The organism is Legionella shakespearei DSM 23087, assembly GCF_000373765.1.
GTDB lineage: Bacteria > Pseudomonadota > Gammaproteobacteria > Legionellales > Legionellaceae > Legionella > Legionella shakespearei.
Window position 1 is genome coordinate 1 of sequence record NZ_KB892435.1, and the last position, 57,671, is coordinate 57,671.

A 57,671-nucleotide genomic window follows, 5' to 3' on the forward strand; every position below is an offset into this window, starting at 1 on the left:
CCAACATCTATTGATTTTGTGCTTTACCTTGCTCTTGCCGGGTAAATGCCTTCCTATACTCGTCAACGTCAGTTGCGCATGACCTCCTAACACACTTTGTACATGGCTTATTAACGTGTTTCTTGTCTTCGTATGTAACCAAGAAAGTGATTTTGTTAAATAATTGTGACAAAATACATTCGCAAGCATGGTGTTTTCCTCCAATAATGGTGTGAGAACTCTTATTAGATCAGAAAATACCAACGCTTGCACTTCTTTTTACGTAATCAGAAAAAATGAGCGGATCACTCAGAGCGATAGCGTAATCAAGGTTTTCATATTCCCCAAGTTCTCAAACAAAAGGAACACCTTGTCCGAGAAATCCATGGGGTCAGAGCAGAAACACAGTCCCTGCCAGTATCACTGTTCCGCTTCCTGACGGTCGCGGCTCGGTTTTCGTGCGTTCGTATTGACTTCATCGTGCACCGGAAACCGAGCCGCGACCGTGAGGAAGCGGAATTTTTGTTGCGGCACAGAGCCTGATTTAGCATTGGCGTAGGGCATAAACTAAGAGGTGATCAGGAGACAGCGGCTGATGCCGGGAGCTGATGCCTTACATCTTTGCCATTACCCGATCCACGTCGTCCTGAGCGCGTCTTTTTGCGCGAAGGATCTCCTGAAAGCGGCATGGTGCCACTTCGATCCCGGCTGCAAGCAGACCGGGCTACAGCAGACCTTGGTTACCAATCAGCGTGAAATTTAACCCTGAGGATAATTTTTTATAAAATGCTGTAATTCTGTAATGCTTATCGGTTTGCAATAATAATACCCCTGAGCGTAGCGGCAACCCAGGGATTTTATGATCTGATGCTGTTCTTCAGTTTCTACGCCCTTTTGAATGATTTCAATATGAAGATCCCCGGCTAAACTGATTATTCCTTTTAAAAGCATGCGATGTTTCGCTTTTGTTTCTATGCAGGTCAATAATTGCTGATCCAGCTTCATACAATCCAGGGGGAGTGCCAGGAGTTTGGGAAGTGATATTTGTGGGCTGCCAAAATTATCCAGACATATTTTAATACCAATTTGATGTATCTTTTTCATACTTTTGGAAATTTGTTTAAAATAAGGCGCTATGGTTCTTTCGGAAATATCGAGAATTATTTTTTCCTTGTTAATTTTGAATTGCAGAAGATTATCGTTTAATGAATCTATAAATCGGGCATCACTGAGTTGGCTCAAAGAAACGTTAATGGATAAGCGAGGATTAAAATCCTTATGAATCAAAATATTATAATCTTGCAAAGATTGTTCAATCATCCATTGGCTGATTATATGAATGCATCCTGTTTGCTCTGCCACAGAGATAAATTCATTAGGCAATATCAAGCCTTCTTGCGGATGCAGCCAACGCAGCAAAGCTTCAAAGCCGATAATTTTGTTCGAAATAATATCTATTTGCGGTTGGTACTCAATGAATAGTTCATTTTTAGCAGCAGCAAATTTTAATTCTTTTCTAATGGTTTCATTTCTCTTGTCCTGAATGTAATGCACCGATTTGGAAAAGACAGCGTAGCTATTTTTCCCTGCCTTTTTGGCTTGATACATGGCAATATCAGCGTGTTTCAGTAAATCACTGGTGCTGTTTCCTGTCTCAGGATAAAGGGCGATACCTACGCTTGCGCTGATTCTCATTGTGTATTCACCAAACTGAAAGGTTCTGGCTAATACATTGATAAGTTTTTCTGCCACCATAACGGCGGCATTAGTATCCGATTTGTTGAGTAAGACTATAAATTCGTCTCCACCCAGACGTGCAATGAAATCTTCCTGCCTTATACAGCGAACCATACGCTTTGTGGCAGCTTTTAACAACCTGTCACCTATGGGGTGGCCTAAAGTATCATTGATGGTTTTAAAATTATCGAAATCGACGAGCAGCAGAGCCATACTCCGGTTTTCAATAGAATGCTCATGAATTTTTTCAATAAGCTTTTCTTCAAAATATTGCCGATTGGCGATTTGGGTTAAAGCATCAAAACGGGCCAGATTCAGCATGTCTTTTTCTGTGCTTTTTAATTGGCTGATGTCAGTACCATAGATATTGATTTGATTGAATTCAGACATCCATATCAAGGTAAACAAATAAATTTTGCATTCCACCTCAATTTCCATACGAATAACCTGGTTTGAGGTTTGCGCCTTGTGTACATCTTTAAGTAAACGCTCAGGCAGACCTGAATAATGTTTCATCCAGTATTTTATGATCTTTTTACCTTGATCATTGGCAAAAATCACATCTCCTGAAGGTAAAATACGCATGACCGGATTGGGATCCTGTTGCGGAATACTGGCAAGGAATTGCAGCTTTCTTTGATTGAGCAAACGTTCAATTTCCAGATTGATGCGCCCCAGAAACAGACGAAACAGGGTGTCGCTCATCTCATCCCGCTCAATCGTACCTTTGGTTAATACATTCATCAGGCCAACCACTTCATTCTGAGCATTGTAAATGGGACCGGCAAGATAACAGTTGACGCCCATTATTTGTAACAAGTGATCTTTAGGAAATTGGCGCTGCACATCATTAAAATAACAAATGGTTTTTTTAAGCACGACCTTATGGCATGGTGAGTGAGCCAGAGGATAGTTAATATTATCTTTCTTTTCACCTGCCTCAAAATAGCTGACAGCGTGGGCTATGCGATGGTTATCAATGAGTGACACGGAGGCGTAGTCTGCGGCGAAAACATTGCTGACCAGGCGTAGAATTTCGTCAATAACTTCATTAATTTCATGATGATTGCTGATTTGTGCCAGAGACCAGAGTACCCATTCAATTATTTTGGCCTGCAAAATATTAATTAATTTGGCAAAAAACACAGGTTCTCCATGTATTTCTGCTTTATTTATCATGATATTATAAGCAAAAACAGGTTTCTGGGAGTTTCTCTCAAGCCAGGTGAACTGTTGGGCTATGCCATCTTTTGCCAGTTTGAAATATTTGCGTGCTTGAATAAATTGTCGTTTGCGGGAAATGGTTTTAGATTTTAATTGTTGCCATACATATTGGCCAATAAGTTGGTCTGGGGATCGTCTGAAAAGTTTTGACGCTTCCTGATTAATGGCGATTATTTTTCCCTCTATATCAAATGCAATAATGCCATCCTGAGCATTTTCTATCAGATGCTCAACAGAATTATCCAAATGTTGAGAACTGACAATTTTCTTGGACGATGTGGTTTTCTGTTTGTTTTTGGAATTAACCATTTATGTTTTATCCAATCTGTACTTATTTAAATATAGCAATAAATTCAAAATTTTGTTTCTAGGTCTAAACTTATTACAGGAATGACCGAAAAAGGATATAGAGAAAAGATTTTTTAAATTTAAGCACAATTCTTGCATGTGATATTAAAAAAATAGTCATGAGGGGGCTGCACCATGAAAAAAATACTTCTAACAGCATTCATGATGTTGATGGCGGCTGTCGTTAATGCTGCAAATTTTTACGGCACAGCATTATGTGGCTATCCTCAATACGATTGCATCAAAATAACTTCGGGTCAGAACTGGGATAATTTATTCCCTGATCCGGTACAACGTGATTTGGTGCAAAGGGTGAATCGTACTTACAATCACTTATGGTCGGGTAAAGAAATTGCCGTACCCAAAAATCTGGCGAATATTACTATTTTTGACATATCCCCATTCCCGTTAACCATTGAAGGGGATAATGAAAAGGAAATTATTATTGATCAGGAAAAGCTTGCCTGGGGAGCCTATGACGCAAAAGGCAATCTGGTTTATTGGGGGCCTATCTCTTCAGGACGGGATAAATGTTCTGATTCTGCCAAATCCTGCCGAACATTAACAGGTATTTTCAGAATGTTCAGTAAAGAAAGCGTGAAATGTACTTCTAACGTGTTCCCCATTGGCCGCGGTGGCGCGAAGATGCCTTACTGCATGTATTTTCATAAAGGATTTGCTTTACATGGCTCTGATGACATTCCTGGGCAAAGAGCCAGTCATGGATGTGTCCGTATGTTTACTCAGGATGCCAAATGGTTAAATGAACATTTTGTTGAGTTATCCAGTGAGCGCAATAATTTTATGGGAACCAAGGTTATTGTCCGTCCCTTAAATGACAGTGAGAAAAAATCATGAATAGAATAATACAACGAGGGGTCACTTCAATTTCATTGATACTTCTGTCCGGTTTGTTATGTACTTCTGTTCATGCCGGCCCAAAGAGTTCAAATGAGAAGGATAACAATAGATTTCCTACGGGTTGTACACCGGTAGGTTTTGAACAAACCTTAAAAGTCCTGTCCCTTTACCCTGGAAAGGAGGGGGCATTACAATCCATGTACTTTTTTTACAACCAATTACCCCAGTCGGTAAGCCTGTATCAAATGCGTGATAAAGACAGTGAGTATTCCACTCGCCTGAATCATACTATTAAACCCAACTCCTGGGCGGTATTGGCGACAGGAGAAAGGCAGGTCAAATTTATTTGCAGCCTGGGGGATGGTAAAGCAGCATATGGACAAATACTCGATTGTGCAGACACAATAAAAGTATGTGAATACGTCAATGTAAAATTTGGCTTAAATAATAAAGGTAATTTCTGGATAGTAGACAGTAATTCAAGAAACGGGGCGGTCAGTGAAGTCGTACATTATGGCATCATACCTGGGGTATAAATGCCATGGATAGAGGGGAATCGTCATGAAATCATTAGTACCATGGATATGTTTGTTTGTTGCATCAGCCAGTCAGCAAGCCTTTGCTGATGATAAATTTAACGCTTATAGATTAGGTAATTATAATGAGGCTGTCGAACCTCTAATTAGCAAAGCAGGTAAGGATGCGGTTGCCGATTATTATTTAGGACGTTTATTCCTTTATGGATACGGACAATTAAAAAATACTGATTTGGCCATGCGCTATTTTACCAAATCGGCACAAAAAGGGTATCTGCCAGCAGTTCAGTTAATGGCAAAATATAAGCTGATGAAAGACCAGAATCTTGAACAGGCCTTTCGCTGGTTTAAGCAGGCGGCTGACGCAGGGGATGTGAATGCCCAAATGTTTGTTGCTGCTGCTTATTTATATGGGGTTGGCGTCAAGAAAAATCCTGAATTAGCGGCACGTTATTACATCGATGCGGCAAAAAATGGTAATGCCATTGCCCAGTTTGCCTTGGGAGAGCGTTTCATAGGCAGTCGCCATTCCGGCAACAATAAACTTGGCCTGGCCTGGCTGTCAAAATCAGCTGCTAATGGTAACCCGAAAGCCTTAACCAAATTAGGCGCTCTGTATGTTGCAGGAAAATATGTTGCCAAAGATAAGGAAAAAGGACTGGACTTTCTGAATCAGGCTGTAGCAACCAATTATTCTCCTGCTATGGTGGAATTGGGTAATTATGCCTTAAATGAACATGATTATGATCAGGCTATTCAATGGTACACAAAAGCAGCTAATTTGCATGATGCCAATGCCTGTTTACAATTAGCCCATGCCTATTTGCAGGAAAAAAGTCCGGTTTACGATCCGAAAACAGGATTTATGTGGACCTTAAAGGCAGCTCAGAATGGTTCTTTTGACGCTAAAAAAGAACTGGCTTCTTTATACCAAAAAGGTATTGGTGTTGCTGCTAATGAAGCTTTGGCGAAGCAGTGGCAAGAGCAAAGTGCTGATGCAAATCAGGACTCCCCTCTGGCTTTGGCCGCATTGTGGTTAAGTAATGGCACGACAGATAAATTACAGGATACTGCTTACCAGATGAGTGGAATATTCAGCGCCTGGAAGAATCCTGCTGTGCTCAACAATAACAATTACAATCAGGCACCACAATTTCAAACGGTTTCTCGCCAGGATATTTTTAAACCAAAGTTTGAGTTGACTCAACCTAACGATATTCCTATCAACAGTTATTTCGACTCGCTAATCAGCAAAACGCCAGAGTTTCACGCGAATCAATGGATTTATCCTGATTATCCTTTAAATCCTCAAATCGAATCATTACAAAAAACCTACAGTTATGTGGTTGCCCGTTCTGATTTGCCAGCACCTTATATGGATGCCAATTATTATAAGGACGATGACTTTTCTAATGCACAAGTAATGGATATATGGACGAATGGCTGGCAAAAACAGGCTAACTATATGTCTGTCTTTAATCAAATGTATTTCAGAGCCATCCTGGGCGATGCCCAATCCCAATTTGAAATAGGACAAATGTTTCAATACGGTATTGGCGTGACCCAGAATGATGCTTCAGCGATTATTTTCTACGAAAATGCCGCAGAACAGAAGCATCTTGGTGCTGAATATAATTTGGGAATTTTATATTTGGAGCATGGCCAAAACGAAAGTGATTACCAAAATGCCTTGAATTGGTTAACTGATTCTGCCTTTAAAGGTAATAAACGATCACAGTATGTTCTTGCCAGAGTTTTGGACAAAGGAAAAACCGGTCCTGATGGCGTTGAATACATTAAACCCAATCATGAACAGGCTATGTCTATGCTTTACCTGTCTGCCGCAAGCAATTATGGCCCGGCTGAATATGAGTTGGCAGAGCATTTGGCACGTGAGTTTAATAATGGATTGAGTGTCAGTGCAAAACAACACAAGATAGCCCTGATTCGCAAGCTATATGAGGGGGCTGCTGCTAATGGAGTAAACCAGGCTTTGTTACCTCTGGCCTTTTATAACGCTATGGAAGCAGATCCTGTCAAGCAAGAACAGGCATTCAAAGTGGCAGAAAGCCAGGCTAATAATGGAGACTCTCACGCAGCTTTATTGGCAGGACTTCTTTATGACCGTGGTATAGGGGTAAGTGCTGATCCGGCCAAAGCAATCTATTGGTATCAACAGGCAGGCCAGAACCCTGTAAGCCAGTTTATTCTGGGAACTTATACTACAGAAGGTAAGGGCATTGCTGCGGATAAAGAAAAGGGAGTGGAACTGCTCAAGGCATCTTCAGACGCCCAATTTTCTTATGCCGATTTCAATTTGGCTGTTCTGGAAGAGCAAAGCAAGAAAGATTTCTTGCCCACTCTGGTCAAAGCGTATTCCTTAGGCAACAGCCATGCCGGCATTGTTCTGGCCGATTATTACCTGTCGCAGAATAATGACCCTGAGAAAATGAATCAGGCAAGGGAAATTTATTCGGGGCTGGCAGCGAAAGGTGATCAATACGCACAGTTAAAATTGGCGTATATGATGGATAATGGCCTGGGTTCTGTTGCTAATCCTGCTGCTGCACAGCAATTGTATACTGCTTCAGCGGAACAAGGTAATCCTGAGGCACAATATTTGTTAGGCCAATTTTATCAGTTGGGCAGGATAGGACAGCCTGATTATAATTTGGCTAAGTATTGGTATCAAAAAGCTGCGGATAAATTACCAAAAGCATCTGTTGCTTTAGGATTTATCTATGAAACAGTTGATGATAATTATCCCGATGCGCTGAAGGCTTATGAAAAGGCCGCAACAGAGGGGGACGTATTGGGTGACTACAATATGGCCTTAATGTATGAGTACGGGAAAGGCATCCCCGTTGATTATCAAAAAGCGAAATTATTCTTTACTCATGCTGCAGACAAAGGGGTTAGTGAAGCCATGAATCAGCTGGGGGGGATGTATTTTTATGGTTTAGGCGAAGTGCGAAATGTTCAACAAGCCCTGTCATGGTATAAGAAAGCAGCGGAATTGGGGAATAGTAATTCACTTTATGCCTTGGGTTTACTGTCTGAGACTGGAGTAGCTACAAAACTCGATTTTCCTGATGCACTGAAGTTTTATCAGCAGGCTTCAGATAAAGGTAATGAAAAGGCAATGTTGGCATTAGCGAGAATGTATCATTACGGATTAGGCGTTGAAAAAGATCCCAAAATGTCTGCCAGTATTTATCAGAAACTGGCTGACAGACAAAATGCTTATGCGCAGTATCAACTGGGTACTTATTATCTGAATGGAATTGCAGGTGAACGTCTGCCAGAAAAAGGCATGCAATTATTAAGAGAAGCTAGTGATAATGGTAGTGTTCAGGCGCGTAAAATATTACAAAGGCTGGATGCTCAGACCCAAGGCAAGGTAAGTTATGTTGAGCCGGTTCTTTTTAATAACGCACCAGAGTTAAAGGGCGAGAATGCTGACCTGATTTATCTTGATGCCTTGAACGAGTGGAACCGAGGTGATGAAGTGTTATCGCGCATGATTCTACAACGTCTGGTTACCCAATATCCTAACTTTGTGCCAGCCAAACGTGCGTATGAGCAATTAAATCAGGCCAGGTTAAACAGTAGTTATAGCTAGGTCTGTCCCTCTTCACCTTCCTCTCAGGAGGAAGGTGCACCACCATTTAAAAAACTGTAGCCTTGATTACGCTATGGCTCTGAGCGCTCCTCTCATAATTTTAATCTCGTAAAAAGATGTAAATAAACAGGATGATCATCGCAAGTAGCCCCTCCACCTNCGGGGGAGGGTGCCCGACAGGGTGGGTGGGGGGATCAAAAAGAGAACTTATTTAAGGTAAAAGGTCTAAAATAACATGGTCTATTTGATAGAAACTCCTTTTTTGATCCCCCCATCCGCCCTGTCGGGCACCTTCCCCCGGAGAGGGAAGGCGATCCTGCATCGTTCTGAGTGGTAGAACGCAGTATGGAATTAGCTGTAGCCGGTTGAAACATGCACAATCAAAGGGTAAACTACAGGCATTTTAGCAAATAAGTGAGCATAAAAGCATGAGTTTAACCATAAACGAATTAAGAGCATTGATTCAATCAGCAAAACAACAATTAGTCGCATCTGCAGAAACCTGGCTTAATACACAGGGGGAAATAAACCCGCCGGTGCGTTTCGAGCACTGGCTTGATGCATTAAGAGCCCCTGATAGTGATGCCCTGCAAAGGGCATTGCAGTCAAAGAATTTTCCTTTGATAAGAGAGGATTTAACTCATGGTAGCGGTTCCGAGTTGATATTAGATACTCAGCCCTGGATGGGGGCCCTGCAGGTACTTTTAAGACAAGACTCGTTGCCAACTCGAACCGGTGTTGCGATCAATTTAGATGCCCAGACCATGTCTGAGCCCTCACGATCATTCAGTCAGGAGTTGGTTAATTCTGTATTACAGTATTCGGAGCACGCTCAACCGACAGAAAAAAAGGTGTACAGACCTGTATCGCATATGCAACAAACTCCTATATTAATTCAAATAGCTCGTATTACTACTTTGATGGGGCAGTTACACCAAATGGAGTCTTGTCTTGAAGTCATACAACCTCAGGTTGATTTAAGAGCGCTTCAATTGACACAGGCAATGATAATGAGCATCACTGTTAATGAATGGCGTTTTGTAGAGCCCGGAGTGGATACGGTAAATGCTTATGAGCAGCGTTTACAACTGGTCAGAGATCAACTGATGAAAGTTCAGCAGATTAATTTACCTAATTTAACTTTATTCGCAAAACAAATCAGCATTCAAGTATCGCAATTTGCACAAACTCTGCAATTTTTTACTGAATCCCTGAATGAGGCCTTTTCTTCTGAGCAGGATAATCGTTCATGGCTTATCAAAATGTTAACTTATCACCCATGGCATGGCATGATACATGGGCTCGCGGTTACATTATTCGGATCCAGACACGTTACTCATTCGAATGAAGGTGCGTTAGAAGTAGATCCAGCTACATTAAGTGATTTGAATGCACAGTTGCAGCAGAATTTACGTGAGCCATTAGTTAACCTAAGCACGGAATATGCAACATTAACACAATCTGTAATATCAGAATTATCGGCTGGTCAAGAGAGGGTTGATAATATGAGAGACAATCTGAATCACGTTGCCAGACAGGGACTTGCAAGATTGTTTGCTTTACGTACTCCTACAGCAATCCTGGGACCTTATGGATTTTTCCAAAGAATACATGCACTTGCTCATACTACGCCGGTATCTCGAGGCCTTTTATGGGAAGATCAACCAGGTGAAACACAATCCAGAGGACTTTCTTTAAGTGGTGGATCAGACGAGTAACAGAAGAACCGAACCGGTTTATACCGGTTCGGGTGTTTTCGAACTTAGAGCGACGGAAACACAGGATTAAGCGGCCATCGCTTTAACGCGAGCGACCAGACGGCTTTTAATACGTGCAGCTTTATTTTTATGAATTAAACCTTTGCTTGTAGCTTTATCGATAATTGGTTGGGCTTTGGAATAAGCAGCACGCGCAGCTTCCAGATCACCAGCCTCAACTGCTTTAAGCACATTTTTAATGTAAGTGCGGAACATGGAACGTGCGCTTGCGTTATGTTGACGCAGTTTTACGTTTTGACGTGCACGCTTGATTGCTGATTTAATATTTGCCACTTTGGAAATCTCCACTCATTCAGATAATACAAAAGATGGTGATCATGCACAATGAGTTAGAATTTGTCAATATAGTCTTGATGTAAGTTTAGGAATTTAGGTATATCATAGGGGATATTTTCTCTTTTGTAAGTTATAAGGCCATGTCAGCGACGGATATTATGGTACCAAAACGACAAAGTTTACTGCGTTCGACAACGCTTGTTTCAATTATGACCTTTGTATCACGCATGGCAGGTTTTGTCCGTGATATGGTAATCGCCAATTTTTTTGGCGCCCAGGCGGGAATGGATGCTTTTTTTGTCGCATTCAGAATACCTAATTTTATGCGGCGTCTTTTTGCCGAAGGTGCTTTTGCCCAGGCCTTTGTTCCTGTGTTGGCTGAGTATCAAAAAACACGCTCTCCAGATGATGTGCGGGTTTTTATTGCGAGGATTGCAGGTTATTTAAGTTCTATCCTTACGCTGGTGACTGTGGTGGGCATTATTGCCAGCCCGGTTATTATCTTTTTGTTTGCTCCAGGCTTTAGTCATGACAGCATGCGTGCCGATCTGGCCACCCAAATGCTGCGCATTACTTTTCCCTTTCTGATGCTTGTTTCTTTAACCGCTATGGCGGGCGCGGTACTCAATACCTACGGTTATTTTGGCGTACCTGCGTTTACCCCGGTTTTGCTGAATATCAGCATGATTCTGGCCGCTCTTTATTTATGCCCTAATTTGCCAGTACCGGTCATGGGTCTGGCCTGGTCTATCCTCATAGCGGGGATTGCCCAATTGCTTTTTCAGCTTCCTTTTTTGTACCGCCATCAATTATTAGTGCGGCCACGAGTGGTGCGTAATGATGAAGGGGTTAGCAAAGTATTGAAGCTGATGATCCCTGCCTTGTTTGGAGTTTCTATTGCCCAGCTTAATTTGATGGTGGACAGTATTTTTGCTTCTTTTTTGCAAGTAGGCAGTGTTTCCTGGTTGTACTATACTGACCGGTTGACGGATTTTCCTTTGGGGGTTTTTGGTGTGGCTGTGGCGACAGTAATTCTTCCTCATTTATCGCGTAAACATACGGAACGCAGCGTGGAGCAATATTCCCGCGCACTGGATTGGGGCCTGCGTTCTATTCTTCTGATTGGCATTCCTGCCGGATTAGGATTATGCCTGTTTTCCATGCCTTTGATTGCCAGTTGTTTTACTTACGGCAAATTTCATGCAATTGATTTGCTCCAGACCCAAAAAAGCCTGATCACCCTGGCTTCAGGAGTGCCTGCCTTTATGATGGTTAAAGTTCTGGCTTCTGGCTTTTACGCACAACAGGATATTAAAACCCCGGTTAAAGTGGGGGCGATATCTATGGTTATTAATACCATTTTATGCTCCATTTTTGTGTGGCATTTTGCCCATGCCGGTTTAACTCTGGCCTCAGCTTTGGCAGGTTATGTGAATTGCGGCTTATTACTGTATTTATTGGTTAAACGCGGCGTATTTAAGCCATCACCTGGCTGGTTTAAGTACAGCATGCAATTGTTAATAGCCAATGCGGCAATTACCGTTTATCTGTATTTTATGACAGGTACCGTAGAATATTGGTTAAGTTTCACCGCAGTGGCACGCTTAGGCTTATTGATGGCTCATGTTATGGCGGTAGTAGTTATTTATTTATTGGCTTTGGGGCTTACAGGGCTCCGACTAAGCCATTTCCGTGGTCAGATGAAGGAATAAGTAATGCAAGCAGATTTATTTTATGAAACACACAGTGACAGGGCGATTCCACTTTATTTGATTTCCCAAATGCAATGGGAAGAGGGAATGGACACTTTAACGCCAATGGAGCGTAATTGTTTTGCAACACGTCAGTTTAAGGGCAAATCAGGGGACTACTGCTTTATCAACAATGCAGACGGAATGATTGATAAAGCCTACATTGGTTCTGGAACTGGCGCTCAGGAATCCGCTCTGGCTCAGGCCGCATTGTTATTGCCCCCCGGAAGTTACCGACTGCAGGAAAAGCTGTCCCAAAAAGCTGCGGTGAATTGGGGTTTGGCGCAATATCGTTTTGTTGCTTACAAACACTATGATCTGCAACCCCGTCTTTTACTTGTTGACGAAGCTGAGTTACATGATGTGTTGGCATTAACCCAGGCGATTTATCTGGTACGCGATCTGATTAATAAACCCACCAATGATATGGGGCCTGCTGAAATGGCTTCAGTAGTGGATCAATTGGCACAAACCCATAACGCAGAATTTAAGCAATGGGTGGGGGATGAATTGGTTAAAGAAAATTTCCCAGCCATTCATGCAGTAGGCAGGGCCTCAGCAGCTGCGCCTCGCTTACTGTCGCTGACCTGGGGAAATCAAACCCATCCGCGTGTTACTTTAGTGGGCAAAGGCGTTTGTTTTGATAGTGGTGGTCTGGATATTAAACCATCCTCAGGAATGCGCCTGATGAAAAAGGACATGGGGGGCGCGGCTCATGTAATTGGCCTTGCCCAATGGATTATGCAGAAAAAACTGCCTGTTCGTTTACAGGTTTTGATTCCTGCTGTTGAAAATTCCATAGGCTCTGATGCATTCAGACCTGGCGATATTTTGACTATGCGCAATGGTTTGACAGTAGAAATCGATAATACTGATGCAGAGGGGCGTTTGGTTTTGGCGGATGCATTAGTCAAAGCCTGTGAAGATAATGCCGATTTAATCATCGATTTTGCTACCTTGACGGGAGCTGCCCGGGCTGCCGTGGGTACAGAAATAGCGGCTATGTTTTCTAACAATGATGCTTTGGCAGAATCCGTAATGCAGGCATCCCAGAAAGCTGCTGATCCTGTCTGGCGTTTGCCTTTGTTTGCTGGCTATGAGGATTTATTAAATTCCAATATTGCCGATATGGCCAACTCGAGTTCATCTCCTTATGCCGGTTCTATTGTCGCGGCTTTATTCTTACAGCGTTTTATCAGCAAAGCGACACCATGGGTGCATCTGGATGTTATGGCCTGGAATACCAGTTCCAAACCTGGCAGACCTGAAGGAGGAGAGGCACTAGGATTTAAGGCAATTGCGGAATACTTATTGCATACTTATCAATAGAGACAGGGATACTGCAACCGTGGCTGAGTACGATATTAACTATTCCCCGATCCACGTCGTCCTGAGCGCGTCTTTTTGCGCGAAGGATCTCCAAATATTGGCACCATGCCACTTTCGGGAGATCCTTCGCGCAAAAAGACGCGCTCAGGACGACGTACAGCCATTAAAATATTAAAAGAAGGAGAATGTCATGTTTGTTACTTTTCATTGCGATGCTTATGAAAATATTTCTTACTTCAATGGTGTGGCAAAACAATTATTGTCTTTAATGGGGCATAGCGGCACGGTTCCGGGAGCACTAAAATTTGAACAGGTTCCGGAGGCCTTAGGTAATTTACAGCGTGGGCTTGGCTTGGAAAAGGGTAAAGTCCCAATATTCCAGGGCAAAGACGATGATGACGACTCAGAAATCAGCCTGGCAAAACGGGCAATTCCTTTAATTCATTTATTGGAAGCGGCAAGCAGAGATAATTGTGATGTCTTATGGACAGAATCGCGCTCCCCTGGTTAGCACTGTGTAGGAGTTCCGCCGTCCCGCGGCTTGTCCGCGGGATCCAGAGATATCACTCCGAGTCTAGATCCCTGGATCCCGCGGACAAGCCGCGGGACGGCGGAGCTCCTAACTTAGTGGCAGTGCCCCTACCAGGGAGATCCCCCCTGACCTATTACATCTTACCGATTTTTTTACACCCATTCCCCGATCCACGTCGTCCTGAGCGCGTCTTTTGGCGCGAAGGATCTCCTGAAAGCAGCACAGTGCCAGTATTTGGAGAGCCTTCGCGCCAAAAGACGCGCTCAGGATGACGTACTCTTTACCTTCAATCAATGTTATGGGTATGTAGCTCGCAGCCTTTTGCTCGATATTCTTTGTAATGGGCACGACTGAGTTCTTTTTCTGTTTCGTCATTCGCCACCAGTTCGATCACTCTTTTGAACTTGCTGTAAAAGGGAGGAATTGTGGCTGAGAAATTCAACAGAATGTCATTAAATCCACGGGGTTCTTTATCGTAGCCAATTTGTATTGGCGGAGGTGGCTCTGGTCCCTCTCCTTGCAGATTATGAGGAACAAAACTGTCATCACGAAAAGTCCATAACAATTCATCAATATATTCAGCCTGATGTTGATCCGTACAAAAGACAAAAATCCGGTGTCCTTTATAATAGGCTTTTTCTAACAGGCGGCAGGCAACGAGGCCGCGTACATCGGCTTCGTTGCTGGCTAATAAATAAAAATCAACGCGAGTTGGCGACATGGCGTATCAACTGAGTAAGTAAAGGAACGGGTCTTCCGGTGGCATTGCGCTTTTTGCCCGATATCCACGCAGTGCCCGCGATATCCAGATGTGCCCAGCGGTATTTTTCAGTAAAACGGGATAAAAAGCATGCAGCGGTAATACTCCCTGCACTGCGATCAAAGCCCGCATTAATCATGTCAGCCAAAGGACTGTCCAGCGCTTCCTGATAGTCATCTTCCAGGGGCATACGCCATACTTTATCCTGACTTTCTTTGGCTGCTTGTTCCAACATGTTCGCCAGTTCATCGTCTTTGGTCATAAAACCGGTGGCTACACTGCCAAGAGCTACGATGATGGCACCCGTTAAAGTCGCTATATCAAGCACAAATCTGGGATTATAACGTTCGGCATAAGTGAGTGCATCTGCAAGAACCAGACGTCCTTCGGCATCGGTATTAATGATTTCTACAGTTTGTCCTGACATACTGGTTACTATGTCTCCCGGTTTGACTGCCGAACCACCAATGACATTTTCAGCGCTGGCTATGAGTCCAATCACATTTACAGGAAGTTTTAACAGGGCGCAAGCTTTTAAAGTACCTAGCACACTGGCGGCACCTGACATATCGTATTTCATTTCATCCATGCCAGCAGCGGGTTTAATCGACAGGCCACCGGAGTCAAAGGTAATCCCTTTGCCTACCAGTACAATAGGCGGCTCATCATTTCCTGCCCCTTTATATTGGATGTCAATGAGCCGTGGTGGCTGATCGCTGCCTTGAGACACCGCCAGCAATGTACCCATGCCCATTTCACGCATTTCTTCAGGCCCCATAACCATACAACTCATTAGCTCAAATTGTTCTGCCATATGGCTTGCCTGCTCTCCAAGATACGTTGGGGTGCAAATGTTGGCTGGCATATTGGCCAGGTGTCGGGCGAATTCAACCCCGATCACGATTGACTTTGCTAATTCCAGCGATTGTTCACTTGCTCCAGGCAGGTAAAAAGAAATGGATTCCAGTTTATGGGCTTTTGCATTTTTCTTTTTAAAATCAAGTAGTTGATATCTTAGATTATCCACTTGAACTATCATTTGTTCTAACTGCCATTCAGCCGTTTGTTGTGGTAATTGCGGCATGCAAAGGGTTGCAGACGCGAATCTTTGCTTAATCAGAGAATCAGTAATTTCCGCCACACGCTTTTGTAAGGCAGTTGAATTAAATTCGTCTTTTTTACCGCATTGAACCAACACCAGACTATGGCCATTCAAGTCGGTTTGCCATACTGCATCACCAGGTTCTGTGGCACGTTTGCTTAATTTGGTGAGAAGTCCCTGATGTTCTTTATCCAGGCCTGCAGCAAAATCAGGTAATCCTGCATCAGAAAAAATACCCACTACGAGGCATTCGCTATCGGTTAAAAAGGGTTTTGAAGTTAATCCATAATTCATATTGTGTTCCTGTAATTAAGTTTTGCATCTCCGTGGCTCGTATTAGCGAAGCGTAATATGGGCTACGGGTTATTGCCATTGAGTTAAGAAATTCCGCCGTCCCGCGGCTTGACCGCTGGATCCCGCGGTCAAGCCGCGGGACGGCGGAGTAGTTCGCGGTTATGCTCGGATTCTTAAAAACAGAAGTATACCTAAACCATTTCTGCAATGAAACCAGCATTTATCAGAGGTTTTTCGCAACAGCTGTTTATGTTATTCTCAATGATATAAAACCAGCATAAGCGACTCAGCATGAAACCTACTTATCACAGAGGTATTGAGTGATCATTTTCCGTTATTTAGCCAAAGAAGTGTTTGTTACGCTTGTAGCCTTGACTGCTATATTAATGCTGATCTTTTTGAGTAACCAATTCGTCCAGTATTTAAATCGGGCTGCGGCGGGAAATATTCCTGGCGTTATTATTATGAAGCTGATGATGTTGGAACTACCCATGTTACTTGGTTTGCTGTTGCCCTTAGGTTTTTATGTGGCTTTATTGCTGGCTTATGGTCGCTTGTATGCAGAAAATGAAATGACGGTTTTGCGCGCCAGCGGTTATGGGCCTGATCAATTATTTAAACACAGTTTTATAATGGCTATTGTTGTCGCTATTGTTGTCGCTATTGCTGTAATGTGGGGTGGACCTGTGATTGCCACCGAACGCACCAAATTGTTACGCTCAACCGGCATACAGACTTTAATCCAGACCATTATGCCTGGTCGGTTTCATGCCATTAGTGGTGGAAATCAAGTGTTTTATGTGCAGTCTATGAGTCGGGATCATACCAAAGCAGAACAGGTCTTTCTCGCCAAAAGGACTGCCCTCACTGATAAAATACGCTGGGACGTGTTATGGGCGGATAAAGCCTTTGCTGAAAATGATGGGAAAACCGGGGAAGATTATCTGGTTTTTCAAAATGGCAAGGAGTATCAGGGGACGCCGGGGCAGGCTGATTACCAGATAGCGCAGTTTGCGGACTATAAAGTACGTTTACCTCATCCCAATGTAAGGATAGAAAGCGATATCCGCACGGCAAAAACGTCCAGTTTATGGCCTTTAAATAACAGCGATAAAAATAAGGCAGCAGAACTGCAATGGCGTTTGTCTGTGCCGCTCATGGTATTGACCTTAACTTTAGTTGCAGTGCCTTTAAGCCGGGTTAATTCCCGTTCAGGCAAGTACGCCAAATTATTGCCAGCCATTATCATTTATATTTTGTATGCCAATTTTATGTTTGTTGCGCGTGATGCCATTGCTTCAGGAAAAATTCCTGTATGGATAGGAATGTGGTGGCTGCATTTATTGGTCATAGGTCTTGGCTTTTTCCTGGTGTGGCGTAATCAGGTGAAACTGGCATGAAAATACTTGATCGCTATGTTGCCAAAACAGTGTTGTCGGCCATTGGCCTGGTTACCCTTATGTTGGCAGGATTACAGGTTTTCATTTTATTCGTGAACCAGATTGATGATTTGGGTAAAGCCGATTTTGGTATTGCCCAGGCAGCAGTCTTTGTGTTTTTGCAGATGCCTTATCAGGTGTATTTGTTTTTTCCCATGGCGAGTTTGCTGGGCTGTCTGATTGGTTTGGGTATTCTGGCCAATAACAGTGAATTGGTGGTCATGCGGGCAGCCGGAATGTCTATAGGCCAGATAACGGGTGCGGTGCTAAAGGCATCTGTACTGATTATTCTTTTGGTGACTACTTTAGGTGAAACCGTTGTTCCACGTATGTCTTATTATGCCAGTGATTATAAAGCCTCTGCCTTAAGCGGTGGGCAGGCATTGAGGACGGCACAAGGTGTCTGGCTGCGCTATGGCAATGATTTTATTTCTATAGGCTTGATCCTGCCTGATAATGTGCTGCAGGCAGTTTACCAATTTCGTTTTGATGAATTGCATAATTTACAGCTTGCCCGTGAAATCAGGGAAGCACGGTATGTGGATAATTCCTGGGTGGCTTATGATGTGAAACAAACCAGCTTTACCCCAGACCATACTAAAGTAGATCGTTTCGCTTCTTTACCCTGGGATGTACCGGTTAAACCGCAGGTTTTAAAAATCAGTGGTACGGATCCGGATGAAATGACGTTGCATGAATTAAACCGTTATTTGCGTGAACAAAAACGCAGCCAGCAAAATGCCCAGAGTTATAAACTGGCCTTTTTACAACGGATCATCCAGCCCCTGACCACAGTGGTCATGATGGTTTTGGCCATCCCCTTTATTTTTGGCCCTTTACGTTCTTCTACTATGGGATCAAAGCTTTTGGTCGGTGCTGTTGTGGGCTTTGGTTTTCATATTGTGAATCGCTTTTTTGGTCCGGTAAGCATGGTGTTTCAGTGGCCTCCTGAATTGGCAGCCATAGGGCCGACTCTGGTATTTGCCCTGTTAGGCCTTTATTTAATGAGACGGGTAAAATAATGGCTATCTCGCGTCATTTTATCGAATTCCTGGTGAACCCCTTTTTTATTTGTTTCTTGTTATTGGCCTTGACCCTTCTTTTTGTGTGGCGAGGAACATGCTTGACTTTTGTGCGCCGTACTCTGCTTTTAGTGTGTTTGGTTTTGCTGGTCATAAGTACAGGCTGGTTGCCCAGATACATGACTCATAGCTTAGAGTCACAGTATCGGGTTGTTACAGAAATTGATCCAAAGGTGCAATGGATAGTAGTTCTAAGCGGCGGCCAGTTTACAGTCAATGGCATGCCAGCAAATGATTTATTGTCTTCGGCAAGCATCAAACGTCTGGTTGAAGGAGTCAGGTTGCTGCGTCTTTTGCCTGAGGCAAAACTGGTTTTATCTGGTGGTGGTTCTACAGGAGAGCAACCTGAAGCCGTACTTATGAATCAGTTAGTCCAATGGTTTGCTATTTCTCAGAAACAGATTGTGTTGGAAAAACAGTCCATTAATACAGCAGAACAAGCTCGGGAATTGGCTGCCTTGGTCAAGGACGAACCTTTTTATCTGGTGACTTCTGCAGTGCATATGCCGCGATCTATGAAACTGTGCCAGAAGCAGGGTTTACACCCCATTGCTGCACCTACCGATTTTACCTTCTTTTGGAACACAGAAAACTGGGCAAAGTTAGTTATTCCAAATCCTTATAATGTCACTTATTTTTCAATAGCCATGCATGAAGTATTGGGACGAATATGGAATTTAACGACTTAGGCTACTTGGCCTGCGGCCCATCCTGAAGCCCAGGCCCACTGGAAATTATAACCGCCTAACCAACCCGTGACATCCAGCGCTTCTCCGATAAAATAAAGCCCCTGAATATCATTAGCTTCCATGGTTTTTGAGGATATGGCATTACAATCTATGCCGCCAATAGTTACTTCAGCAGTACGGTATCCTTCTGTTCCATTAGGTTTTACAACCCAGGCTTGCACTTGATGAGCTACTGCTTCCAAATCGGTATTGGAAATTTCAGAGAGTTTTTTCTCGGCCAGATTTTTGGGTATAAATACTTCAACAACCCGTTTGGGCAGGTAGCTGGATAACACTGAATTCAACTGTCTGGTGCCTGTAGTTGTTCTCGCCTCTTTCAAAGTTTCCAGAAGTTGCTGCTCTGGTAACAAATTAATGGAAATGGTTTCCCCGGCTAGCCAATAGGAAGACAATTGCAAAATGGCGGGGCCGCTTAAGCCGCGGTGGGTGAATAATAAATCTTCACGAAACTGGTTGCGTTCATTTGTTACCAGGCTGTCAACGCTCACCCCGGATAAGACAGACAGTTTTTCTTTGTCTGTAACATCCAGAGTAAAAGGAACAAGTCCTGCCCGGGTAGGCCAGACCTTGATATGAAACTGTTCTGCCACTTTATAAGCAAAGGGACTGGCACCCATAGTGGGAATAGACAATCCGCCGCTGGCTATTACTAAAGACTGGCAGCGGAATTTTCCCTTGGTAGTCTTCAGGTTAAAATGGTGATTTCCTGCTTTTTCAATGGTTTCAATGCTTGTGTTTAAATGGATTGTGACTCCAGCCTGCTCCGATTCTTTAAGCAGCATGTTCACAATGTCTTGAGATTTATTGTCACAAAACAGTTGTCCTAAGGTCTTTTCATGAAAGGGGATACGATGCTTTTGCACTAAATCGATAAAATCCCATTGGGTGTATCGTGATAAGGCTGATTTAAAAAAATGGGGATTATGGGAAAAATATTTGCCGGGCTCTATGTAATAATTAGTAAAATTACAACGGCCTCCACCCGACATAAGGATTTTCTTGCCGGCTTTATTGGCATGATCCAGCACCACTACTTTTCTGGAGCGTTTACCTGCTTCAATGGCACACATTAAACCAGCCGCACCAGCACCAATAATAATTACATCTACTTCTTGCATAGCATACTCTTTAAGGGGCTAACAATTCCGGCTTAATCGGTCGAACGCGAGGATCAGCCGAGAGGGTTTCCGGATTTTTGATAATCCTGATTTTTTGTTCCCTTGTCTTTTTCTTGATTTCCCGTTCCAATTGCATGGCCAATATTTTATCGCCATCAATTAACCAGGATTGGGCAATGGTAACAGGTTTGAAACTGCGCGTGTATTTACATTTGCCAGTGCCATTCACATGGGAACGATAGCGTCGCTCAAGATTATCGGTGTATCCGGTGTAATAGCTTTCATTTTCACAGAGAAGAATATAAACCCAATAATCTTTTTTAGACATCTGGCAATCCTTAATCTATTCTTTAAACAGAATGAATTGGGTCAATACAACCAAATAATCATGGAATCACGAAAAATAAAGGGTATTGTAGTGATTCTTCACGGTTAAAGGAACATGAACACGTAAAAAACACTGAAAAGGAGTTTGTAATGAACGTTACGTTTATTGGTCTGGGTAAAATGGGTTCAGCGATGGTTGAGCGCCTTCTGCAATCAGGTTATGACGTTACTGTATACAATAGAACTGCTTCTAAAGCCCTGCCCTTGGTCAAACTGGGTGCTAAATATGCTGATTCAGTGGGTCTTGCAGTTAAGGAAGCGGATGTGGTGATGAGCTGTCTGTTGAATGATCAGGCAGTGCTTGAGATGGTGAATGAGGCGGTGAAACATATGAAATCCAAGGCGCTTCATGTGTGTTTGTCGACTATTTTGCCGGATACTTCCGTCATTCTTGAGCAGTTGCATGAAAGCAACAACACTCAGTTTGTTTCTGCTGTGGTTTTAGGAATTCCTAAAGTAGTGCAAAAGGGGGCGGCAACTGCTTTTTGCGCGGGCTCCGAACAAAACGTTGAAACAGTTCTGCCTTTATTAAAAACTTTTTCAACCGATGTCATTCCGCTTGGTGACAATATTAAAGCTGCGAATATTATGAAAATCTGCCTTAATTACAGTTTAGCTACAGCCCTGGAACTGATTAGCGAGCTGTATACCTTTGCAGAAAAAAGCGGCCTGGACAGTGAAGTGATCAAAATGGGTTTGCATCAGATATACGGCCATCCAGCCTTTAAACTGTATATAGATAAAATTCATGAGCGCAATTTTGATGACGTGAATTTTGATATGAAGGGTGGTAATAAAGACATCACAATTTTCCAGGAAGCCTTCGCCCGGGTAGGCGTTGTGCCTGAACTCGGAAATATCGTTAAATCAAGATTCATCTCCGCCTTATCGCATGGTATGGAAAATAAAGACTGGAGTGCTATTTACGAAATAGTCCGCGCCCAATCAGGTTTGAAGGAATAGGGTGGGAGCGGTAGCCCGGCCTGCTCGCAGCCGGGATCGAAGTGGCAATGAACTTCAATGGTGCGGAGCAAGAAACGCCTTAACCTAAGCGTGTCTTTTAGGGAAACCTGCATCCCTGCGGTCGATGTGCGCGTCCCTGCGCACAACGCCCTAAAAGACACGCTTAGGTCAAGTCGTTTCCGAGAGATTGTGCCAAAGTGGTAGTGTGTTGATCGGTCTGTTTGCTGCTGACTTTTTTCCACATCTTTTCCATTACTCGATCCACGTCGTCCTGAGCGCGTCTTTTTGCGCGAAGGATCTCCTGAAAGTGGCATGGTGCCAATATTTGGAGATCCTTCGCGCAAAAAGACGCGCTCAGGACGACGTGGATGACGATATGCTATTGAGTCAAAACTGTACCATCAGCACTCTTAATAATTTCACTACCGTCTTTATTAGTTAAAATTGACGATCCATCACTGTTAGTGATTAATTTGGATCCATCTGGATTTTTCTGCATAGAAGAGCCGTCAATATTCTTTATAATCTGAGTTCCATCTGCTTTGGTTTCAACGGATGACCCGTCTGCATTAGTGATCAGTTTTGATCCGTCGGGGTTAGTTTGCACTGACGAACCATCTGCATTCTTGATAATCTTGGCACCATCTGATTTGGTTTCAACAGAGGAACCATCCGCATTTTTTATGACAGTAGCTTGATTCGTTGTGGCGGCAAACAAAACAGCAGCAAAAGGCAGGTCAATTAATAATAATGCAATAATTAATAAAACAAGATGGATTTTTGGTTGGCTAATTATTTTATTCATTTTACCTTCGTCCCTGTTTGATTGAATAATATTTATAATCAGATCAATCTGATCTTATACGGTAATTTTTGAATAAATTATAATCCAATTGTTTTGCAATTTCCATTTTATGAAGCAATTGAATTGGCAGTCTTCATGTACCCAAAGAAAACCGAGCCGCGACCGTAAGGAAGCGGAAATTTTGGAGTTACACTTTTACACCTAATGAGTAATCAACAATGGAGTGCATCGAACTGCTCCGCTTCCTAACGGTCGCGGCTCGGTTTTCTTGGCATGATGCTCTTTTGTGCTCTTGATTACCGAGTCACAATACAGGCTCAAGGGGAAATTTCGTGGGGATTCCTCAGTTTAGGACGACGTATACTACTGACATAATGTGTCAGTAGCACGGTGTACACTGGTTTCTTTAAATACATACTGAGGATAATGCAAATGAACTCTGAACCAAAATTAATTCCTATCGATGGCTTAACCGTTGCTGGTTTTAGTGTGCGTACTATGAATAAAGATGAATTTAAGCCAGAGACTGCCAAATTACCTGAATTGTGGGGGCGATTTGCTTCAAGCGGTCTTATGAAAGGGCAAACTGCAGTGTATGGTGTGTATTCGGATTATGAATCGGATGCTTCAGGTTTTTACACGGTTACAGCTGGAATACCCCTTAGTTCTTCTTTGGACGGCGAATATGAAACAGTATCTATCTTGCCTGGTCATTATCTCGTTTTTTCTGATAAAGGACCCATGCCGCAAACAGTGGTGCAGATTTGGGAACGGGTCTGGAATTATTTTACCGAAAATAAAGGATACAAACGCAATTTTTTCTCTGATTTTGAACTGTATACAAGCGAAGAGGATGTGGCGGTGTATATAGGTATTATTACCTCTTGAACGATGTCCTATCCCTCTGATGCAGGGTAAGCTCATCAGAGGGTTTAACAGGGCTCAATGTTTATCGAGGTGATCATTGAAGAATGGGTCCAAACACTCTCCAGCCTAATATGGCTAATAAAACGAACAGCAGCAAATTACTGCCAATTAGTCCGTAATTACCACGAGTAAAATCACCTCTATACCAATAGAGACCCAAGACTAACCAGATAACCATAAGGACCCAGAACAACACTCCAATAGGCATTTCTATCTCCTTAAAACTGGTACATCCAATTATATTATAGCTTATTTAGGTCAAAAAATTTACAGAAAAAAGAAAGCCTAAAATAACGTCAGCCCCTTTCCGGTGCACGATGAAGTATCTACGAACGCACGAAAACCGAGCCGCGACCGTGAGGAAGCGGAATTTTTGTTGAGGCACAGAGCCTGATTTAGCTTGCAGTGCGTAGCCCGGCCTACTTGCAGCCGGGATCGAAGTGGCACAATTCCCGGCTGCAAGCAGACCGGGCTACAAAAACATCTTAAGTAGTGTCAGTATTGCTTGATAAGTTAGATAATTCAATCTAAAACTAAGTATTAAGGGCATCTTTAAACTAAGTGAGATCCTTCGTGCAAAAAACGCACTCAGGGTGACGTGATCCGTATTAATATAGGAATGATCATGAATGAGCTGGATATTTTAAATTTGTTTTATGATGAGATGAAGGCACAAAGTATTACTCGTGAACAGGTGTTTTTGAGTATTGAAGGAGAGGCTGCCGCAGCGCTTTCAGAGAAACTGGGTGTGCCGGTTTCCGTAGAAGAAGCGCAAAAGCTGGCTGGAGTCTGTATTGCCAATGAATGGTTGGAGCGCACCACTGCTGATGTTGAATTTAAATACTTGTCTTTGACGGAAGCCGGTCTGCAGATGGTTTTGGCTAATGCCTATAGCTAAAGCCGCATTACTGCCAAAAGATAAATCCACCTAAAAATCAGATAATTAAAAATTATATTAACAGAGTATCAATCAAGGGTATAATCTTTAGGCAAAACTCGGTAAAATACATCACTTTATTCTTTTTTTTGTTGCCACTATGCCAAAACGAACTGATATTAAATCCATCCTTATTCTTGGGGCTGGCCCAATCGTCATTGGGCAAGCTTGTGAGTTTGATTACTCTGGTACCCAGGCAGTACATGCCTTGAAGGAAGAAGGTTACAGGGTGATATTGGTCAATTCTAATCCGGCAACCATTATGACCGATCCTGAAATTGCTGATGCCACTTATATTGAGCCGGTCAGTTGGAAAGAAGTAGCGCGCATTATTGAAAAGGAACGTCCTGATGCCCTTCTACCTACCATGGGTGGTCAAACCGCACTGAACTGTGCCCTTGATTTGGTAAGGGAAGGCGTTTTGGCACAGTACTCTGTTGAAATGATAGGAGCTACACGAGAAGCCATAGATAAGGCTGAAGACAGAGAGAAATTTCGCCAGTTAATGATTAAAATCGGCCTGGACATGCCGCGTTCCGCCATAGCTCACAGTCTTGAAGAAGCCATTCAGGTTCAGGCGCGGTTGGGCTTTCCTGCAATTATTCGCCCTTCATTTACCATGGGCGGTAGTGGTGGCGGTATTGCTTATAACCGTGAAGAGTTTGAAGAAATCTGTACACGAGGCCTGGAACTGTCACCCACCCGCGAACTGCTGATTGATGAATCAGTTTTGGGGTGGAAAGAATATGAAATGGAAGTAGTGCGCGATAAAAATGACAATTGCATTATCGTATGTACTATTGAAAACCTGGATCCTATGGGCGTCCATACCGGGGATTCCATCACTGTAGCACCTGCACAAACCCTGACCGATAAGGAATACCAGCGCATGCGTGACGCTGCAATCAAGGTATTGCGGGCTGTAGGAGTGGATACGGGTGGATCAAACGTTCAGTTTGCTATTAACCCAGAAGATGGCCGTATGCTGGTGGTCGAAATGAATCCCAGGGTGTCGCGCAGTTCGGCTCTGGCTTCGAAAGCTACAGGTTTCCCCATTGCCAAAGTTGCAGCGAAACTGGCAATAGGCTATACCCTTGATGAATTGAAGAATGAAATTACTGGCGGCAAAACTCCAGCATCCTTCGAACCCAGCATTGATTATGTGGTGACCAAAATACCACGCTTTAATTTTGACAAATTCCCTCAGACACCCACTACCTTAACTACTCAGATGAAATCAGTAGGGGAAGTGATGGCCATAGGCTCCAATTTTCAGGAGTCTTTGCAAAAAGCGATTCGCGGTCTTGAAATCGGCCGCACGGGTCTGAATTCCCTGTTCGAGAAAGGGGATATTGCTCGTTTGAGAGGGCGTTTACATGAGCCAACCCCGGACAGGCTGTGGTATATAGCCGATGCTTTTCGTCAAAATCTGTCATTGGAAGAAATCCATCTCGAAAGCCGTGTTGATCCCTGGTTCCTTGCCCAGATAGAAGAATTGGTGCATTTGGAGCGTTCGGTTTTTGGTAAATCAGTTCATGAGCTGGATAAAACCACCTTGCGCTTATTAAAACGCCGTGGCTTTGCAGACGCTTATTTAGCTAAATTAATGTATTGTACTGAAGCACAAGTAAGGGATCGTCGTATTGAGCTGGGCATTACTCCTGTTTATAAACGTATTGACTCTTGTGCTGGCGAGTTTCCCAGTGATACCGCTTATATGTATTCCTGTTACGAAGGCAGTTGTGAAGCACGTCCTGAAACCGGAAAGAAAAAAGTTATGATTCTCGGCGGTGGGCCAAACCGTATTGGCCAGGGCATAGAATTTGATTATTGCTGTGTGCATGCTGCTATGGCTTTAAGAGATGCCGGTTACCAGACCATTATGGTGAATTGTAACCCTGAAACGGTATCCACTGACTTTGATACTTCAGATCGGCTCTATTTTGAACCTGTTACCTTGGAAGATGTTTTATCTATAGTGGATATAGAAAAACCCGATGGTGTGGTAGTGCATTATGGTGGTCAGACTCCTTTGAAACTGGCCAGAGCTTTGGAAGCAAATGGCGTGAAAATCATTGGTACCTCTCCTGATGCCATCGATATGGCCGAAGATCGTGAGCGTTTCCAGCAATTGGTGCAAGAATTGAAATTGCATCAACCCCAAAACGGAACAGTACGAAGTGAGGAAGAAGCCATTGAACTGGCAAACCGTATTGGTTATCCCCTGGTGGTAAGGCCTTCTTATGTATTAGGTGGGCGAGCTATGGAAATCGTCTATCAGGAAGAGGATTTGCGTCACTATTTGTCCCATGCTGTGGCTGTTTCTAACGACTCACCCGTGTTGCTCGACAGATTTTTGAATGATGCTATTGAAGTAGATATTGATGCGGTATGTGACGGTAAAGAAGTTCTTATCGGCGCCATTATGGAGCACATTGAGCAGGCAGGGATACACTCTGGTGATTCGGCCTGTACCTTGCCTCCTTTTAGCTTAAGTGTGGTGGTGCAACAGGATTTAATGGAGCAGATGCGCCAGATGGCTTTAAAATTGGGCGTTGTGGGGCTTATTAATGCCCAGTTTGCTATTCAGGCCGATGATATTTATGTGTTGGAAGTGAACCCGCGTGCATCAAGAACTGTGCCTTTTGTTTCAAAGGCTACAGGTTTGCCTTTAGCTAAAATTGCTGCCCTGTGTAAAGTAGGGATCAGCCTTAAAGATCAAGGTCTGGCGCATAATCATCACATGCCTTCTTTTTACTCGATTAAATTACCGGTGTTTCCGTTTATCAAATTTTCCGGAGTAGATTCCATTTTAGGGCCAGAAATGAAATCTACAGGCGAAGTCATGGGTATTGCCAAGCGTTTTGGACAGGCCTATGCCAAAGCGCAACTGGGGGCTAGCTGCAATATAGCCAAGCGTCGGCGTGCTTTTGTTTCAGTTCGTGATGCGGATAAGACCCGCGTGGGGGAGATAGCCAAGAGATTAATTGAACTGGGTTTTGAAATTATTGCTACACGAGGTACAGCGCTGGCCTTACAGGCTGCGGGTGTGGATTGCCGCCGCGTCTTTAAAGTCGGAGAAGGCAGACCTCATGTGCTGGATTTTATCAAAAATAATGAAGTGGATTTTATTGTCAATACAACCGAAGGCAAAAAAGCGATTGCGGATTCTTTTGCTATTCGCCGCAATGCATTGCAGCATAAGGTTAGCTATACTACAACATTATCTGGAGCTGAGGCCGCGTGCCTGGCGATGAAATATGAAGACCGCGAAACCGTAACACGATTACAGGATTTACATTAGAGGTGGATATGAGCAAACATCCTATGACAGTACAAGGTGCAGAAGCACTGAAAGAAGAATTACAACGTTTAAAGTTTGTTGACAGGCCCCGCATCATTGAGGCTGTTGCAACGGCTCGTGCCCATGGCGATTTGAAAGAAAATGCAGAGTATCATGCGGCAAGAGAGCAGCAGAGTTTTAATGAGGGCCGAATCCAGGATTTGGAAGCCAAATTGTCTCATGCGCAAATTGTTGATATCAGCAAATTACCGAATAATGGCAAGGTAGTATTTGGCGCTACAGTGAAGATATGTCATGTCGCTACTGATGCAGAGCTGACGTATCAAATAGTTGGTGAAGACGAAGCAGACATCAAGCTGAATAAAATTTCATACAGTTCACCTATTGGTCGTGCCTTGATTGGCAAAGAGCTGGATGACACCGTTACCGTTAATACACCGGGCGGTTTGGTTGATTATGAAATTATTGATGTGCAGTATTGATATAACCGGATCTACATCGTTCCCCGGATTCGCGTCGTCCTGAGCGCGTCTTTTGGCGTGGGTATGGTGCCAGTATTTGGAGATCCTTCGCGCAAAAAGACGCGCTCAGGACGACGTGAATCGGGAAAATGATAAAGTCAAAGTAGCCCGGCTTGCTTGCAACCGGGATGAGACGCTTGATTGTGGTACCGATCCCGGCTGCAAGCAGACCGGGCTACGGCTTCGAAGAAGTTTTACGGTTGAAACACTTCCTGTTGTATCCCGCCAACAACCCATTCGCCATTTTTGGAGAATTGACGGAAATGCCAGATTTCATCCAGGGAACTGGTTTCACCATTCTCTTTAATCGAACCAGTGAATCGTACACTGGAAATAGTTGAATCAGCCTGTTTCGACACATCAAGCAATTCTGCATCCAGATGAATGATTTCTGTGATGTTGGGTGCATCGCCACGTTCTTCCAATTGCATTTTAATTTCGGCAAAAACTTCTGGTGCCGTAAAGCTGTTCAAATCCTCCAGGTTTTTCTGATCATAAGCTGCTTGCATGCGAATAAAGCATTTTTTCGCATTACGGATAAACGAGTCAGGAGCAAAATCAGCTTGATCAATATTAGACTGGTTGCTGCTACTGCTGTTTGCATAAGCCTGAGTAAAATTATTAAAAGGATTGCTTTGGCGAAATGCATTCGGTTGCGCTGACTGCAAGCCGGGTTGCATTTTTCTACGCAGGAAACTGACAACAAAGAAAAGGACAGAACCAAGTATCAACCAGGTCATCAGGCCATTGGCCAAACCATTGCCCATGAACAGACTGGCTAACAGGCCTCCGACTAACATTCCTCCTAACATACCACCCCATTTTCCTCTATTGGATTTTTGCGCCATAGAGGCCGTGTTTTGCGTTTTATGGGAAGAAAAGAGACTGCTTTGAGAACGTTGAACACCAAAACTTCTCCCGCCACCAAAACGTTTGGCAGAAGCTTCATTGATGAACAGGCCAAAAGACAGCAAGGCAATTAAGAAACTTATAAAAAGAGTACGCATATATCAGATCCTTATTGGGTACGAATCGGCATTATACCGCAACTGGGAAGAAGTTGCTTCTGATCAATTCAAGTCGTTCTTAGTCGTTATATATAAAAAAACTATCCCCTTGAGCCTGTATTGTGATTCGCTAATCAAGTACATCAAAATTTCCGCTCCCTCACGGTCGCGGCTCGGTTTCCGTGCATTCCTATTTACTTTATCATGCACCAGAAAACCGAGCCGCGACCGTGAGGGAGCGGAAATTTTGTTAAGGCACGGAGCCTGCTATCACTCATTCCATGACAGGTACAAGAAACAAAGTACGTGCCAGTATAACTGTTCCGTTTCCTAACGGTCGCGGCTCGGTTTTCTTTAGGTAATGAGAGCATAAGGAAACAGAAGAGGTAGTGCTGATAAATAAATCATTTTCGTGGGGATACTTCAGGACGACGTGGTTCCGGGAATGGCGCAGTCTTGTAGCGTAACCCGGTCTGCTTGCAGCCGGGATGGTGCCACTTCGATCCCGGCTGCAAGCAGACCGGGCTACACGTTTTTACCTGACATGGAGCATGTGACCAACCTGTTCTATCATATGGTCATGCAAATTGTGCGCCTTGGATTTGCTGTCCTGCATAAATCGGCGAGGGGCAGAGTGGGGCGAGGGATTGTCATTAATCTTGTCTTCCCTGTCCAGGGTAAAATCATGAGATTCCGGAATGTCTTCCAACACTTGTTGTTCATCAGGGGAGAGCGCCTCATGATTTGCCAGTTTTTGCTGAATTTCAATTCGGTGCTCGTCCATCAGCGATGCAATGGAGGCAAAACTGTCATTAACAAAATCATCATCGTCAGGATGCTCTGGATCAAAATGATTCCGGGCTACTGAAAATGACTTATAGGCCTGTGGAATTTTATCCCATGCACCTGCTGAATTCAGGTGCCATCCAAGCATCCATAGTCCAGGCAGGACAAAAAGATAGGCAAGGCCTGCAAAGGCGTATTGCAACAAGGTCAGCGGGTTCCAAAGACTGCTTTTTTCGTCTGGCAAAACATACCCAACCATTAATCGGACTAGCGAACGGTAGGAGCGCTCGTTATAGAGGCTCACTTTTAAACCTTTTTCGTGCATTCTTGCTGCAGAAATAGTCGCAACAGCGCCACCCATGCTCATGCCTTCAAATGCGATATTTTCAGGGTTAGCCCCCATTTCAATCAGACGTTGTGCCTGAGCGCAGGCGTCATTAACCAATTCTTCCTGGCTAAATACCGTACCTCTGCTGTACTCGATGCCGCGATAGTTGAAACTGACAACAGAACAACCGATGCCGGCAGATGTAGTGTAAAGATCTTTAAGCCAATACATGTAATTCTGATTACGAGCCATACAGGAAATGACGAATTTTCTTTCTGCAATCGGCTTCATGCGTTCTTCAGCGCTGGAGAGTTCCAATGATTCAAGCAGGGCATCATCTGCAGTTTCCAGGGTGAAAAAATTCAGTCCAAGCGTACGGGGGTGCTCAAAAAAATCGTCGCCGTATTTTTGTTGTACTTGTTGTTTAAAGTAGTCCAGTAAGGGTGCCTGAAGTCTTTCCATTCCTTTGATGTGCAATTCTTCAATAGCAAAGTGCTTGTTTTTACATTTTTTATTCTCGGATTTTCCTGTCATAAGACGTCCGATTTCATCAATTACGGAATCAACATAGGCCTTATGTTCAGGATTATCCAATGAGTATTCGAGTCTTGTGCTTTCAGTAACTAGTGAAGGCAGTTTGCTGTAGTAACTTGTACCTGGTTCATTAATTTCGGGTGAAAGGAGGTTGAGGATCACAGAACCTTTTTCTGTTCTGTCATCAGTGAGAAACATCACATGCATGGGCTCCTGAGGCCTTACCTCATTTGGAGCCAAGGCAACATTAATGATGACGCGTCTGAGGAAAAAAGAAAAAGCCCAGTTGGCATACATATTGACACTTCTAAAAAAGTCAGACCCTATTCCTCTTGGTGGTTTTTCAAGAGCATAATATCCAGGTATGTCATTTTTCATTAGTGTTGCCTCTTAAGTTTTAAAGCCCGAATTTTAACGCACTTTTAAGTCATATTGCAAATTATTTTTACATTTTTGTTGTGAGTAAAAGCAATAAATGCCTGTCTGGATTTGCATTAATATAATTTGAGCGTTTAAAAAACATGTTGGTTCCGAGAGTTTTTCGTAAATACTTTCTGCATATTTTGTTGCATTTAGTTTTTCTCTTGATATGATGAACGAGGTTTATCTATAGGGATGTAATTATATGAATAAGTTAGCAAATATAGCTGTACTGTCGTTGTCTACTTCATTAGCTTTTGCTGGTTCAGTAGCCTTAAAGGGAGAGATGGACGTTCATGTCACTCCTAAAAATTCCAGTGTTTCTGTTCAGGATTTAACTTTTAAACTACCCACATTTGAATTATCAAATGAAGCAAAATCTTATCTGCGCCAACAATTATCACAGTATCCGAAGAATTCCGTAAACAATTCTCCTTCCCTTTCTTCCGAGTTACCAAGAAAAGTGAATGTGGGTATGCAACTGACGCCTGTATTGAATCAGGGCTATCACGGTAGCTGTGTTACATTTGCTGTTACTGCTGCTATAGACGCTGCTTTAGGTGCTGGTGACTACGTCAGCCAATTATGCAGCCTTGAATTAGGCAGTTATCTGGCAATTAATGATAAAGCGCAGGCAAGCGGCTGGAATGGTTCTTATGGTTCCTGGGTTCTGGGGCAAATTTCTGAATACGGTATTATCAGTCAGAATTACCAGAAACTGAATGGCTGTGCCGGTGTAAGGGATTATCCTTTAACTGAGGAAGAGAACGAAGGCAAGCCAATGTCTGATTCCGAATATCTGGCGCACAGTATTCCTATTTCCAACCTGATAAGCTGGGAAGCTTTATTAAGCGACCAGGAAGCCCTGTCTCCTGCCGTTAATATGAATGATATTGTCTATCAGATTAAATCAGAGCTGGCTAAAGGAAACCGTCTGACTGTTGGTATGCTGCTGGACGTTTATGTCGGTGATGCTGGAGCAGTAGGTACCAATCGCGCGTTCAATGATACCTGGATGCTGACTCCTGAAATCATCATGGATGCCATGAATGGACAAATTTATGCGGGCCATGAATTAGTAATTACTGCTTATGATGATGATCTTGAAGTAACTGACAATGAAGGCCATGTTAACCGCGGCGTATTTACCCTGCGTAACTCCTGGTCTAAATTTGCAGGAGACCAAGGTGATTACTATGTTACCTACGATTACATCAAGTTTTTAGCTCTGGAAGTAATGGCCGTTCGTATGAAGGGTAAAGCTGCTTAATTGCTCTTATTCTTCGAGTTTCATTCTCCCCTCGCCATTCCACTTTGGATGAGGGGAGTCTTCATTTAAGGCAAGTAATAGAATGGATTGGGTAATTTAAATCCTTTCTCTGCATAGCCACCATCAATATCACTTAATTGATCCCCAATAGTTGCAATAATGGTATAGCCTTTTTTCTCAATATTGGCACGGGCTTCCGATTTAAAGGGAATAATCGAAGCATTCTGGTATGCATCCGGCCGTAAAAACAGACCAGACCATTGGCTGTATCCGGCATTCAGCAGGTTCTTTTGTGTTGCTTCCCGTTCGGCCTCTACTCTGCCAGTGACGAAAAATACTTTAACGCCATGCTTTTGGGCGTTTTTATATAAAACGAGCATGGGTTTTATTGCGGGAGAATCAGCGGCCAGAATTTCTTTGTGGATTTGTTCACGGTTGCCTATGAAATCACGTACTACCATTTTGTTGTAATTGGACAAACTGGTTTCATCTATATCCAGAACTACAGCCAGTTTTTTGGGCGTCTTACTTTGTTGGTTTGCCAGAGCCTGGGTTTCAATGTAGTGCTGTGCTTCATGGATTTTTTTTTCTAATTCCTGATGATAAAGTCCGGAATCGTAGTAGCTTTTAACTTCCTGTTTTACCAGACTGAGATTTGCTGGTTCCGGAAATGCTGGCTGTGAGGCCAGAGTAAAAATAAATAAAACTTGAAGTAACAGGTTAAAACGCAGTTTCATTGTTTATCCACAAATTAAAGGTAACACGCATTATATAGAGATGAATCTGTTTGTCAATTGGTCATGTTGTCTTCTGGTGTGGCAGTTTAATGCTCTACTATATTGATATGGCTTCCGCCATCAACAAATATGATATCTCCAGTAACGTACTCTGCTTCTGCCAGGTATAAAACGGCATTGGCCACATCTTCCGGTTTACCCCAGCGTTTCAGTAATGTACGTTCAGCAGATTTGATTTGTCGTTCAGCCGAGTATTGCTCGGGAGGTAAAACTGGTCCTGGAGCTATGGCATTGACCCGTATCGTTGGTCCAAGTTCTACTGCCAGATATTGGGTCAAACTGGCCAGAGCTGCTTTTGAAATACCGTGAAACATCATATTTTTGCAGGGATAAAAGGCAAATAAATCAATGATATTAATAATTGCCCCGTTCCCTTGGGGCAACATTATTTTTGCGGCTTCATTGGCACAATATAAACTGCCATAAACTGCTACTCCGAAAGAGTCGTACAAGGGTTGAAAATCGTCACAGGGAAATGAATGGCTTACATAGAGCGATGCACTATTTACCAGCAGGTCAATGCGGCCAAAATATTGCTGAATGGCCAGAAACATGTCATGGACTGCTTGCGGCGATTGGATGTCTGCTTTGACAACCAGGCAACGTCTGCCAAATTGCTCCACCAGTTGTTTTACTTCCTGGGACTGTTCATCAGAGGCGTGGTGGTTAATCACGACATCATAGCCATTTTGAGCTAGTTTCTCGACTATACTTCGACCCACTCGTTTGGCTCCACCTGTAACCAACGCTATTTTATTATCGGATTGCATGGCTCTTTCCCTGCTTTGTGAATAAGAGTGATTGACTTCATCTAACTGGCAAAGAGGAGTTCAAACAGGCAGCGCTTTTCGCGCAGTCTCTCATCCAGCCCTAACTGCAGTTCAAATTCTTTAATATGTTTCAATGCCTGATTTTTGTATGCTTTAGTGCTCTCAATTTCCAGGGCAAAAACTTCTTTATCCTGAGAATTAGCCTGATACAGGATGACTTCTGCTTCAGCGAAATGGAATACTTTCAGATGTTTGGTCAGCTTGTATTCTTTATAAGTGTTGAACGCTGCAATAAATTTTTCCACCTCTTGCAACAAATCCCCTTGTTCCTGAGCCAGAGGAATGTCGATTTCCATACGTGTTTCTGAATCTTCGCCGATATCAAATGATTTTAATGTAAGGCTTTGTTTTTCTTCATCAACTTTGTGGCGAATAATAAAATGATTCAGCCCTTCAACGAGAAAATAGCGTTCGGCAACATCGATTTCATAATCCTGCAGAGGGTGTAGCTGTATTATGGCTGATTCGGTTTTTTCAAAACTTTGCTTGTCATTGAAGCAAAATTTATGTTCGACCTCGACAAATTTCACCATGATGGCTCGAAAATCATTACTTTATTAACAGTAAGTATTGATTGTGAGCAGTTGTTTTGCAAGTTTGTACTGCTATTTAAGTTTTCTGTACAAAACGAATAAAGAGTATGTACAGAACGCACAACACAATAACAACTCCCAGCATGGTAATTGCTAATGGCAAAGGATCGCTATGGTCGAAGCTGGTAACAAATTGACTCACAGAACCTACAACGATCATCTGAAAACTGGTGAGTAATGAAGAGGACAGGCCAAAATCGTGGGTCAGATTATTCATCGCTAACCCTATTGCATTGGGGAAAATAAACCCTTGGCTGAAAATGATTAAGAATACGGGGCCGACAACAGAAAGCACGGTAAATACATCAATGGCTGCGAAAAACACCATTAACCCCGCTGCCGCCAATGAAGTCACCAAACCACCTTGTATGATTCGTTCAACACTGAAGTAATGCAGGATAAAACTGTTTACCAAAACGCCAATAAGATATCCACCGGCAACCACAAACATTAACCAGCCAAACTGAATTACATTTAAACCCATGTGCTTTTGAAACAAGAAGGGGGCGGCCGTACAAAAGGCTATCGTTAATGAAAAACTAAGCCCGGTAGTTATTACATAAAAAGTGAATTTGGTATTACGAAAAAGTTTGCCAAAACGGCGTATCACTGTTCGGAACGACAGTTGTTCCTTTTCGTGGATGGTTTCTGGCAAGTAGCTCAACATAAAATACAAAATAGGCAAAGACCAAAGCAAAATAAAATAGAAATTACTGCGCCAGCCCAGACTGTCCTGAATGTGGCTGCCAATCACCGGAGCTACAATGGGAATAATTGCCCACATGAGCGACATATAGGATGATAGTAAAAGCAGCGATTTTCCCGTGGCAATATCACGTGCCATGGCTGATGTTGAAATTTGTAATCCACCTCCGGCAATTCCTGCAATAACCCGGAAAATCAGCATCCAGTATATTGAATTAGTAATGGCACAGCCCAGATTTGCCAGTGTAAATAAAACGAGGCTGGATAATAATATTTTCCTGCGTCCGTATTTATCGGATAAAGGCCCCCAAAAAAAGGGGGCAATGCCAAAACCTAATAAATATAAGGTCAGGGTTTCCTGAATCATTTTTGGAGGTACAGAAAAATGGTTTGCCATGTCTGGAAAAGAAGGCAAATAAATATCCACTGGAATTTGCTGTAGCAGGATCAGCAAAAAAATGCTGATCACTACGCTTGTTCGGCCTGACATAGCAGAGTACTATTCAACGATGATCAGAACCTCCTGCTCATTATTTGTTCTAATTTTTTTTGATGATCTCTTTTTGGCGATGTGGGTTTTTCTTGTGATAAATCTATCAAATACTTCTTTGATGATGTGTGCATCGCAATGCTCCTTAATGAGATCCACTGTAATTCTAGAACATAAAACGATCTTTTGCCTGATGCCATTCCAAATGCGGATCGTAGCCCGGTCTGCTCGCAGCCGGGATCGGGGTGGCAATAAGCTATGATAACCCCCAAAGCGAAAGATCGAAGCAAGAAACCCCTTAACCTCGCTTGTCTTTTAGGGAAACCTGCATCCATGCGGTCGGTGTGCACATCCCTGTGCACAACGCCCTAAAAGCCAAGCGAGGTCAAGAGGTTTCCGAGAGACCGTGCCAGAGCAACAGAGCCATTAAACCAGAATCTTGGCAGGGTCTGTAGCCCGGTCTGCTGTAACTGTCTCTTGATCACATCTTAGTCTATGCCCTAGACTAATGCTAAATCATGCTCTGTGCCGCAACAAAACTTCCGCTTCTTGACGGTCGCGGCTCGGTTTCTGGTGCACGATGAAGTCAATACGAACGCACGAAAACCGAGCCGCGACCGTCAGGAAGCGGAACAGTTATACTGGCAGGGACTGTGTTTCTGCTCTGAATCCATGGCTCCCTCGGACAAGCTGAGGGATGTCGGAGTCAATCCCAGATTGTGTTCTCAGAGATGTGTAGAAGAGTCAGCTGCTCGCAGCCGTGATCGAAGGGCAATAAACTCATTCCCCGTATTACGGCTGACGCCTAATATGGGCTACGAAATCTGATATATTGCGGTAGCATTTTTCCGGATATGGTTTTGTAAAAATTAATAATAATATTTAGTACGCTTGGCCCATTCACTTTCCGGATAAAACCGATGTAATGCAGCGAAGGCACGTTGCGACGCAAAGGAACTGCTGTTGTAGCAGGCCACAATACGTGTTGCACGGACAGACAATCCTAACAATTCCGCATACCTTTGATCTTTATGATGTTTTCTTGCCAGGCGGGCAGTTGTATCTGCAATCCATTGCGCGCCATCTGGCAGGGAGTTAATTTGTTCTTGCTCTTTTACCCATTCTTTTTGTTGTGCCGAGGTAAGTAGCTTAGCAATCGGGGTTTGCAACAAAACTCGATTTACATTTTCATTCACATCTTCGTCATATTTCATCTCCCTGGTTCGTGTCAGATTAGCACACCAATAAGGCCATTCATGATATTTGCCCGCTACAATACGCGGTTCAATTCTGTAAGTTAATTCGTCATCATCAAGGACAGGATTCCAGGTGTTTCTAAGATTGATTATCGGGTTGAGCTCGGGATAATGTAACAATGCATTAACGAACAATCGGTATCTTTCATCCTGATTTTTAGTTTTTCGGCTGGCTTTGATCGTAGTTGTTAACGCTGGGTTCAATTTTATTGTTTCAGCGGCTACAGCATCAGCAATTGCGAATTTGCCGAGCAAGGTGGCTCTTGCCCAGATGGAGGCATAAAGTTGTGGTCTGGCAAGTTTGGGTATTCGTTTTGATTCTGCAATTTGGGTTAATACTGATAAAGGCAGTTTATTGAGGGTTTGTGAAAAAGCAGAATGACTATAGAAAGGATATGGGGTGGTTTCTATAGCGGGATAAAGCGATACCATGGATGCAGAAGGCACAAAAAAACCATAGGAAAGTAACTGTTCTATGTTTTCTGAGAGTTGCAAGCCAAAGTTTAAAAAATACATGGACGTGGCAAAATCCTCTCCCGGCTGTAAAGCGGCCAAAGTACTATTAATGAGTTGCCGTTGTCTGCCAAACGAGGAGGTTTTATTTTCTGTCAGGGTGGCATTAATCCAGGCAGCGCGGATACTGAAAAATCCTGGATTAGCAGGTTGAACCTGTGCCGCAGCCTTAAATAACTCATTTCTCTGTTCCGGATTTGCTACCTGAATGGTGTTCAGAGCAACAAGAAGCCAGGCCATATTATCGCGGTTTTTATCCCAACGGGCGTAAGCATTTGGAAAAGTCTTTTCGGCATTTTTGGACAGATATGCCGATAGCCATTCAGCAAGTTCTGAATCATCAGCAAAGACATCACGCCAGTTAACATTCTGATTATAAAAAATGAGATCAGAAAATTCAGGATTGCTTATCTTTTGTTCCGTCTGGCGGGCAATCTCAACAAGCCTTCCTCTTATATCCAGTCGTCCTTTAATAATATTTCTGTAGTTAATCGCGTCCTGTTTTACACGAAGATCCTGAGCATTATCGGCTAATTGCTGCATCCCTGAGAGCGCTTTTTTTAATAGCTCATGATCTCGGGGGATGTAATTCGGGTATTCTGCATCCATGCATGCTGCCCTGGTAAATGCTCTGTAAATCAGGTATTGAGCCAATTCGTGCCAGGGATAATCGTCTTGTTGCGCGAGTGGTGCAAACAATTCAGCCGATTGGAGCAAATCCAGTTTTTCGTCTGAATTGAAATAAATGGCGGCACGCATGTATTTTATGTCCGCTTGTAACAGGGGGAGTGCATGGGTTGGGATTGCGTTAAGATCCGCATTTAAATCAAGGGTATCATTGCGGAACAATTTCTTTTGGGCTGCAATCCAGAGCATGATGATTTCTCTTTGTTCCTCTGTGGAAAGAGTGCTCTGACTTAATTCGTTGACAATAGTATGTAACCTGAGAGTAGCAAAGCCAAACCTTTCATAGGTATGGGAGGCATCATCTGTGACAGGTTGATTGAGTAAAGTAATAAATTCAAGTACAGGTGAGGGGTACAAAGATGCATAATGCCAGCGCAATGGCTCCCTGGGGGGCGCGTATTTGAACCAAATTCCTTCTCTTTCATTTGCAGTCATAGGGTAGTAATCATCTGATAAACCTGCAAAAAAACTCAGATAGGCATCCAGTGCATCTTGTTGCTCCGCCCTTGATAAGGGATTTTTCGATAAATACCGATAGGCAATAATCAGGTAAGACATGTGATATTGGGGACTTATCACTCCCAAATGTCCTGCGAGATATTTATTCATGGGAAAATCAGGATGAGTTCGTCCACCAAGTCCTCTGTTTTCCGGATAGTAATCACAGCTGAATGAATGAGGGGCATAATTGAGGCAGGAGCTGAAAATAAGTCCCCGTGCTATTAAGCCCATGTATTTTCTAATATGTTTCATGATGTTCCCTGAATTAATGATGTATGGTGTCACTGCCATTAAGTTAAGCGCTACTCCGCCGTCCCGCGGCTTGTCCGCGGTATCCAGAGATCTAAGTTCGGAGTGAGATTCCTGGATGCCGCGGACAAGCCGCGGGACGGCGGAACTTAATGATAGTGATGTATGATGTCTGCCATATTTTGCGCTTTCTTTATAGTCTGTTCATTCCAGCTTCCTTTGGTAAAAACAAATACGGGCACTTGCGCCCTCAATGGAATTTCCCATTGTTCAAAAGTCGCAAGCCCAATTGCTGATTGACATTCCGGGGCTAATCTACTGATGTTTTTGGGGAAATGGTCAATAAACGATTGCCGCTGCCATTTATAACGGCTAAGGCTGAAATACATACCTATGCGACTAAAATAGTCATAATTCGCTTCCTCAGTTATAATAGCCGATTATTATTTTCAGCTCATAGCCTTTATGCACCTTAAGCAATTGAAATTAGCCGGTTTTAAGTCATTTGTTGATCCTACCGTAGTCCATTTTCCCAGCCAGTTAGTTGCTGTTGTGGGGCCTAATGGTTGTGGTAAGTCCAATATTATTGATGCCGTGCGTTGGGTGATGGGGGAAAGTTCTGCCAAGAATTTGCGTGGCGAATCCATGACTGATGTTATTTTCAATGGGTCTTCTAACCGTAAACCGGTAGGGCAAGCTTCAGTTGAATTGGTTTTTGATAATAGTCTCGGACGTTTGACTGGGCCTTTTGCCAGTTACGGGGAAATTGCGGTAAAGCGTGTGGTGACCCGTGATGGGGATTCTTCTTATTATTTAAATGGCAGCCGATGCAGAAGAAAAGATGTCACGGATATTTTTCTTGGTACGGGAGCTGGGGCACGTGGCTATTCTATTATTGGCCAGGGGACAGTGTCGCGTCTGATTGAAGCAAAACCGGAAGAATTAAGAGCGTTTCTTGAGGAGGCTGCCGGTGTTTCAAAATATAAAGAACGGCGTAAGGAAACACTACAGCGTATTGAGCATACCCGCGAAAATCTGACTCGTATTTCCGATATCAGGGAAGAGCTGGACAAGCAATTACAACGTCTGGAGCGTCAGGCTAAAGCCGCTGAACGTTATACGCTTTTAAAAGAAGAAGAGCAGTTATGCAGGGCTGAAATTCTTGCTCTTAAATGGCAGGACTTTACTGAGCAGCAATTAGTAAAGCAGCGTGAATTGCATGATTTGGCGGTACGTTATGAACAGCAACAAAGTCTGCTGACTAATTCAAATAAAGAACGGACGTTGTTGAATGAACAACTTCATGATGCCAATGATCATTCACAACAAATTCAGGAATCCTTTTATCAATTAGGTACGGAAATCGCACGTCTTGAAGAAACAATCCAACAGCAGGAACGGGATAAAAGGCGTTTGGAACAAGACAGGCAACAATTGCAGGCGGATTGGCAAATTGCTGAAGAGCAGCTAAAGCAGGATAAGGAAGACTTGGTTCATTGTCAGCAAAACGCGAGCGAATTGCAGGAAAAATTACTGAAACTAAACGTTGAATTCAAAGAAAAAGAACAGGATTGGCAGGATGCAAAACTGCAGCAGTCGCAATGGGAAACGCGTTGGCAAGAGGTGCAAAGTGCCGCCAGCACGGTTAAAAGTGAGTTGCAGGTAACACAACTTAAGTTGAATCATTTAGAGCAACAGCGCCAGCAAACCGTCCTGAGACTGGAAAAATTAAACCTGGATGACATTTCAGGGGCACTGGAAGATTTGCACTATGCCAAAAATGAGCTGGAAGAAAAGCACAATAAATTAAAAGAAACTCAGGAGTTTGATGCGGAGCAATTAAGGCAGGGGAATGAGAATACGAACCGCTTCCGCCTGCAATTGCAAGAAGCAGAACAGCAATTGCATCAATTACAGGACGAATTTCATAGCATAAACAGCGAGTATGCGGCATTAATCGCAGCCCAGAAAGCAGCAAGACAGGGTAATCAGAGCAAGAGGGAAGGGATAAAAGAGTGGTCTGATAAGCCGCGCCTGATGGATGTTTTACAAATAGCGCCACAATGGCAATCCGTTTGTGAAATGGTTTTAGGTGAAACCTTACATGCTTATGTGCTGGAAGACTTTGAGGAATTATGGCCGCAATGGGCTTCCTGTGAAAAACAGGGTGAGCATGTTGTGACTTTGAAATCTGCTGCAGGCAAGCAAACAACAAAACCACGGCTCGCTGATTGTGTGCAGGGGGCGATTCCAGTCACCTTAAATAATTTTGAACATATTTACATGGCCAGACACCTGGATGAAGCTATCAGTTGGTTAGCTGACCTGGCTGATTATGAATCCATAGTCACAGCAAATGGATTCTGGTTGGGTAAAGGATGGGTAAAACTGGTTCGCCGAGAAGAACAAGATGACATGGGATTGCTTGCCCGGCAACAAAAAATTGCTGAATTAACCGGGCTTGTCGAGCAATTGCAGCAAAAAATCAGCTCTGTGCGTGAACAAAGAGATCAGTATCATGCCCAGCTGCAACAAAGCTTAAGTTACGTGGAACTGTATCAATTAAACCTGAACGCCAGCAATGATGCCTTAAGGGGTAACACCAACGCGATTGAAGGGAAGCAACAGGCCATTCAACATGCCCAGCGGCAGATGGAGCAGCTTGGCTCAGAGCGCAGCGAGCTGGAATTACTGCTCGAAGATCTGGCTATTGAACACATGGACATTACAAGCACACTGACTGAGCTGGAGTTACAATTCAAAGCAACAGAAGAGCAGCAACAGCAATTCATTGCAGAAAAACAATCCTGGCTGGAGGCTGTGGCTGTTCAAAATAAACGAGTTGATGAGTTGCGGGCAGTAGTGCATCAGGCTGAATTGGAATGCGACAGAGAAGTAAATAAAATTCAACAACTTAATGATAGAATTCATCGTGAGCAGGAACGGCTGGATGTGTTACAGGAGCGTTTGGAACATATTGCTCTGTTATGTGCCCAATCTGCAGAACCAGGTAACGAACTGCAGGAGCAACTAGCGGAACAACTCATGCGACATGGTGAAGTCGAGTCGCAACTGACTTTGAGCAGGGAACGTTTGGCCGAAATCCGAATTGCGCTTGAGGCTTTAGAAAAATCCACTTTAAATCATGATCTTGAAGTAAAACGTGTCCAGGAAGCTATAGGCCAAACGCGAATGGAGGAACAGGCTTTGTCCGTACGTGCAAGCTCAGTTCAGGAGTCGCTGGATGAATTTGGTTTGCAGGCTTCTGCTTTATTAGAGCATATTGCTGCTGGAATAACGCAAAGCATGCGTGAAGATGATCTGCTTCACATTACGGAAAAAATCAAACGTCTGGGTGCGATTAATCTGGCGGCGATTGAAGAGTTTGCCACCGAACAACAGCGCAAGCTTTATCTGGACGAACAGCACGAGGATTTAAGCCAGGCTTTGGCAACACTGGAAACGGCCATAGACAAGATGGATAGAGAAACGCGTCAACGTCTTGAAAATACTTTTGATGAAGTGAATACTTCTTTTAAAGCACTTTTTCCACGGCTTTTTGGTGGTGGGAGGGCGCAGCTTGAATTAACTTGTGATAATCTGTTGGAAGCCGGTATCGTAGTAATGGCTCAGCCACCCGGAAAACGTAACAGCACCATTCATTTATTGTCTGGTGGTGAAAAAGCGATGACCGCAGTAGCTTTGGTGTTTGCGATTTTTCAGTTAAATCCTTCACCATTTTGTATGTTAGATGAAGTAGATGCACCTTTAGATGACGTAAATGTGGGGCGGTTTTGCGCTTTGGTAAAAGAGATGTCACAATTCGTACAATTCCTGTTTATTACTCACAATAAGGTAACGATGGAATTGGCAGATCATTTGATTGGGGTAACTATGCGTGAACCAGGTGTATCACGTTTGGTTGCGGTTGATGTACAACAAGCTTTGACTATGGAGTAAATTATGCAGGCTAATTGGAGCTTAATTCTTAATGTCCTGTTGTTAATCGGCGTGATAGTTGCTATCGGACGCTTAATGAAAGCAAGAAAACAGAGCTTGGGTGCAGAACGGTATCAACCTTCTCTTGGTAAAGTAGAGAATAGTCCTTATGATGCTCAACCCTATAATGACGATATTATTGCCGTTCGGAAAGTAAACAGAGAGGTGGCCCTTGAGTTGGAAACTGAACATGAGCCTGAACCGCAATTATTTGTTAAAAAAGCGCCTGCAAAACCCCAGCAGCCTCAGCTTATGCCTGATGACGAACCCAGAATTGAACGTCGTGAAGAAGTAAGAGCAGAGCCTGTAGGTGAAACCCCATCTACCTTAATGATGTTTTTATTAGCCAAAGAAAACAGGCAATTTGCCGGATACGAATTATTACAGACCGTTCTCGCTTCAGGTTTACGCTTTGGTGAAGGGCATTTATTTCATCGTCATCAATTCGCTAATGGCCAGGGGCCTGTTTTATGCAGTCTTGCTGCGGCAACAGCTACTGGAGTTTTTGATTTGCAAAATATTGGCGCGTTTAGTGTTCGTGGTTTGTGCCTGTTTATGCACGCATCCAAGAATCCCAGTATTGACGCAGAGCGCTTTAACATTATGCTTGAAACAGCGCGGCAGTTAAGTGAAGGATTAGATGCTCATTTGCTGGATGATCAACGCAAACCTCTGACCGAAGCACGTATTACCCATTACCAAAGAGTCTTAAGGATTGAATCCTGGATGGAAGAGTGCGAACCCGCTTGATGTAAATAAAATAAATTGTAGCCCGTATCAGGCGGTAGCCATAATACGGGGAATGAGTTCATTGCCACTTCGATCCCGTATTACGGCTACCGCCTAATACGGGCTACACCTGCTATTCCCGGATCTACGTCGTCCTGAGCGCGTCTTTTTGCGCGAAGGATCTCCTGAAAGCAGCATGGTGCCAGTATTTGGAGATCCTTCGCGCAAAAAGATGCGCTCAGGACGACGTGAATTCGGAGGGAGGTTGTTCCGAAATAGCACAGTGCGTAGCCCGGCCTGCTCGCAGCCGGGATCGAAGTGAAGCGGGGTACGCCTGTTTTTAGCAAGCCAAAAATCCTGATGCACTTGAATTAAACGTTAAAGTGTTAGTACACTAGACTTTTAGGCCGACTTTAATACTATGAATCTGAATACTATCGCATCATTGCTGTCTCAAACCTGTCTGGTTAATGCCGAGATTAGTGGCGTGTGCACTGACAGCCGCCAATTAAAGCCTGGAAGCCTGTTTATTGCCCTTGAAGGCGAAAATTTTGACGGGCATAACTTTGTCAAAGAAGCCGAAGCTAAAGGCGCTTTAGCTGTAGTGGTGAGCCGGCTCACTGACGGTGTTACCATTCCTCAGTTCCTTGTTCCTGACCCCTTAATGGCGCTGGCAAAAATTGCCGCTGCCCACAGGCAGGAAATCCATTGTCCAGTTATTGCCCTGACCGGTTCTAATGGCAAAACCACTGTTAAAGAAATGATAGCGTCTGTTTTGCCCCAACCTTCATTAGCGACTAAAGGCAATCTGAACAATCACATAGGTGCGCCCTTAACTGCTCTTGAATTAAATGCTCAACACCGTTATGCAGTATTTGAATTAGGTGCCAACCATCCCGGTGAGATTGCTCATACTGTAGCCATTGTGCATCCTGATGTGACCCTTATTAATAACATAGCGCCAGCTCATGTCGAAGGCTTTGGTTCCATTGATGGTGTCGCTCGTGCTAAAGGTGAGATTCATCAGGGCTTGTCAGCCACAGGTATTGCCGTAGTGAACGATGATGATGCTTATGCCCATTTTTGGGATGATCTGATTGGCAATAAAAAAATAGTGCGCTTTTCCGCCCTTCATCCAGCAGATGTATATGCTCAGGATGTCAGGCTTGATACGCACGGCCGTGCCCATTTCTCACTGGTTTTACCCAATGCCCATATAGACATCGAGCTACAGGTTCCCGGTTTACATAATGTACGCAATGCTCTGGCTGCGGCAGCTTGCTGTCATTCTGTCGGCATTTCGACTCAGGATATTCAAAAGGGCCTAAACAGTTTTGGCGGTGTGAAGGGGAGAATGACTGTTTTGGCTGGAAAAAATCAGACCACGGTTATCGATGATACCTACAATGCCAATTTACGTTCCGTATTAACTGCTCTGGAAGTGCTTGCCGAGCGCTCTGGCAAAAAAATCTTTGTATTCGGAGATATGGGTGAGCTGGGCGAGTGGGCTGAACAGCACCATCAGGAAGTGGGATTGGCTGCCCGCCAATTCGGTATTGACCGACTTTTAAGTTGCGGCACGCATAGTGTGTTAACTTCCCAGGCTTTCGGTGATGGGGGGGATCATTTTACGAATCAGGATGATTTGGTTCAAATATTAAACAAAGAGTTAGAGCCTGATACTACGATTTTAGTAAAAGGTTCGCGCTCAAGCGCCATGGAAAAAATTGTGCATAAACTGCTTAATTGATGTAGTGTGAGTGTGATATGCTTGGTCGCTTTTTTGCCCTGCCCCATGCGGGTTAAACAGTGAATCGAACACGGCCTTAATTAACTAAAGGAACAACTATGCTCTATTGGCTAACGCAATTATTCCAGGGACAATATCATGCGTTAAGAGTTTTTCAATATTTGACTTTCAGGTCAATTTTAGCGTCTTTAACTGCACTTATGGTGGGTTTATTGTGCGGTCCTTTAATGATTCGCTGGTTGCGTGGTTTGCAAATAGGCCAAATGGTTCGCAATGACGGGCCACAATCTCATTTATCAAAAGCCGGTACGCCAACCATGGGGGGCGTTTTAATTTTATTGGCGATTACGGTCAGCTGTTTGCTTTGGTGTGATTTAAAGCAATCCAGTTTATGGCTGGTTCTTTTGGTGACCTTGGGAAATGGGGTTGTCGGATGGGTAGATGACTACCGTAAACTGGTATTGAAAAACAGCAAAGGCTTGCCTGGCCGCTGGAAGTATTTCTGGCAATCCGTAATTGCACTGATTGCTGTTACCTATCTTTATATGAATGCCAGCCTGCCAGTTCATACTCAATTAACTCTTCCTTTTTTAAAATCAATAACTCTCGATTTGGGGATTTTATTTCCAGTGCTCGCCTATTTTGTTATTGTAGGCAGTAGCAATGCGGTAAACCTGACAGATGGGCTGGATGGTTTGGCCATTATGCCTATAGTCATGGTAGCTGGAGCCCTGGGAGTTTTTGCCTATGTGTCCAGTAATGCGGTTTATTCTAATTATCTGGCGATACCATTTGTTCCGAACACGGGTGAGTTAACGATTTTTTGTTCTTCTATTGTGGGTGCCGGTTTAGGTTTTCTCTGGTACAACAGTTATCCAGCCCAGGTTTTCATGGGGGATGTAGGTTCCCTGGCCTTAGGCGCTGCTTTAGGTATTGTCGCTATCGTGGTCAGACAGGAATTGGTGTTATTGATAATGGGTGGTTTGTTTGTTATTGAAACCATTTCGGTGATTTTACAAGTAGGCTATTTCAAGTTATCCCACGGAAAGCGGTTGTTTCGAATGGCACCACTACACCATCATTTTGAATTAAAAGGCTGGTCAGAGCCTAAAGTAATCGTGAGATTCTGGATTATTACTGTTGTGTTTGTGTTATGTGGATTGGCTACTTTAAAATTACGTTAGACAAGGTGCATTCATGAATCGTACATTATATTTGGTTGCAGGCCTGGGTAAAACAGGCTTGTCTATAGCCCGCTATCTTCATCGCAAAAACAAATCTTTTGTGGTATTTGATACGCGTCGGGATGCTCCCGGGTTGGACGAATTCAAAGCAGAATTCCCCGATACCCCTGTTTATTTACACGATATACCACAAGATGTATTGAGTCAGTTGAGTGATATTATCACCAGTCCAGGCTTATCTCTGGATACTCCCTTTTTAAAGCAGGCGCTGCAATCAGGAGTGGCTGTTTATGGGGATATTGAATGTCTGGCCAGAGAAATAAGCGCACCTGTTGTAGCCATAACCGGCACTAATGGGAAATCTACGGTGACTACTTTAGTAGGCGAGATGGCTAAGGCTGCCGGATTTCGTGTCGCTGTAGCGGGTAATATTGGTACACCGGTTCTTGATTTGCTGGATGATGGGCATCAATATGATTTATGGGTTTTGGAACTTTCCAGTTTTCAACTGGATTTAACTCATTCGCTGGCACCAAAAGTTGCGACCATTCTTAACGTAACCCCTGATCATTTGGACAGACACCATACGCTGGAGGCTTATGTTCAAGCCAAACAACGTGTTTATCATCAGTCTCAAGTGAATCTCTTCAATCGTGAGGATCAGTACACCATACCTCAGGATAAGACATCAGCTTTAAACATTTCTTTTGGAGAAGGTACTCCAGATGCAGGAAATTGGGGGTTAAGCCGTGAAAATAATAAAGTCTTTCTGGCAAAAGGTGATGAATGCGTCCTCCCCGTTGAGTCTTTGTTAATCAAAGGCGTGCACAACTGGTTAAACGCACTTGCTGCATGTGCCTTAGCTGAAACAGCCGGCATTGCCATACAACATATTCTTTCTGTTTTAAAAACATTTTCAGGATTAGCTCATCGTTGTCAGTGGGTAAGGACTTTAGATGCTGTTGACTGGATAAATGATTCTAAAGGAACAAACGTAGGTGCAACCATCTCGGCCATTAATGGAATAGGGGGTTCTATGCAAGGAAAAATTGTTCTCATCGCAGGCGGTCAAGGTAAAGGCGCTGATTTTCAGGAATTATCGCAACCGATTGCTGAGTATGTTCGCTCTGTTGTCCTTATCGGTGAAGATGCTGATAAAATGGAAGCAGCTCTTGCCAATGTGGTTCCTATAGCTCGAGCATCTTCTCTTGAAGGAGCTGTTTCTATAGCTAAAGATTGTGCCAAGCCGGGAGATGTTGTTTTACTGTCACCAGCATGTGCCAGTCTGGACATGTTCCGTGATTTTAATCACCGCGGTGAAGTGTTTGCTGCTTCGGTAAATGGGTTATAGAGATTATGCGGCCAAGACATTTAAACCAAAGAGGAAAACCAGTCAGTAAACCCATTTCTCTCTATGATAAATGGCTCATAGGAGCAGTGTTTGGTTTATTGATTATTGGTTTAATGATGGTCGCATCCAGCTCTGTGATGATATCGACAAAATATTTCCATCAGCCATTTCATTTTTTAATTCGTCAGGCCTGTTATTTATTTGCGGGTTTGATGTTGGCCTTAATCGTGATTCGGACAGACAGTGATTTCTGGCAAAAAATCAGTATGCCCATGTTAATTGTCTGTTTATTGATGTTGTTGCTTGTATTGGTTCCCGGAATTGGTCGTTCAGTCAATGGAAGCCGTCGTTGGCTTTCCTTTGGACCTATAGGGATACAGGTATCAGAACTGGCAAAACTGACTATGATTTTCTATTTGGCCGGTTATCTGGTTCGTCAGCAAAAGGCAGTCAGTGAGAGTATTTTAGGTTTTATCAAGCCTATGGTTATTTTGGGCGTTGTCTCTGTTTTATTGTTAATGGAGCCTGATTTTGGTGCCACTGTAGTTATTTCAGGTACCGTTATGGCCATGCTTTTTTTAGCCGGTGTAAAATTAAGATACTATATTGGTCTGATGATTGTGGTCATCAGTGCGCTGGCAGTTTTGGCCGTGTCCTCGCCTTACCGGGTTGCTCGTTTGACTGCATTTTTAGACCCGTGGGCCGATCAATACAATAGCGGTTACCAGCTGACACAATCCTTAATTGCTTTTGGGCGTGGCGGATGGTTTGGTTTGGGCTTAGGTGAAAGTATTCAAAAATTGATGTATTTGCCTGAAGCTCATACAGATTTTTTATTTGCTGTACTTGCTGAAGAGTTGGGTTTGTTTGGTATTTTAGTAGTAATGGCTTTATATAGTATACTTGTCTTTAGGGGGCTTACTATAGCATATACAGCTCATGTTCAAGAGCGCTTGTTTGCATCATATACTGCTTACGGCCTGACGTTCTGGCTGGCTTTGCAAGCTGCGATTAATATGGGTGTTAATGCAGGTTTGTTACCAACAAAAGGATTAACTCTGCCATTGCTTAGTTATGGCGGTGCCAGCATGGTAATTAATTGTGTGGTTATCGCATTGTTATTGCGTATAGACCATGAAAATCGTTGGCAATCTCTGGGACTGAGAACGCAAACGGCATAAGGGGGAATTGTGAATAATTCAGAACAATTTTTATCTCCACGGATGGGGCGCGTAGAACAGATTCATTTTGTTGGTATTGGTGGTGTCGGCATGTGCGGTATTGCCGAAGTGTTACATAATCAGGGTTATCGAATCACCGGCTCCGATCTTGGTGATGGCGCTAACGTACAACGTTTGAAATCTCTGGGAATCCAGGTTTATCAAGGTCATCGCGTAGAGCACATTCAGGGGGCTGATGTTGTTGTCCGTTCTTCTGCTGTAGATTTGAATAATCCCGAAATTAAAGCCGCTCTTGACCTGATGATACCGGTTATTCCAAGAGCTGCAATGCTTGCTGAGCTCATGCGCTTCAGACACGGTATTGCTATTGCGGGTACTCATGGCAAAACAACAACCACCAGTTTGGTAAGCAGTTTGCTTGCTGAAGGAGGACTGGATCCCAGTTTCGTGATTGGTGGAAAATTAAATAGTTGCGGTACCAATGCCCAATTAGGCAAATCGTCCTATTTCGTAGTTGAAGCGGATGAAAGTGATGCCTCATTTTTATTTTTGAAGCCTATGATGGCGGTCGTGACTAATATTGATGCCGACCATATGGAAACCTATGAGGGGGATTTTAATAAATTAAGAACCACCTTCCTGGAGTTTCTCCATCATTTACCCTTTTATGGTTTGGCAGTTGTGTGTATTGAAGATGAAGAAATACGTACTATCCTGCCCGCTATTCAAAGGCCTACGATGACTTATGGTTTTAGGGAAGAGGCTCATTATCGTGCAGTGGACTGGACTCAAAATGCTATGTTAAGTCAATTTACGGTAATCAGACCTGCGCCGCATAAACCATTGACTATTGAATTCCAATATCCTGGTCGTCATAACGTATTAAATGCGCTGGCAGCCATTGCCATTGCAACGGAACTACACGTTGATGATGCGTCCATTATCAGCGGCCTGAAAAAATTCCAGGGTGTAGGGCGTCGCTTCCAGATGCTTGGCGAAAGGCATTTTGAACATGGTTCGGCAATAGTGGTCGATGATTATGGGCATCATCCTCAGGAAATTTTATCCACTATCGATGCGTTCAGACGCGTGTGGCCTGACAAGCGTTTGGTTCATGTATTTCAACCCCATCGCTACACCAGAACTCAGTCACTGTATCGTCAGTTTGTTGATGTATTAAGCATGTCAGATGAACTGTTTCTCTTTGATATTTATTCTGCTGGTGAAAAAGCAATTCCTGGTGTGAGCAGTGAAGAACTGGCAAAAGAAATCAGGGGTAAAGACAGGCAGGTAACCATGGTCAATGAAGCGACCCTCAGGACAACGCTGAATCAATGCATTAAAGATGGTGATGTGATTCTGATGCAGGGAGCTGGAAATATAGGCCAGATTGCAGTGAACCTGATGAAAGAAGAGTGCGAAGTAAGATAGCCTACGTCGTCCTGAGCGCAGCGCTCAGGACGGCCTGGTGAAGGTTGCATTTAACACATCATATTGAAGCATTGATCTATTTGGTGCAAACTAAGGTTAAAGAACAAACAACGATACACGAAGTACCTATTATTGGAGACTGTTAATGTCTAAGTCGGTCAAGCTGGTTTTGCTTTATGGTGGCAAATCCGGAGAGCATGAAGTGTCACTGGTTTCAGCCGCATCCGTTCTGGCTCATCTGGACGCTGAAAAATACACTATTATTCCTGTAGCTATGGATAAAAGCGGTCAGTTCCATGTGCATCAATACAATGACTTGCTGTCTTGCAAAGACAAACTTCCAGTCGTGACGGAGCTATCAAAACCACTAGATAGTCTGTTAAGCAACGGACGTCTGGCCATAGATGCGGACGTGGTTTTTCCTGTAGTGCATGGACCATTGTATGAAGACGGCTGTTTGCAGGGATTACTTGAGTTAGCCGGTGTCGCTTATGTAGGTTGTGATGTGCTTTCTTCTGCTATTGGTATGGATAAAGACATGGCGAGAAGAATAGCCTGCATCAATGGCTTAAAATCAGCACAGTATAAAGTTTTGTCCTGGCACAGCAATGCTGCTGAACGTCAACATTTTTGCAATGAAGTGGCTGCCGAATTGGGTTGGCCTCTGTTTGTGAAGCCCTGTTCTCTGGGTTCCAGTGTGGGAATTCATAAGGCTAATAATCTGGCCGAACTCAGTGCGGCTGTTGATGATGCCTTGCGTTATGATGAAGAGATTCTGGTGGAACAATTTATTCAGGGGCGGGAAATTGAATTGGCTGTTTTGGAAAACAAAACACCTTATTCTACACCGCGCGTGAGCCGTATCGGTGAAATTCGCGTCAATCATCCAGATGGTTTTTATTCCTATACAGCCAAGTATCTGGAAAGCAATCAAACTGATTTAATCATTCCTGCAGTTTTATCCGCGAAACTTGAAGAGCGTTTGACCCAGGCCGCAGCAGATATTTTTACCCGCTTGAAGTGTAAAGGGCTGGCGCGCGTGGATTTCTTTGTTAATGATAAAACGGATGAAATCTATTTTAATGAAATTAATACCTTGCCTGGATTTACCTCTATCAGCATGTATCCCAAATTATGGCAGGCAGCAGGTATTGCTTATCCTGATTTACTCGATGAATTGATTCAGCTTGCTATGACTCATCATCATTGCCGTCAACATTTAGTGACGAATTATCTGTGAAAGAACATACTAAAAAAAAGAATGTTGATTCCAACAGCTTCGGTTATGCGGGGCTGTTGTTGTTACTGATTGCCAGTGCTGTACTGTTGGCTGGCCGTCTGGCTTATCTTTACCTCGCTGATTCTGAACGATTTCCTATAACGACCATTAAAGTTGCCGCGAGTTATGAGCATGTAACCCATAAGGAACTGGAAACCGTCCTGGCAAAATATATGGACGCCAGTTTCTTTTCACTTTCAGTCAGTACACTGCAAGACGAATTAAATAACATTAACTGGATAGATACAGCTTTTGTTGAACGCGTCTGGCCTGATACTTTAAAAATTAAACTTGTAGAGAAGAAACCGGTTGCCATTTGGGGTGATGCCCTGATGACGGAAGATGGAAAATTATTTAACGAGGGCTCAGTTCCAGTCGATTTGTCCATTCCCAAGCTAAACGGTCCACTATCACAACAACTAGACGTCTTACAAGTTTATGAAAAATTGAGTAAGATATTATCATCGTATGGTTTAAATGCTTCCGGATTGAACTTAAGAGACAATCAGGCCTGGGTCTTAACCCTGGGTAATGGCGTAAAAATATACTTGGGCAAAAAAGAGTTAGAAGCGCGATTACTGCGTTTTTGTAAAGCATATCCTGCAGTGTTTGCTGAGAAAGCAGAGCAGTTGGCGAGCGTGGACTTGCGTTATCCTCGCGGAATGGCAGTGCAGTGGAAACAACAAACGGGACGATAATGGCTAAAAAAATAGAAAAAAATATTATCACTGGATTGGATATTGGAACTTCCAAAATTATCGCTTTAATTGGTGAAGTGACCTCCGATGGGGCAATTGAAATCATTGGAATTGGTCGCCATCCATCCCGTGGATTGAAGCGTGGCGTGGTGGTGGATATTGAAGCCACTGTGAATTCAATACAACGCGCAGTCCAGGAAGCGGAACTCATGGCAGGCTGTGAAGTAAGAACAGTCTATGCTGGAATTGCCGGCAGCCATATACGCAGCCTGAACTCTCATGGCATCGTGGCCATTCGTGATAAAGAAGTTTCTCAGGCTGATGTGGAGCGTGTTATTGATGCGGCCAAGGCGGTTGCCATACCCGCAGATCAAAAAATACTTCATATATTGCCACAAGAATTCATTATTGATCATCAAGACAGTATACGTGAACCTGTAGGCATGGCTGGAGTCAGGCTGGAATCCAGAGTACATATCGTCACAGGCTCAGTCAGTTCCGCGCAAAATATTGTCAAATGTGTGCGCCGTTGTGGTTTGGAAGTGAATGACATCATTTTAGAGCAATTGGCTTCAAGCCATGCAGTTCTTACCGAAGATGAAAAAGACCTGGGCGTGTGCCTGATTGATATCGGTGGGGGTACTACTGATATTGCTGTATTTTGTGAAGGGGCAATTCAACATACCGCAGTAATCCCTATTGCAGGAGATCAGGTCACCAATGACATTGCCATGGCATTACGTACACCAACCAAAGCGGCTGAATCGATTAAATTAACCCATGCCTGTGCATTACCAGAATTAGCCAATCCTAATCAAATGCTGGAAGTTGCCAGTGTTAATGATCGCCCTGGTCGAAAAATTTCCGCTAAAGCATTGGCCGATGTAGCTTCTGCACGGTATGAAGAATTATTTTCTCTGGTGCGTAATGAATTACGCCGTAGTGGTTTTGAAGACAGAATGGCCGCAGGCATAGTCCTGACTGGTGGCGCATCCAACATACGTGGTGCAATTGAATTGGCAGAACTTTGCTTTGAAATGCCAGTAAGAAAAGGTTGCGCTCATTATGTATCCGGTTTAGCTGAAGCAACGGAAAATCCTTCTTTTGCCACAGGCGTTGGTTTGCTTCTGCATGGTTACCAACAGCAATATGAAGGCGGATACAACGCACCAACATTGAGTGACAATGCCAAAGGCATGTGGTCACGAATGAAAGAATGGTTTCAAGGTAATTTTTAATCAGGGGTTGCATCATAATGCAACAAACTAAAGCATTAAGCAAAAAAAAGCAGCGCAAAGGGGAGCAGGTTTATGTTTGAATTAATGGAAAACAGCCAACAAAGTAATAACGCTGTGATCAAGGTAGTTGGTGTTGGCGGTGGCGGCGGTAATGCCGTTGAGCATATGGTTGCTGAAAATATAGATGGTGTTGAATTTATTTGCGCCAATACAGATGCGCAAGCCTTAAAAGCATCCAATGCAAAAATTCATATTCAACTGGGCGACGAGCTCACTAAAGGTTTGGGCGCTGGCGCAAATCCACAGATTGGCCGTGAAGCAGCAGAAGAAGACAGAGATCACATCAGAGAAATTCTCAGTGGCGCTGATATGGTGTTCATCACTGCAGGAATGGGTGGTGGCACTGGAACAGGTGCTGCTCCAGTATTTGCTGAAATTGCCAAAGAACTGGGAATTTTAACTGTTGCGGTGGTTACCAAGCCTTTTTCATTTGAAGGCAAGCAACGCGCTCTGGCTGCTGAAGATGGTATTCGCCGTTTAGCCGAACATGTTGATTCGTTAATTACTATTCCTAATAACAAATTATTAAGCGTGTTAGGCAAAAACATCAGTTTACTTAATGCCTTTAAAGCCGCGAATAACGTGTTGCTTGGTGCGGTAAAAGGTATCTCTGATCTGATTACCCGTCCTGGCCTTATTAACGTTGACTTTGCTGACGTACGTACTGTGATGTCAGAAATGGGTATGGCGATGATGGGAACTGGCAGTGCGACAGGTGAACAAAGAGCCCGTCAGGCTGCTGAGGCTGCTATTGCTTCTCCGCTACTGGAAGATGTGAACTTCTCTGGCGCTCGTGGAATACTGGTTAATATTACTGCCGGTCTTGATATGTCCATTGGCGAATTTGAAGAAGTTGGCGATGTAGTGAAAGAATTCATATCTGATGATGCAACTGTAGTTGTCGGAACAGTAATTGATCCTGAAATGACTGAAGAAATGCGTGTCACAGTAATTGTTACTGGTTTAGGGGATATGAGACAACGTCATCAACAACCCCAGCAACATTCTAACAGAGCGCGTCTGGTTGAATCGACTCGCAGTGATGGTTCCTTAGACTACCACCAGTTAGACAGACCTGCGCTTATTCGTAAACAAGCACAAACAACGACTGCAAGTGCTGCCCCAACAGCTACGAAACAAGCGGGTAATGAACATGTTCCTGATGTAGATTATCTGGATATTCCTGCGTTCCTACGCCGCCAGGAAGAAGTCCAGTAAGAAGAGGCATATTTGGTGCAGGTTGCACGGATCTGGCACGGGGAAAAATGCTCACACATATTTGCTGCGTTGTTTCCCTGAACTGACGTTAAGCCAAGAAAACCGAGCCGCGACCGTAAGGGAGCGGAGCTTTTCGGATAAGTGAAGAAATAATAATTGTAATCTGAGTATTGTGCTACCTCCAACTGTTCCGCTTCCTGACGGTCGCGGCTCGGATTGGAACGCGATACTCCTTAACTTGCATGACAGATAACTACAGTATTGACCTGCATGTATGGCTGGTTTATTGCTGAATATTAAAAAAATAGACTAATCAATAAATTATTGATAAAATCTATAGATTTTGCGCGCAAAATAAATATCAAAAATGAAGGTGAGCACTGAATGATGAAACAAAGAACTCCTAAAAAGGTAATCCAGGCCACTGGCGTTGGATTGCATTCCGGTGAGAAAGTGCTTTTAACCTTGCGCCCAGCCCCTGTTAATACAGGCATAGTGTTCAGACGTGTTGATCTGTCTCCAGTAGTCGAAATTCCAGCATCTTATGAGTATGTTGGTGATACCATGTTATGCACTACCTTGCATCATGGCAATGTCAAAATTGCTACTGTAGAGCATTTGTTATCCGCTCTGGCAGGCCTGGGCATTGATAACGCGTACATTGATGTTAATGCGCCCGAATTACCTATTATGGACGGCAGCGCTGCCCCATTTGTATTTTTAATTCAATCGGCAGGAATAAGAGAACAGAGTGCTGCCAAGAAATACATCAAAATTCTTAAGCCAATTCGTGTAGAAGATAACGGAAAATACGTCCAGTTTCTTCCTCATAATGGGTATAAAGTATCATTTACCATTGATTTTGATCATCCGGTGTTTAACGATAAACCACAAACTGTATGTTTTGACTTTTCTGCAACTTCTTATGTTAAAGAAGTCTGCAGGGCGAGAACTTTTGGTTTTCTCTCCGATTATGAAAAATTACGTGAATGTGATTTAGCCAAAGGCGGTAGTCTGGATAATGCTATAGTTGTTGATGATTATCGAGTGCTAAATGATGATGGTTTACGTTTTGAATCAGAATTTGTCACTCACAAAGTTCTTGATGCAATAGGTGATTTATACTTGTTAGGTTCAAGCCTTATCGGTGCATTTGAAGGTTATAAATCAGGCCATGAGCTGAATAATCGATTGTTGCGTGAATTAATGGTAAGACAGGATGCCTGGGAATACACTTATTTTGATGCAGAAGATTATTTACCAGTAATGCATACCAGCTTTGAACCAGTCGAAGCCTGATTCTCCATTGAATCGCGTCAAATCCATTCACTTTAGGTCTTATTAATCGAAAAGGCACGCTACGTTGCTTTTTCGATGTTGCATTTAAGCATCAAATAAATTCCACTCATTATATGCATAGGAGTTGCAATGAATATTAAATTAAAGCTGATTACTCTTTCTTTGCTCTGTTGTTCCAGTGGCTTTAGCGCCAGTTCTGAGAACGTGGTGAACGATAAAGCAAATGATGCCTTACATCTTGACTGGATTGATACAAAAGTGTCTCCTGCACAAGATTTCTATACCTACGCTAATGGCAATTGGCAAAAGAATAATCCTATTCCACCTGAATATGCTTCATGGGGAAGTTTTCATATTGTGAATGAAAAAGTACAGAAAATTATTCATCAAATGCTTATCCAGGCTTCAGAAGACACTAAGGCAAAACCCGGAAGTATTGAACAGAAAGTAGGGGATTTCTATTACAGTGGTATGGATGAAAAAAGCATTGACCAATTAGGTATTACTCCCTTAAAGCCAGAGTTCGCGCGTATTGATGCAGTCAAAACTTTGCCAGACTTACAAAAAGAGATAATCCATTTACATGAAATTGGTGTTGATGCCATTTTCGGTTTTGGCAGCATGCAGGATTTTAAAGACAGTACGTCCATGATTGGAGCCTTGATGCAAAGCGGTCTTGGACTGCCTGACCGTGATTATTATTTAAAAGACGATGCTAAATTCAAACAAATTCGCGAAGCTTATGTAAAGCATATAGCAAAAATGTTTGAGTTACTGGGAGATGCTCCGGATAAAGCAGCAAGTCAAGCAAAAACGGTAATGGATATAGAAACCAAACTGGCTACAGCCTCTATGTCGCAAGTTGCGCAACGCGATCCTCATGCCATTTATCATATGATGGCTGTGAATACACTGGATTCAACTTAC

The 57,671-nt window shown here is 43.4% G+C and carries 45 protein-coding genes (1 of these 45 running past the window's edge); 29 read left to right on the top strand and 16 right to left on the bottom strand.

The genetic code is table 11. The features are described 5' to 3' along the window. Nucleotides 1–738: 738 nt before the first annotated feature. Entirely contained in the window at nt 739–3,249 is a 2,511-nt protein-coding gene (locus B094_RS0113900) for an EAL domain-containing protein (protein WP_018578426.1), read from the bottom strand. Between the two features lie 174 nt (nt 3,250–3,423). Between B094_RS0113900 and B094_RS0113905 the strand changes: the two genes are divergently transcribed. The 4 genes from B094_RS0113905 to B094_RS0113920 all read left to right on the top strand — a co-directional run bounded on the left by B094_RS0113905 (nt 3,424) and on the right by B094_RS0113920 (nt 10,025). After that, on the top strand, nt 3,424–4,146 hold the full coding sequence (locus tag B094_RS0113905) for a L,D-transpeptidase (RefSeq protein WP_018578427.1): 723 nt from the start codon (nt 3,424–3,426) through the stop codon (nt 4,144–4,146). Beyond that, the gene (locus B094_RS0113910) at nt 4,143–4,685 is read left to right on the top strand and encodes a hypothetical protein (RefSeq protein WP_018578428.1); all 543 of its coding nucleotides are present in this window, start codon (nt 4,143–4,145) and stop codon (nt 4,683–4,685) included. The genes B094_RS0113905 and B094_RS0113910 overlap by 4 nt, the downstream gene beginning before the upstream one ends. A 25-nt stretch (nt 4,686–4,710) precedes the next feature. Then, nucleotides 4,711–8,307, top strand: a complete 3,597-nt coding sequence (locus B094_RS0113915) for a tetratricopeptide repeat protein (protein ID WP_018578429.1) — start codon at nt 4,711–4,713, stop codon at nt 8,305–8,307. Nucleotides 8,308–8,735: 428 nt separating this feature from the next. Further along, nucleotides 8,736–10,025, top strand: coding sequence for a hypothetical protein (locus B094_RS0113920; RefSeq protein ID WP_018578430.1), 1,290 nt, complete (start codon nt 8,736–8,738; stop codon nt 10,023–10,025). A gap of 66 nt (nt 10,026–10,091) precedes the next feature. Here the strand turns inward: B094_RS0113920 and rpsT are convergent, their stop codons facing one another. Further along, entirely contained in the window at nt 10,092–10,358 is a 267-nt protein-coding gene (rpsT, locus tag B094_RS0113925) for a 30S ribosomal protein S20 (protein ID WP_018578431.1), read from the bottom strand. 143 nt (nt 10,359–10,501) lie between these two features. On the opposite strand from rpsT, the gene murJ reads away from it, so the two are divergent. From murJ to B094_RS0113940, 3 genes are all read left to right on the top strand, one after another. Then, the gene (gene murJ / locus B094_RS0113930) at nt 10,502–12,073 is read left to right on the top strand and encodes a murein biosynthesis integral membrane protein MurJ (RefSeq protein ID WP_018578432.1); all 1,572 of its coding nucleotides are present in this window, start codon (nt 10,502–10,504) and stop codon (nt 12,071–12,073) included. Between the two features lie 3 nt (nt 12,074–12,076). Then, complete coding sequence (locus tag B094_RS0113935) at nt 12,077–13,441, top strand: leucyl aminopeptidase family protein (protein WP_018578433.1); 1,365 nt, start codon at nt 12,077–12,079, stop codon at nt 13,439–13,441. Nucleotides 13,442–13,631: 190 nt separating this feature from the next. Next, on the top strand, nt 13,632–13,952 hold the full coding sequence (locus B094_RS0113940; protein WP_018578434.1) for a DUF1840 domain-containing protein: 321 nt from the start codon (nt 13,632–13,634) through the stop codon (nt 13,950–13,952). Nucleotides 13,953–14,259: 307 nt separating this feature from the next. Here B094_RS0113940 and B094_RS0113945 read toward each other — a convergent pair whose 3' ends face one another. Both B094_RS0113945 and B094_RS0113950 read right to left on the bottom strand, forming a co-directional pair. After that, a complete protein-coding gene (locus B094_RS0113945) occupies nt 14,260–14,694 on the bottom strand; it encodes a DNA polymerase III subunit chi (RefSeq protein WP_018578435.1) in 435 nt (144 codons plus the stop codon). Beyond that, nucleotides 14,675–16,129, bottom strand: coding sequence for a leucyl aminopeptidase (locus tag B094_RS0113950; protein WP_018578436.1), 1,455 nt, complete (start codon nt 16,127–16,129; stop codon nt 14,675–14,677). The genes B094_RS0113945 and B094_RS0113950 overlap by 20 nt, the downstream gene beginning before the upstream one ends. A gap of 320 nt (nt 16,130–16,449) precedes the next feature. On the opposite strand from B094_RS0113950, the gene lptF reads away from it, so the two are divergent. The 3 genes from lptF to B094_RS0113965 are packed head-to-tail and all read left to right on the top strand — an operon-like array spanning nt 16,450 to nt 19,339. Then, nucleotides 16,450–17,529 (top strand): LPS export ABC transporter permease LptF, encoded by a 1,080-nt coding sequence (lptF, locus tag B094_RS0113955; RefSeq protein ID WP_018578437.1) that lies wholly within the window; start codon nt 16,450–16,452, stop codon nt 17,527–17,529. Continuing rightward, complete coding sequence (lptG, locus tag B094_RS0113960; protein WP_018578438.1) at nt 17,526–18,590, top strand: LPS export ABC transporter permease LptG; 1,065 nt, start codon at nt 17,526–17,528, stop codon at nt 18,588–18,590. The genes lptF and lptG overlap by 4 nt, the downstream gene beginning before the upstream one ends. Beyond that, nucleotides 18,590–19,339, top strand: coding sequence for a YdcF family protein (locus tag B094_RS0113965; protein WP_018578439.1), 750 nt, complete (start codon nt 18,590–18,592; stop codon nt 19,337–19,339). Before lptG ends, B094_RS0113965 begins: the two co-directional genes overlap by 1 nt. On the opposite strand, the gene B094_RS0113970 is transcribed toward B094_RS0113965, so the two are convergent. Continuing rightward, nucleotides 19,336–20,517, bottom strand: coding sequence for a BaiN/RdsA family NAD(P)/FAD-dependent oxidoreductase (locus B094_RS0113970; protein WP_018578440.1), 1,182 nt, complete (start codon nt 20,515–20,517; stop codon nt 19,336–19,338). The genes B094_RS0113965 and B094_RS0113970 overlap by 4 nt on opposite strands. Nucleotides 20,518–20,527: 10 nt before the next feature. Further along, nucleotides 20,528–20,845 carry a GIY-YIG nuclease family protein gene (locus B094_RS0113975; RefSeq protein ID WP_018578441.1) on the bottom strand — a complete coding sequence of 106 codons (318 nt, stop codon included), beginning with the start codon at nt 20,843–20,845 and terminating at the stop codon, nt 20,528–20,530. A 149-nt stretch (nt 20,846–20,994) separates the two neighbouring features. Between B094_RS0113975 and B094_RS0113980 the strand changes: the two genes are divergently transcribed. Beyond that, nucleotides 20,995–21,867 carry an NAD(P)-dependent oxidoreductase gene (locus B094_RS0113980; protein WP_018578442.1) on the top strand — a complete coding sequence of 291 codons (873 nt, stop codon included), beginning with the start codon at nt 20,995–20,997 and terminating at the stop codon, nt 21,865–21,867. A gap of 379 nt (nt 21,868–22,246) precedes the next feature. Here the strand turns inward: B094_RS0113980 and B094_RS0113985 are convergent, their stop codons facing one another. Beyond that, entirely contained in the window at nt 22,247–22,672 is a 426-nt protein-coding gene (locus B094_RS0113985) for a hypothetical protein (RefSeq protein WP_018578443.1), read from the bottom strand. Between the two features lie 432 nt (nt 22,673–23,104). Here B094_RS0113985 and B094_RS0113990 point away from each other — a divergent pair, with 432 nt between their 5' ends. Then, a complete protein-coding gene (locus tag B094_RS0113990) occupies nt 23,105–23,560 on the top strand; it encodes a GyrI-like domain-containing protein (RefSeq protein WP_018578444.1) in 456 nt (151 codons plus the stop codon). Between the two features lie 73 nt (nt 23,561–23,633). Here B094_RS0113990 and B094_RS17380 read toward each other — a convergent pair whose 3' ends face one another. Continuing rightward, on the bottom strand, nt 23,634–23,807 hold the full coding sequence (locus B094_RS17380; RefSeq protein ID WP_018578445.1) for a hypothetical protein: 174 nt from the start codon (nt 23,805–23,807) through the stop codon (nt 23,634–23,636). Between the two features lie 417 nt (nt 23,808–24,224). On the opposite strand from B094_RS17380, the gene B094_RS0114000 reads away from it, so the two are divergent. The 3 genes from B094_RS0114000 (at nt 24,225) to greA (ending at nt 28,322) form a co-directional block, all read left to right on the top strand. After that, complete coding sequence (locus B094_RS0114000; RefSeq protein WP_018578446.1) at nt 24,225–24,497, top strand: hypothetical protein; 273 nt, start codon at nt 24,225–24,227, stop codon at nt 24,495–24,497. 139 nt (nt 24,498–24,636) lie between these two features. Next, the gene (gene carB / locus B094_RS0114005) at nt 24,637–27,840 is read left to right on the top strand and encodes a carbamoyl-phosphate synthase large subunit (RefSeq protein ID WP_018578447.1); all 3,204 of its coding nucleotides are present in this window, start codon (nt 24,637–24,639) and stop codon (nt 27,838–27,840) included. Between the two features lie 8 nt (nt 27,841–27,848). Beyond that, entirely contained in the window at nt 27,849–28,322 is a 474-nt protein-coding gene (greA, locus tag B094_RS0114010) for a transcription elongation factor GreA (RefSeq protein ID WP_018578448.1), read from the top strand. Between the two features lie 233 nt (nt 28,323–28,555). Here the strand turns inward: greA and B094_RS0114015 are convergent, their stop codons facing one another. Then, nucleotides 28,556–29,368: a Tim44 domain-containing protein gene (locus tag B094_RS0114015; RefSeq protein ID WP_018578449.1), complete on the bottom strand. Its 813-nt coding sequence runs from the start codon at nt 29,366–29,368 to the stop codon at nt 28,556–28,558. A 535-nt stretch (nt 29,369–29,903) separates the two neighbouring features. After that, nucleotides 29,904–31,394, bottom strand: coding sequence for an alpha/beta hydrolase family protein (locus B094_RS0114020; RefSeq protein ID WP_018578450.1), 1,491 nt, complete (start codon nt 31,392–31,394; stop codon nt 29,904–29,906). Between the two features lie 247 nt (nt 31,395–31,641). Here B094_RS0114020 and B094_RS0114025 point away from each other — a divergent pair, with 247 nt between their 5' ends. Continuing rightward, nucleotides 31,642–32,706 (top strand): C1 family peptidase, encoded by a 1,065-nt coding sequence (locus B094_RS0114025; RefSeq protein WP_018578451.1) that lies wholly within the window; start codon nt 31,642–31,644, stop codon nt 32,704–32,706. A gap of 65 nt (nt 32,707–32,771) precedes the next feature. On the opposite strand, the gene B094_RS0114030 is transcribed toward B094_RS0114025, so the two are convergent. The 6 genes from B094_RS0114030 to B094_RS0114060 all read right to left on the bottom strand — a co-directional run bounded on the left by B094_RS0114030 (nt 32,772) and on the right by B094_RS0114060 (nt 39,716). Next, nucleotides 32,772–33,443 carry an HAD family acid phosphatase gene (locus B094_RS0114030; protein ID WP_018578452.1) on the bottom strand — a complete coding sequence of 224 codons (672 nt, stop codon included), beginning with the start codon at nt 33,441–33,443 and terminating at the stop codon, nt 32,772–32,774. A gap of 86 nt (nt 33,444–33,529) precedes the next feature. Beyond that, nucleotides 33,530–34,273 (bottom strand): SDR family NAD(P)-dependent oxidoreductase, encoded by a 744-nt coding sequence (locus B094_RS0114035; RefSeq protein WP_018578453.1) that lies wholly within the window; start codon nt 34,271–34,273, stop codon nt 33,530–33,532. A 41-nt stretch (nt 34,274–34,314) separates the two neighbouring features. Further along, entirely contained in the window at nt 34,315–34,866 is a 552-nt protein-coding gene (locus tag B094_RS0114040) for a hypothetical protein (protein ID WP_018578454.1), read from the bottom strand. A 76-nt stretch (nt 34,867–34,942) separates the two neighbouring features. Next, nucleotides 34,943–36,121 (bottom strand): multidrug effflux MFS transporter, encoded by a 1,179-nt coding sequence (locus B094_RS0114045; protein ID WP_018578455.1) that lies wholly within the window; start codon nt 36,119–36,121, stop codon nt 34,943–34,945. Nucleotides 36,122–36,990: 869 nt separating this feature from the next. Continuing rightward, nucleotides 36,991–39,330: a hypothetical protein gene (locus B094_RS17385; protein WP_018578457.1), complete on the bottom strand. Its 2,340-nt coding sequence runs from the start codon at nt 39,328–39,330 to the stop codon at nt 36,991–36,993. Between the two features lie 146 nt (nt 39,331–39,476). Next, nucleotides 39,477–39,716 (bottom strand): hypothetical protein, encoded by a 240-nt coding sequence (locus B094_RS0114060; RefSeq protein WP_018578458.1) that lies wholly within the window; start codon nt 39,714–39,716, stop codon nt 39,477–39,479. Nucleotides 39,717–39,792: 76 nt separating this feature from the next. Here B094_RS0114060 and smc point away from each other — a divergent pair, with 76 nt between their 5' ends. From smc to B094_RS0114125, 13 genes are all read left to right on the top strand, one after another. Beyond that, nucleotides 39,793–43,287, top strand: coding sequence for a chromosome segregation protein SMC (gene smc / locus B094_RS0114065; protein ID WP_018578459.1), 3,495 nt, complete (start codon nt 39,793–39,795; stop codon nt 43,285–43,287). A gap of 3 nt (nt 43,288–43,290) precedes the next feature. Next, nucleotides 43,291–44,076, top strand: a complete 786-nt coding sequence (locus B094_RS0114070; RefSeq protein WP_018578460.1) for a cell division protein ZipA C-terminal FtsZ-binding domain-containing protein — start codon at nt 43,291–43,293, stop codon at nt 44,074–44,076. 400 nt (nt 44,077–44,476) lie between these two features. Further along, complete coding sequence (locus tag B094_RS0114075) at nt 44,477–45,805, top strand: UDP-N-acetylmuramoyl-tripeptide--D-alanyl-D-alanine ligase (protein WP_018578461.1); 1,329 nt, start codon at nt 44,477–44,479, stop codon at nt 45,803–45,805. A 98-nt stretch (nt 45,806–45,903) separates the two neighbouring features. After that, nucleotides 45,904–46,989 (top strand): phospho-N-acetylmuramoyl-pentapeptide-transferase, encoded by a 1,086-nt coding sequence (gene mraY, locus B094_RS0114080; RefSeq protein ID WP_018578462.1) that lies wholly within the window; start codon nt 45,904–45,906, stop codon nt 46,987–46,989. A gap of 13 nt (nt 46,990–47,002) precedes the next feature. After that, nucleotides 47,003–48,340: a UDP-N-acetylmuramoyl-L-alanine--D-glutamate ligase gene (murD, locus tag B094_RS0114085; protein WP_018578463.1), complete on the top strand. Its 1,338-nt coding sequence runs from the start codon at nt 47,003–47,005 to the stop codon at nt 48,338–48,340. Between the two features lie 5 nt (nt 48,341–48,345). Next, on the top strand, nt 48,346–49,521 hold the full coding sequence (ftsW, locus tag B094_RS0114090) for a putative lipid II flippase FtsW (RefSeq protein ID WP_018578464.1): 1,176 nt from the start codon (nt 48,346–48,348) through the stop codon (nt 49,519–49,521). Between the two features lie 9 nt (nt 49,522–49,530). Further along, nucleotides 49,531–50,952 (top strand): UDP-N-acetylmuramate--L-alanine ligase, encoded by a 1,422-nt coding sequence (murC, locus tag B094_RS0114095; protein ID WP_018578465.1) that lies wholly within the window; start codon nt 49,531–49,533, stop codon nt 50,950–50,952. 145 nt (nt 50,953–51,097) lie between these two features. Further along, entirely contained in the window at nt 51,098–52,192 is a 1,095-nt protein-coding gene (locus B094_RS0114100; protein ID WP_018578466.1) for a D-alanine--D-alanine ligase family protein, read from the top strand. Next, complete coding sequence (locus B094_RS0114105) at nt 52,189–52,929, top strand: cell division protein FtsQ/DivIB (protein ID WP_018578467.1); 741 nt, start codon at nt 52,189–52,191, stop codon at nt 52,927–52,929. The genes B094_RS0114100 and B094_RS0114105 overlap by 4 nt, the downstream gene beginning before the upstream one ends. Then, entirely contained in the window at nt 52,929–54,167 is a 1,239-nt protein-coding gene (ftsA, locus tag B094_RS0114110) for a cell division protein FtsA (protein WP_018578468.1), read from the top strand. The genes B094_RS0114105 and ftsA overlap by 1 nt, the downstream gene beginning before the upstream one ends. Nucleotides 54,168–54,239: 72 nt before the next feature. Continuing rightward, complete coding sequence (ftsZ, locus tag B094_RS0114115; protein ID WP_018578469.1) at nt 54,240–55,445, top strand: cell division protein FtsZ; 1,206 nt, start codon at nt 54,240–54,242, stop codon at nt 55,443–55,445. 384 nt (nt 55,446–55,829) lie between these two features. Further along, nucleotides 55,830–56,744, top strand: coding sequence for a UDP-3-O-acyl-N-acetylglucosamine deacetylase (gene lpxC, locus B094_RS0114120; protein ID WP_018578470.1), 915 nt, complete (start codon nt 55,830–55,832; stop codon nt 56,742–56,744). A 129-nt stretch (nt 56,745–56,873) separates the two neighbouring features. Next, nucleotides 56,874–57,671, top strand: the start of a protein-coding gene (locus tag B094_RS0114125; RefSeq protein WP_018578471.1) for a M13 family metallopeptidase. It continues 1,242 nt past the right edge of the window; 798 of the gene's 2,040 nt are visible here — the first part of the coding sequence; it begins with the start codon at nt 56,874–56,876; its stop codon lies off the right edge, out of view.

What these genes read in the sequence shown, in the direction of transcription:
- B094_RS0113900 (WP_018578426.1), bottom strand. Translation starts at nt 3,249, where the DNA reads ATGGTTAATTCCAAAAACAAACAGAAAACCACATCGTCCAAGAAAATT.
- B094_RS0113905 (WP_018578427.1), top strand. Translation starts at nt 3,424, where the DNA reads ATGAAAAAAATACTTCTAACAGCATTCATGATGTTGATGGCGGCTGTC.
- B094_RS0113910 (WP_018578428.1), top strand. Translation starts at nt 4,143, where the DNA reads ATGAATAGAATAATACAACGAGGGGTCACTTCAATTTCATTGATACTT.
- B094_RS0113915 (WP_018578429.1), top strand. Translation starts at nt 4,711, where the DNA reads ATGAAATCATTAGTACCATGGATATGTTTGTTTGTTGCATCAGCCAGT.
- B094_RS0113920 (WP_018578430.1), top strand. Translation starts at nt 8,736, where the DNA reads ATGAGTTTAACCATAAACGAATTAAGAGCATTGATTCAATCAGCAAAA.
- murJ (WP_018578432.1), top strand. Translation starts at nt 10,502, where the DNA reads ATGTCAGCGACGGATATTATGGTACCAAAACGACAAAGTTTACTGCGT.
- B094_RS0113935 (WP_018578433.1), top strand. Translation starts at nt 12,077, where the DNA reads ATGCAAGCAGATTTATTTTATGAAACACACAGTGACAGGGCGATTCCA.
- B094_RS0113940 (WP_018578434.1), top strand. Translation starts at nt 13,632, where the DNA reads ATGTTTGTTACTTTTCATTGCGATGCTTATGAAAATATTTCTTACTTC.
- B094_RS0113945 (WP_018578435.1), bottom strand. Translation starts at nt 14,694, where the DNA reads ATGTCGCCAACTCGCGTTGATTTTTATTTATTAGCCAGCAACGAAGCC.
- B094_RS0113950 (WP_018578436.1), bottom strand. Translation starts at nt 16,129, where the DNA reads ATGAATTATGGATTAACTTCAAAACCCTTTTTAACCGATAGCGAATGC.
- lptG (WP_018578438.1), top strand. Translation starts at nt 17,526, where the DNA reads ATGAAAATACTTGATCGCTATGTTGCCAAAACAGTGTTGTCGGCCATT.
- B094_RS0113965 (WP_018578439.1), top strand. Translation starts at nt 18,590, where the DNA reads ATGGCTATCTCGCGTCATTTTATCGAATTCCTGGTGAACCCCTTTTTT.
- B094_RS0113970 (WP_018578440.1), bottom strand. Translation starts at nt 20,517, where the DNA reads ATGCAAGAAGTAGATGTAATTATTATTGGTGCTGGTGCGGCTGGTTTA.
- B094_RS0113975 (WP_018578441.1), bottom strand. Translation starts at nt 20,845, where the DNA reads ATGTCTAAAAAAGATTATTGGGTTTATATTCTTCTCTGTGAAAATGAA.
- B094_RS0113980 (WP_018578442.1), top strand. Translation starts at nt 20,995, where the DNA reads ATGAACGTTACGTTTATTGGTCTGGGTAAAATGGGTTCAGCGATGGTT.
- B094_RS0113985 (WP_018578443.1), bottom strand. Translation starts at nt 22,672, where the DNA reads ATGAATAAAATAATTAGCCAACCAAAAATCCATCTTGTTTTATTAATT.
- B094_RS0113990 (WP_018578444.1), top strand. Translation starts at nt 23,105, where the DNA reads ATGAACTCTGAACCAAAATTAATTCCTATCGATGGCTTAACCGTTGCT.
- B094_RS17380 (WP_018578445.1), bottom strand. Translation starts at nt 23,807, where the DNA reads ATGCCTATTGGAGTGTTGTTCTGGGTCCTTATGGTTATCTGGTTAGTC.
- B094_RS0114000 (WP_018578446.1), top strand. Translation starts at nt 24,225, where the DNA reads ATGAATGAGCTGGATATTTTAAATTTGTTTTATGATGAGATGAAGGCA.
- carB (WP_018578447.1), top strand. Translation starts at nt 24,637, where the DNA reads ATGCCAAAACGAACTGATATTAAATCCATCCTTATTCTTGGGGCTGGC.
- greA (WP_018578448.1), top strand. Translation starts at nt 27,849, where the DNA reads ATGAGCAAACATCCTATGACAGTACAAGGTGCAGAAGCACTGAAAGAA.
- B094_RS0114015 (WP_018578449.1), bottom strand. Translation starts at nt 29,368, where the DNA reads ATGCGTACTCTTTTTATAAGTTTCTTAATTGCCTTGCTGTCTTTTGGC.
- B094_RS0114020 (WP_018578450.1), bottom strand. Translation starts at nt 31,394, where the DNA reads ATGAAAAATGACATACCTGGATATTATGCTCTTGAAAAACCACCAAGA.
- B094_RS0114025 (WP_018578451.1), top strand. Translation starts at nt 31,642, where the DNA reads ATGAATAAGTTAGCAAATATAGCTGTACTGTCGTTGTCTACTTCATTA.
- B094_RS0114030 (WP_018578452.1), bottom strand. Translation starts at nt 33,443, where the DNA reads ATGAAACTGCGTTTTAACCTGTTACTTCAAGTTTTATTTATTTTTACT.
- B094_RS0114035 (WP_018578453.1), bottom strand. Translation starts at nt 34,273, where the DNA reads ATGCAATCCGATAATAAAATAGCGTTGGTTACAGGTGGAGCCAAACGA.
- B094_RS0114040 (WP_018578454.1), bottom strand. Translation starts at nt 34,866, where the DNA reads ATGGTGAAATTTGTCGAGGTCGAACATAAATTTTGCTTCAATGACAAG.
- B094_RS0114045 (WP_018578455.1), bottom strand. Translation starts at nt 36,121, where the DNA reads ATGTCAGGCCGAACAAGCGTAGTGATCAGCATTTTTTTGCTGATCCTG.
- B094_RS17385 (WP_018578457.1), bottom strand. Translation starts at nt 39,330, where the DNA reads ATGAAACATATTAGAAAATACATGGGCTTAATAGCACGGGGACTTATT.
- B094_RS0114060 (WP_018578458.1), bottom strand. Translation starts at nt 39,716, where the DNA reads ATGTATTTCAGCCTTAGCCGTTATAAATGGCAGCGGCAATCGTTTATT.
- smc (WP_018578459.1), top strand. Translation starts at nt 39,793, where the DNA reads ATGCACCTTAAGCAATTGAAATTAGCCGGTTTTAAGTCATTTGTTGAT.
- B094_RS0114070 (WP_018578460.1), top strand. Translation starts at nt 43,291, where the DNA reads ATGCAGGCTAATTGGAGCTTAATTCTTAATGTCCTGTTGTTAATCGGC.
- B094_RS0114075 (WP_018578461.1), top strand. Translation starts at nt 44,477, where the DNA reads ATGAATCTGAATACTATCGCATCATTGCTGTCTCAAACCTGTCTGGTT.
- mraY (WP_018578462.1), top strand. Translation starts at nt 45,904, where the DNA reads ATGCTCTATTGGCTAACGCAATTATTCCAGGGACAATATCATGCGTTA.
- murD (WP_018578463.1), top strand. Translation starts at nt 47,003, where the DNA reads ATGAATCGTACATTATATTTGGTTGCAGGCCTGGGTAAAACAGGCTTG.
- ftsW (WP_018578464.1), top strand. Translation starts at nt 48,346, where the DNA reads ATGCGGCCAAGACATTTAAACCAAAGAGGAAAACCAGTCAGTAAACCC.
- B094_RS0114100 (WP_018578466.1), top strand. Translation starts at nt 51,098, where the DNA reads ATGTCTAAGTCGGTCAAGCTGGTTTTGCTTTATGGTGGCAAATCCGGA.
- ftsA (WP_018578468.1), top strand. Translation starts at nt 52,929, where the DNA reads ATGGCTAAAAAAATAGAAAAAAATATTATCACTGGATTGGATATTGGA.
- ftsZ (WP_018578469.1), top strand. Translation starts at nt 54,240, where the DNA reads ATGTTTGAATTAATGGAAAACAGCCAACAAAGTAATAACGCTGTGATC.
- lpxC (WP_018578470.1), top strand. Translation starts at nt 55,830, where the DNA reads ATGATGAAACAAAGAACTCCTAAAAAGGTAATCCAGGCCACTGGCGTT.